The organism is Exiguobacterium sp. s39, assembly GCF_018618925.1.
GTDB lineage: Bacteria > Bacillota > Bacilli > Exiguobacteriales > Exiguobacteriaceae > Exiguobacterium_A > Exiguobacterium_A abrahamii.
Window position 1 is genome coordinate 1,778,480 of sequence record NZ_JACSNA010000001.1, and the last position, 57,232, is coordinate 1,835,711.

Annotated in this window: 59 protein-coding genes, 1 tRNA gene, 1 other RNA gene and 2 pseudogenes (2 of these 63 cut by a window edge); 6 read left to right on the forward strand and 57 right to left on the reverse strand. The window is 49.8% G+C overall.

Annotated elements, in window-relative coordinates; all coding sequences use genetic code 11:
- The 11 genes and pseudogenes from KNQ11_RS09300 to KNQ11_RS09355 form a co-directional block, all read right to left on the reverse strand.
- Nucleotides 1-522: the 5' portion of a TVP38/TMEM64 family protein gene (locus tag KNQ11_RS09300; protein ID WP_023469179.1), read on the reverse strand. The gene continues 153 nt to the left of window position 1, outside the view; only the first 522 of its 675 coding nucleotides appear in the window; its start codon is at nt 520-522; the stop codon falls past the left edge of the window.
- Nucleotides 519-1,178 (reverse strand): PAQR family membrane homeostasis protein TrhA, encoded by a 660-nt coding sequence (gene trhA / locus KNQ11_RS09305; RefSeq protein WP_035396436.1) that lies wholly within the window; start codon nt 1,176-1,178, stop codon nt 519-521. The genes KNQ11_RS09300 and trhA overlap by 4 nt, the downstream gene beginning before the upstream one ends.
- Nucleotides 1,179-1,396: 218 nt before the next feature.
- A pseudogene (gene hisIE / locus KNQ11_RS16815) lies at nt 1,397-2,012 on the reverse strand (bifunctional phosphoribosyl-AMP cyclohydrolase/phosphoribosyl-ATP diphosphatase HisIE).
- Nucleotides 2,009-2,758: an imidazole glycerol phosphate synthase subunit HisF gene (gene hisF, locus KNQ11_RS09320; protein ID WP_023469183.1), complete on the reverse strand. Its 750-nt coding sequence runs from the start codon at nt 2,756-2,758 to the stop codon at nt 2,009-2,011. The pseudogene hisIE and the gene hisF overlap by 4 nt, the downstream one beginning before the upstream one ends.
- On the reverse strand, nt 2,752-3,456 hold the full coding sequence (hisA, locus tag KNQ11_RS09325; RefSeq protein WP_035396350.1) for a 1-(5-phosphoribosyl)-5-[(5-phosphoribosylamino)methylideneamino]imidazole-4-carboxamide isomerase: 705 nt from the start codon (nt 3,454-3,456) through the stop codon (nt 2,752-2,754). The genes hisF and hisA overlap by 7 nt, the downstream gene beginning before the upstream one ends.
- Nucleotides 3,429-4,016 (reverse strand): imidazole glycerol phosphate synthase subunit HisH, encoded by a 588-nt coding sequence (gene hisH / locus KNQ11_RS09330; RefSeq protein WP_023469185.1) that lies wholly within the window; start codon nt 4,014-4,016, stop codon nt 3,429-3,431. Before hisH ends, hisA begins: the two co-directional genes overlap by 28 nt.
- Nucleotides 4,013-4,594, reverse strand: a complete 582-nt coding sequence (gene hisB / locus KNQ11_RS09335; protein WP_214771232.1) for an imidazoleglycerol-phosphate dehydratase HisB — start codon at nt 4,592-4,594, stop codon at nt 4,013-4,015. Before hisB ends, hisH begins: the two co-directional genes overlap by 4 nt.
- On the reverse strand, nt 4,567-5,538 hold the full coding sequence (locus KNQ11_RS09340; protein WP_064299440.1) for a pyridoxal phosphate-dependent aminotransferase: 972 nt from the start codon (nt 5,536-5,538) through the stop codon (nt 4,567-4,569). Before KNQ11_RS09340 ends, hisB begins: the two co-directional genes overlap by 28 nt.
- The gene (gene hisD / locus KNQ11_RS09345; RefSeq protein WP_064299439.1) at nt 5,538-6,755 is read right to left on the reverse strand and encodes a histidinol dehydrogenase; all 1,218 of its coding nucleotides are present in this window, start codon (nt 6,753-6,755) and stop codon (nt 5,538-5,540) included. The genes KNQ11_RS09340 and hisD overlap by 1 nt, the downstream gene beginning before the upstream one ends.
- Nucleotides 6,752-7,363: an ATP phosphoribosyltransferase gene (gene hisG / locus KNQ11_RS09350; protein ID WP_023469189.1), complete on the reverse strand. Its 612-nt coding sequence runs from the start codon at nt 7,361-7,363 to the stop codon at nt 6,752-6,754. The genes hisD and hisG overlap by 4 nt, the downstream gene beginning before the upstream one ends.
- Nucleotides 7,364-8,185 (reverse strand): ATP phosphoribosyltransferase regulatory subunit, encoded by an 822-nt coding sequence (locus KNQ11_RS09355; protein WP_035396343.1) that lies wholly within the window; start codon nt 8,183-8,185, stop codon nt 7,364-7,366.
- Between the two features lie 123 nt (nt 8,186-8,308).
- Between KNQ11_RS09355 and hisJ the strand changes: the two genes are divergently transcribed.
- A complete protein-coding gene (hisJ, locus tag KNQ11_RS09360) occupies nt 8,309-9,103 on the forward strand; it encodes a histidinol-phosphatase HisJ (RefSeq protein ID WP_214771235.1) in 795 nt (264 codons plus the stop codon).
- Between the two features lie 38 nt (nt 9,104-9,141).
- Here the strand turns inward: hisJ and KNQ11_RS09365 are convergent, their stop codons facing one another.
- The 3 genes from KNQ11_RS09365 to hxlA all read right to left on the reverse strand — a co-directional run bounded on the left by KNQ11_RS09365 (nt 9,142) and on the right by hxlA (nt 11,269).
- Complete coding sequence (locus KNQ11_RS09365; protein ID WP_214771238.1) at nt 9,142-9,912, reverse strand: DUF4367 domain-containing protein; 771 nt, start codon at nt 9,910-9,912, stop codon at nt 9,142-9,144.
- 172 nt (nt 9,913-10,084) lie between these two features.
- Nucleotides 10,085-10,633: a 6-phospho-3-hexuloisomerase gene (gene hxlB, locus KNQ11_RS09370; RefSeq protein WP_133207676.1), complete on the reverse strand. Its 549-nt coding sequence runs from the start codon at nt 10,631-10,633 to the stop codon at nt 10,085-10,087.
- A complete protein-coding gene (gene hxlA, locus KNQ11_RS09375; protein WP_023469194.1) occupies nt 10,634-11,269 on the reverse strand; it encodes a 3-hexulose-6-phosphate synthase in 636 nt (211 codons plus the stop codon).
- Nucleotides 11,270-11,472: 203 nt separating this feature from the next.
- Here hxlA and hxlR point away from each other — a divergent pair, with 203 nt between their 5' ends.
- Nucleotides 11,473-11,838, forward strand: a complete 366-nt coding sequence (gene hxlR / locus KNQ11_RS09380; RefSeq protein ID WP_075643057.1) for a transcriptional activator HxlR — start codon at nt 11,473-11,475, stop codon at nt 11,836-11,838.
- 56 nt (nt 11,839-11,894) lie between these two features.
- Here hxlR and KNQ11_RS09385 read toward each other — a convergent pair whose 3' ends face one another.
- From KNQ11_RS09385 to KNQ11_RS09455, 15 genes are all read right to left on the reverse strand, one after another.
- Nucleotides 11,895-12,404 carry a GNAT family N-acetyltransferase gene (locus tag KNQ11_RS09385; RefSeq protein WP_133207677.1) on the reverse strand — a complete coding sequence of 170 codons (510 nt, stop codon included), beginning with the start codon at nt 12,402-12,404 and terminating at the stop codon, nt 11,895-11,897.
- Nucleotides 12,405-12,476: 72 nt separating this feature from the next.
- Nucleotides 12,477-13,316, reverse strand: a complete 840-nt coding sequence (locus KNQ11_RS09390) for a GIY-YIG nuclease family protein (protein ID WP_069940918.1) — start codon at nt 13,314-13,316, stop codon at nt 12,477-12,479.
- 125 nt (nt 13,317-13,441) lie between these two features.
- Nucleotides 13,442-13,800: a transfer-messenger RNA gene (gene ssrA, locus KNQ11_RS09395) on the reverse strand.
- A 58-nt stretch (nt 13,801-13,858) separates the two neighbouring features.
- Complete coding sequence (smpB, locus tag KNQ11_RS09400) at nt 13,859-14,329, reverse strand: SsrA-binding protein SmpB (protein WP_023469198.1); 471 nt, start codon at nt 14,327-14,329, stop codon at nt 13,859-13,861.
- A gap of 32 nt (nt 14,330-14,361) precedes the next feature.
- On the reverse strand, nt 14,362-16,716 hold the full coding sequence (rnr, locus tag KNQ11_RS09405; RefSeq protein ID WP_214771255.1) for a ribonuclease R: 2,355 nt from the start codon (nt 16,714-16,716) through the stop codon (nt 14,362-14,364).
- Nucleotides 16,717-16,730: 14 nt separating this feature from the next.
- A complete protein-coding gene (locus KNQ11_RS09410; RefSeq protein WP_023469200.1) occupies nt 16,731-17,471 on the reverse strand; it encodes an alpha/beta hydrolase in 741 nt (246 codons plus the stop codon).
- Between the two features lie 101 nt (nt 17,472-17,572).
- Nucleotides 17,573-17,806, reverse strand: coding sequence for a preprotein translocase subunit SecG (gene secG, locus KNQ11_RS09415; RefSeq protein WP_023469201.1), 234 nt, complete (start codon nt 17,804-17,806; stop codon nt 17,573-17,575).
- Nucleotides 17,807-17,953: 147 nt separating this feature from the next.
- On the reverse strand, nt 17,954-18,871 hold the full coding sequence (gene rbsB, locus KNQ11_RS09420; RefSeq protein ID WP_058713316.1) for a ribose ABC transporter substrate-binding protein RbsB: 918 nt from the start codon (nt 18,869-18,871) through the stop codon (nt 17,954-17,956).
- A gap of 27 nt (nt 18,872-18,898) precedes the next feature.
- On the reverse strand, nt 18,899-19,867 hold the full coding sequence (rbsC, locus tag KNQ11_RS09425) for a ribose ABC transporter permease (protein ID WP_050678685.1): 969 nt from the start codon (nt 19,865-19,867) through the stop codon (nt 18,899-18,901).
- 1 nt (nt 19,868) lies between these two features.
- Nucleotides 19,869-21,347, reverse strand: a complete 1,479-nt coding sequence (locus KNQ11_RS09430) for a sugar ABC transporter ATP-binding protein (RefSeq protein ID WP_056062932.1) — start codon at nt 21,345-21,347, stop codon at nt 19,869-19,871.
- Nucleotides 21,348-21,359: 12 nt separating this feature from the next.
- Nucleotides 21,360-21,749 (reverse strand): D-ribose pyranase, encoded by a 390-nt coding sequence (rbsD, locus tag KNQ11_RS09435; RefSeq protein ID WP_214771271.1) that lies wholly within the window; start codon nt 21,747-21,749, stop codon nt 21,360-21,362.
- A complete protein-coding gene (gene rbsK, locus KNQ11_RS09440) occupies nt 21,746-22,624 on the reverse strand; it encodes a ribokinase (RefSeq protein ID WP_214771284.1) in 879 nt (292 codons plus the stop codon). The genes rbsD and rbsK overlap by 4 nt, the downstream gene beginning before the upstream one ends.
- On the reverse strand, nt 22,621-23,601 hold the full coding sequence (locus KNQ11_RS09445; protein WP_214771288.1) for a LacI family DNA-binding transcriptional regulator: 981 nt from the start codon (nt 23,599-23,601) through the stop codon (nt 22,621-22,623). Before KNQ11_RS09445 ends, rbsK begins: the two co-directional genes overlap by 4 nt.
- A 188-nt stretch (nt 23,602-23,789) precedes the next feature.
- Nucleotides 23,790-24,029: a hypothetical protein gene (locus tag KNQ11_RS09450; protein WP_029342472.1), complete on the reverse strand. Its 240-nt coding sequence runs from the start codon at nt 24,027-24,029 to the stop codon at nt 23,790-23,792.
- A 362-nt stretch (nt 24,030-24,391) separates the two neighbouring features.
- On the reverse strand, nt 24,392-24,736 hold the full coding sequence (locus KNQ11_RS09455; RefSeq protein WP_058704563.1) for a hypothetical protein: 345 nt from the start codon (nt 24,734-24,736) through the stop codon (nt 24,392-24,394).
- Between the two features lie 135 nt (nt 24,737-24,871).
- Here KNQ11_RS09455 and KNQ11_RS09460 point away from each other — a divergent pair, with 135 nt between their 5' ends.
- Nucleotides 24,872-25,192 carry a hypothetical protein gene (locus KNQ11_RS09460; RefSeq protein WP_029342474.1) on the forward strand — a complete coding sequence of 107 codons (321 nt, stop codon included), beginning with the start codon at nt 24,872-24,874 and terminating at the stop codon, nt 25,190-25,192.
- 136 nt (nt 25,193-25,328) lie between these two features.
- Here KNQ11_RS09460 and KNQ11_RS09465 read toward each other — a convergent pair whose 3' ends face one another.
- The 10 genes from KNQ11_RS09465 to KNQ11_RS09510 form a co-directional block, all read right to left on the reverse strand.
- Entirely contained in the window at nt 25,329-25,577 is a 249-nt protein-coding gene (locus tag KNQ11_RS09465) for a hypothetical protein (protein WP_231925650.1), read from the reverse strand.
- Between the two features lie 13 nt (nt 25,578-25,590).
- Nucleotides 25,591-26,502 (reverse strand): acyl-ACP desaturase, encoded by a 912-nt coding sequence (locus KNQ11_RS09470; protein WP_149427767.1) that lies wholly within the window; start codon nt 26,500-26,502, stop codon nt 25,591-25,593.
- Nucleotides 26,503-26,772: 270 nt separating this feature from the next.
- Complete coding sequence (eno, locus tag KNQ11_RS09475; protein ID WP_023469213.1) at nt 26,773-28,065, reverse strand: phosphopyruvate hydratase; 1,293 nt, start codon at nt 28,063-28,065, stop codon at nt 26,773-26,775.
- 59 nt (nt 28,066-28,124) lie between these two features.
- Complete coding sequence (gpmI, locus tag KNQ11_RS09480; RefSeq protein WP_214771291.1) at nt 28,125-29,672, reverse strand: 2,3-bisphosphoglycerate-independent phosphoglycerate mutase; 1,548 nt, start codon at nt 29,670-29,672, stop codon at nt 28,125-28,127.
- Nucleotides 29,673-30,425, reverse strand: coding sequence for a triose-phosphate isomerase (gene tpiA / locus KNQ11_RS09485; RefSeq protein WP_214771294.1), 753 nt, complete (start codon nt 30,423-30,425; stop codon nt 29,673-29,675).
- A gap of 27 nt (nt 30,426-30,452) precedes the next feature.
- Nucleotides 30,453-31,637 carry a phosphoglycerate kinase gene (locus KNQ11_RS09490; protein ID WP_035396304.1) on the reverse strand — a complete coding sequence of 395 codons (1,185 nt, stop codon included), beginning with the start codon at nt 31,635-31,637 and terminating at the stop codon, nt 30,453-30,455.
- A 121-nt stretch (nt 31,638-31,758) separates the two neighbouring features.
- A complete protein-coding gene (gene gap, locus KNQ11_RS09495) occupies nt 31,759-32,766 on the reverse strand; it encodes a type I glyceraldehyde-3-phosphate dehydrogenase (protein ID WP_035409970.1) in 1,008 nt (335 codons plus the stop codon).
- 53 nt (nt 32,767-32,819) lie between these two features.
- A complete protein-coding gene (locus KNQ11_RS09500) occupies nt 32,820-33,848 on the reverse strand; it encodes a sugar-binding transcriptional regulator (protein WP_023469218.1) in 1,029 nt (342 codons plus the stop codon).
- A 115-nt stretch (nt 33,849-33,963) separates the two neighbouring features.
- The gene (locus KNQ11_RS09505) at nt 33,964-34,224 is read right to left on the reverse strand and encodes a glutaredoxin family protein (protein WP_023469219.1); all 261 of its coding nucleotides are present in this window, start codon (nt 34,222-34,224) and stop codon (nt 33,964-33,966) included.
- Nucleotides 34,215-35,357 carry an RNA polymerase factor sigma-54 gene (locus KNQ11_RS09510; protein WP_214771297.1) on the reverse strand — a complete coding sequence of 381 codons (1,143 nt, stop codon included), beginning with the start codon at nt 35,355-35,357 and terminating at the stop codon, nt 34,215-34,217. The genes KNQ11_RS09505 and KNQ11_RS09510 overlap by 10 nt, the downstream gene beginning before the upstream one ends.
- A gap of 154 nt (nt 35,358-35,511) precedes the next feature.
- Here KNQ11_RS09510 and KNQ11_RS09515 point away from each other — a divergent pair.
- Nucleotides 35,512-35,587: transfer RNA gene (locus KNQ11_RS09515), tRNA-Arg, on the forward strand.
- Nucleotides 35,588-35,769: 182 nt separating this feature from the next.
- Nucleotides 35,770-36,354, forward strand: a pseudogene (clpP, locus tag KNQ11_RS09520) (ATP-dependent Clp endopeptidase proteolytic subunit ClpP); the annotation flags it as partial.
- A gap of 120 nt (nt 36,355-36,474) precedes the next feature.
- On the opposite strand, the gene KNQ11_RS09525 reads toward clpP, so the two are convergent.
- The 11 genes from KNQ11_RS09525 to hprK form a co-directional block, all read right to left on the reverse strand.
- Nucleotides 36,475-36,711, reverse strand: coding sequence for a hypothetical protein (locus tag KNQ11_RS09525; protein WP_023469221.1), 237 nt, complete (start codon nt 36,709-36,711; stop codon nt 36,475-36,477).
- 82 nt (nt 36,712-36,793) lie between these two features.
- Complete coding sequence (gene whiA / locus KNQ11_RS09530) at nt 36,794-37,750, reverse strand: DNA-binding protein WhiA (RefSeq protein ID WP_023469222.1); 957 nt, start codon at nt 37,748-37,750, stop codon at nt 36,794-36,796.
- A complete protein-coding gene (locus KNQ11_RS09535; protein WP_035409984.1) occupies nt 37,747-38,745 on the reverse strand; it encodes a gluconeogenesis factor YvcK family protein in 999 nt (332 codons plus the stop codon). Before KNQ11_RS09535 ends, whiA begins: the two co-directional genes overlap by 4 nt.
- Complete coding sequence (gene rapZ / locus KNQ11_RS09540; RefSeq protein WP_050678698.1) at nt 38,745-39,614, reverse strand: RNase adapter RapZ; 870 nt, start codon at nt 39,612-39,614, stop codon at nt 38,745-38,747. Before rapZ ends, KNQ11_RS09535 begins: the two co-directional genes overlap by 1 nt.
- A 111-nt stretch (nt 39,615-39,725) precedes the next feature.
- The gene (gene trxB / locus KNQ11_RS09545; RefSeq protein WP_023469225.1) at nt 39,726-40,688 is read right to left on the reverse strand and encodes a thioredoxin-disulfide reductase; all 963 of its coding nucleotides are present in this window, start codon (nt 40,686-40,688) and stop codon (nt 39,726-39,728) included.
- Nucleotides 40,689-40,749: 61 nt separating this feature from the next.
- Entirely contained in the window at nt 40,750-42,234 is a 1,485-nt protein-coding gene (locus KNQ11_RS09550) for a tetratricopeptide repeat protein (RefSeq protein WP_035396300.1), read from the reverse strand.
- Nucleotides 42,235-42,330: 96 nt separating this feature from the next.
- Nucleotides 42,331-42,711: a sporulation phosphorelay system protein KapB gene (gene kapB, locus KNQ11_RS09555; RefSeq protein ID WP_023469227.1), complete on the reverse strand. Its 381-nt coding sequence runs from the start codon at nt 42,709-42,711 to the stop codon at nt 42,331-42,333.
- A 30-nt stretch (nt 42,712-42,741) separates the two neighbouring features.
- Complete coding sequence (locus KNQ11_RS09560) at nt 42,742-43,224, reverse strand: acyltransferase (RefSeq protein ID WP_035396297.1); 483 nt, start codon at nt 43,222-43,224, stop codon at nt 42,742-42,744.
- Entirely contained in the window at nt 43,208-43,864 is a 657-nt protein-coding gene (gene ppaX / locus KNQ11_RS09565; RefSeq protein WP_214723895.1) for a pyrophosphatase PpaX, read from the reverse strand. The genes KNQ11_RS09560 and ppaX overlap by 17 nt, the downstream gene beginning before the upstream one ends.
- Nucleotides 43,865-43,867: 3 nt before the next feature.
- Nucleotides 43,868-44,701: a prolipoprotein diacylglyceryl transferase gene (gene lgt / locus KNQ11_RS09570; RefSeq protein ID WP_214723897.1), complete on the reverse strand. Its 834-nt coding sequence runs from the start codon at nt 44,699-44,701 to the stop codon at nt 43,868-43,870.
- Nucleotides 44,701-45,636 (reverse strand): HPr(Ser) kinase/phosphatase, encoded by a 936-nt coding sequence (gene hprK / locus KNQ11_RS09575; RefSeq protein WP_035396292.1) that lies wholly within the window; start codon nt 45,634-45,636, stop codon nt 44,701-44,703. Before hprK ends, lgt begins: the two co-directional genes overlap by 1 nt.
- A 126-nt stretch (nt 45,637-45,762) precedes the next feature.
- Between hprK and KNQ11_RS09580 the strand changes: the two genes are divergently transcribed.
- On the forward strand, nt 45,763-46,146 hold the full coding sequence (locus KNQ11_RS09580; protein WP_149428157.1) for a hypothetical protein: 384 nt from the start codon (nt 45,763-45,765) through the stop codon (nt 46,144-46,146).
- Between the two features lie 244 nt (nt 46,147-46,390).
- Here KNQ11_RS09580 and KNQ11_RS09585 read toward each other — a convergent pair whose 3' ends face one another.
- From KNQ11_RS09585 to ftsX, 7 genes are all read right to left on the reverse strand, one after another.
- On the reverse strand, nt 46,391-47,500 hold the full coding sequence (locus KNQ11_RS09585) for a DUF4097 family beta strand repeat-containing protein (RefSeq protein ID WP_149427770.1): 1,110 nt from the start codon (nt 47,498-47,500) through the stop codon (nt 46,391-46,393).
- Nucleotides 47,501-47,600: 100 nt separating this feature from the next.
- A complete protein-coding gene (uvrA, locus tag KNQ11_RS09590) occupies nt 47,601-50,456 on the reverse strand; it encodes an excinuclease ABC subunit UvrA (RefSeq protein WP_133207887.1) in 2,856 nt (951 codons plus the stop codon).
- A 1-nt stretch (nt 50,457) separates the two neighbouring features.
- Complete coding sequence (uvrB, locus tag KNQ11_RS09595; protein ID WP_023469235.1) at nt 50,458-52,425, reverse strand: excinuclease ABC subunit UvrB; 1,968 nt, start codon at nt 52,423-52,425, stop codon at nt 50,458-50,460.
- Between the two features lie 206 nt (nt 52,426-52,631).
- Entirely contained in the window at nt 52,632-53,795 is a 1,164-nt protein-coding gene (locus tag KNQ11_RS09600) for a PDZ domain-containing protein (protein ID WP_214727780.1), read from the reverse strand.
- Nucleotides 53,796-53,817: 22 nt separating this feature from the next.
- Nucleotides 53,818-55,242: a S41 family peptidase gene (locus tag KNQ11_RS09605; protein WP_149427772.1), complete on the reverse strand. Its 1,425-nt coding sequence runs from the start codon at nt 55,240-55,242 to the stop codon at nt 53,818-53,820.
- Between the two features lie 93 nt (nt 55,243-55,335).
- Complete coding sequence (locus KNQ11_RS09610) at nt 55,336-56,736, reverse strand: M23 family metallopeptidase (protein ID WP_149427773.1); 1,401 nt, start codon at nt 56,734-56,736, stop codon at nt 55,336-55,338.
- A gap of 40 nt (nt 56,737-56,776) precedes the next feature.
- Nucleotides 56,777-57,232 carry the 3' portion of a permease-like cell division protein FtsX gene (ftsX, locus tag KNQ11_RS09615; protein ID WP_058704575.1) on the reverse strand. 444 nt of this gene lie beyond the right edge of the window, so 456 of the gene's 900 nt are visible here — the last part of the coding sequence; the start codon falls outside the window, past its right edge; its stop codon occupies nt 56,777-56,779.

A 57,232-nucleotide genomic window follows, 5' to 3' on the forward strand; every position in this document is an offset into this window, starting at 1 on the left:
GGGAATGATCCCGAGATAGTTGGCAATGGCGAACTGTTTAAAGCGAATTTTTGACAATCCGGACGCATAGCTGATCGCGTCAAACGGAAACAGTGGAATCAATCGAACGACGAGCACGACGAGGAAGCCGTTCGTCGCAATCCGTTCGTCAAGCACGTTCAGCTTCCCTTTCCCAATCAATTTCTCAACTCCACGGCGACCGAGCAACCGGGCGATCCAAAAGCTGAGCAAACCGCCGGTACCGGCACCAATGACGTCGAGCAATGTCCCGAGCCATGGACCGTACGTATAACCGCCAAAAATGGTCAACAGGCTTGCTGGGAAAAAGACGAGTGGTCGAATCGTGTAAGCGAGTACGTAAAGCAACATCCCTGTCAGACCTTGATCCCGTACCCAATCCGATAATGCTTGAATGTCGAATTGCTCCAACATTCCCGACATCCGGAAATACAGGAGCAATCCAAGTCCAAACATAAAATACAGCGTGAGCGGGAGCCAGTCCCGGAGCCGTAATTTTTTCATGACATTGTCGCCGGAGCAACGTAATAGAAAATCGACAGGAAGATCAACACACTACCAGCAAGGACGAACAGATGCCAAATCGCGTGGTTATACGGCAAGCGTGCCCAGACGTAGAAGATGACGCCGAGGGAGTACGCAAGTCCACCACCGAGGAGCAATAAGAATCCTTGTAATCCGAGTGCTTCATAGATCGGCTTGATCGCAAACAGACAACACCAGCCGAGGATCAGATAAGACGCATTCGAGATCCAGACATATTTACCGGTCGAATAAAGCTTCCAGATGATGCCGAGCGTCCCGACACCCCAGACGATCCCGAGTAACGTCCAGCCGAGCGGACCACGGAGCGTGATCAAGGCGAACGGTGTATAACTACCAGCAATCAAGAGATAGATGCCAGCATGATCTAAAATTTGTAGAACCTTGTTTGCTTTCGTATGCATCAGCGAATGCATCAAGGTCGAGAACAGATAAAGGAGAATCATCGTTGCCCCGAAGATACTGACAGCAGTGACGTTCCAAGCGCTGCCGGATTTCGTCGCCTGCAGGATCAACATCACGAGCGCGACGATACTGAAAATGACACCCAATCCGTGTGTAATGGCACTGGCGATCTCCTCTTTCAAGGAGTCACCTTTCGCGAGTAGCTCTTCGATCGTTTCTTTCGATTGTTGCTTGATCGTTTGCTTAAGTTCTTTTTTGGTAACCAACCGAACACCTACTTTCTAATGACACAAGACTAACACTTTGATTATACGCTCTGAAGCGACAGCGTGCCTATCGAAAGATTCTGTCGATTTGATGACAACCGTCATCTGTTTGTCTTTTCCCGCTTATACAAAAATCCACACCGTCTATGCGATGTGGATGTCGTTTACCATTGTTCAATATCCGGGCGATCCTTGAACGTCGATTTTGTACCGTGACGTTCGTTAAGGACGGCTTCGACTTCTTTGAATGAGACACCGCGCTCAGCGAGCAAGACCGTTAAGTGATACAACAAGTCTGCTGTCTCTTCTGCTAACGTATCGTTACCAGCAAGAACGACTTCAAATGCCTCTTCACCGAACTTCTTCGCGATCTTCTCATACCCAGAAGCAATCAAATAGTTCGTATAGGATTCTGCTTCTTTCGCGTCAATCTTCGCTTTGACCGTCTGTTCCAGTTCGTATAACATCGGGCACCTCCACTTCCGTATAGAAACAACTGCGATTTCCGGTATGGCATGTCGGACCATTCGCTTTGACCGTGATCAAGAGACTATCCTGATCACAATCGATCCACATCCGTTTGAGTTCAAGCGTGTTCCCGCTCGTCTCCCCCTTTGTCCAGAGGCGATTCTTCGTCCGCGAGAAGAAGGTGACGAGACCGGTCGCAAGCGTCTTATCATAAGCGGCTTGGTCCATGAAGCCGACCATCAAGACATCGTTCGTCTGTTCGTCGACGACGACGGCAGCGACGAGTCCTTTTGAAAAATTCAATGTCGTCATCGGACTTCGACTCCCCGTTCTTTGAGGTAGGCTTTCGTTTCCGGCATCGTGTACGTCGCTTCATGGAAGATCGAAGCAGCTAAGGCTGCGTCAGCGCCTGCTTCCAATCCTTCCGCCAAGTGATCGAGTGTCCCGACACCGCCGGAAGCGATAATCGGCACGTTGACGACTTCACGCAGACGACGGATCAAGGCGAGATCATACCCGTCTTTTGTTCCGTCAGCGTCCATCGACGTGACGAGTAACTCGCCGGCACCGAGGGCGACAGCTTCCTGTGCCCACTCGATCGCGTCACGTCCGACGGGTTGTGTTCCACCGTGAGAGAAGACACCCCATGAGTCACCGGTCTGCTTCGCATCGATTGCGACGACCGTCGCTTGGACACCGAACAGGCGGCTGACTTCTTGAATCAGTTGTGGATTTTGAAGCGCTGATGAGTTGAGTGAGACTTTGTCAGCACCGGCACGAATCAAGCGTTTCGCGTCTTCGATCGTCTTGATTCCGCCACCGACCGTAAACGGCATATAGATGACTTCTGCGACGCGTTCGACGATATCAAGCATCGTCTCGCGCCCTTCTTGCGTTGCTGAGATATCGAGCAGGACGAGTTCATCTGCCCCTTGTTCGTAATAATACTTTGCGACGGCAACCGGGTCACCGAGATCACGTAGATTCTGGAATTTGACCCCTTTGACGACACGTCCTTCCTTGACGTCAAGACAGGGAATGATTCGTTTCATCAGCATACGCGCAACACCTCTTTTAAGGCAAGTGATCCGTCGAGTAACGCCCGACCGACGACCGCTCCGTCCATCCCGATTTCTTTGAGGCGCGCGACGTCATCGACTGTCGTCACACCACCAGAAGCAATCAATTCGACCCCTTCCCGCTTTAGACGATCGAGTCCATCAACGTCCGGTCCCATCATCATTCCGTCACGCGAAATGTCTGTATAAAGGAACGTCTTGATGCCTTTGCCGATCAGGTGTGTCATTGCCTCTTCAAGCGTCCAACCGCTCGCTTCGAGCCAGCCGCGTGTTTGAACGATACCTTCTTTGGCATCTAACGCAACAGCCAGTTTATCACCAGCGAGAGCAATCATCTGCTCGAGCAACGCTTCATCTTCTAGGGCGACCGTGCCGACGAGAATCCGGTCGATTCCGGCACCGACGTATGCTTCGACGGTTTCGATGTTACGGACACCACCACCAGCTTCGACGAACAAACCGGTCTCCTTTTTGATGTCGGCGATCAAGCTCAAGTGCAACGGTTCGCCGGCCTTCGCACCATCAAGATCGATCAAGTGGATCGCTGTCGCCCCATCTTCCTTGAAGCGCTTCGCAATCGTCAACGCATCACCGAAGAATGTCTGTTGGTCAAAATCTCCTTGCTTCAGGCGTACGGCCTGTCCGCTCATTAAATCGATTGCTGGGTAGAGTTGCATGTCGTCTCTCTCCATTCCTTCAGTAGTTTCAGTCCGACTTCGCCACTCTTCTCCGGGTGGAACTGCATCCCTGTGACTTGTCCTTTTTGAACGATTGCCGGAACAAGACGTCCGTATTCAACCGCGTCGACGATCCATTCTGGGTCACAAACAGCGCCGTACGAGTGGACGAAATAGACCGCTTCGCCGTGGTTCGTCAGCTGGTGCCAACCCATGTGCGGCAAGCGGACGTCATTCGGTAATTTTTCGATCGTTCCCGGTAAAATCCCGAGACCTTCCGTCAGTCCATCTTCGTCACTTGATTCAAAGAGCAGTTGCATCCCGAGGCAAATCCCAAGAAACGGTTTCTTTTCCGCTTGTTCTTTTAAGAAGTCGACGAGTCCCGTTTCCTTCAGGCGCTCCATTGCCGGTGCATAAGCACCGACACCCGGTAAGACGAGTGCTTCCGCTTGGTCGAGCAACTCCGTGTCACTCGTGACGATGACTGCTTCGCCGAGCTCCTTTAACGCCCGCTCGACATTCGCGATATTCCCGACGCCATAATCGACGATTGCTATCATTGATCAATCAACCCTTTCGTAGACGGTACGCCTTCGCTCGTCACGGCGACTGCCTGACGGACGGCCCGACCGAGTGCTTTGAACAACCCTTCGATCATGTGATGCGTGTTCGAGCCATATAAGACTTCAGCATGAATCGTCATCCGGGCACTGCGCGATAAGCCTTGGAAGAACTCTTCTGCGAGTTCCGTATCAAAGTCACCGAGCTTCGGATTCTTGAAGCTAGTACGGAAGACCGTGAACGGACGACCGCTGAAGTCAAGGACGACCGACGCGAGTGTCTCGTCCATCGGCACACGGGATTCACCGTAGCGTTCAATCCCGGCTTTATCGCCGAGCGCTTCCGTCAACGCTGCCCCGAGAACGATCGCGGTATCTTCGACCGTGTGGTGGGCATCGATCCACGTATCACCTTTTGCGGTTACCTTCAGACCGATTCGAGCCTGGAAGGCGAATAACGTCAACATATGATCAAAGAAACCGACACCGGTCTTAATCTCAACCGGACCTCCTGCGAGATCGACCTCGACCTTGATGTCTGATTCTGCACTTACTCGTTCGCTTGCGCCACGCCGCATCGTAATTCCTCCTCTACACACGTTTCTAATACTTGCATTGCTTCTGGTGACCCGCAACTGACACGGAATGCTTGGTTAAACAAGCGGATCCGTAATCCGGCGTCAGCACAACGCTGCGTAAAGCGTTCGGCTTCTGGATACTCGACGTAGACGAAGTTCGCTGCACTGGGATACGTCTTGCCGATTGGGGCAAGAATCCGTTCGATTGCTTCACGGCTCGCATACGTTTCCTCTAAGACCCGATCGAGTTCCGGTTCTGCCATGATGGCGATACCGACAGCTGCTGATAGACCAGAGACGTTATATGGTGATTTAATCTGTTCGATTTCTTCAATGATTTGTTCGCTCGCGATGACAAAACCGAGTCGGAGCGATGCGAGTCCGAACGCTTTCGAGAGCGTCCGTAAGATGATCGCTTTCGGATATTCCTCGAGTAAGTGAAGCATCGACTGTTCGAGCGCGAAGTCGATGTACGCCTCATCGATGACGACGTATTTGCCACTGTCGAGCAACCGACGGATGTCCGCTTCCTTGCGGAGGACACCGGACGGATTGTGCGGGTGACTCAAGAAGATGATCTCCCCCGGTGCTGCGATCAATCCGTCGACGTCAAGCGCCATCTCGTCGAGTAACGGCACGCGTTCAAACGGTGCCCGTGCTCGGTCAGCGTAGAACTGGTACATGACGAAGTCCGGTTCCGAGGCGATGACTGGCATCCCGGGTCCGCCGTAGCGGGCACATAAGTAGCCGATCAACTCATCCGAGCCGTTCCCGGCGACGAGTTGCGTCGGACGGACACCAGCGTATGTTGCGTACGATGTCTTAACTTGATCGATGATCTCGACAGGATATTCATTTAAAGGGAACGTTGCGATCAATTCCTGGATCGCTTCGATCCCGACTGGACTGTGGGTCGTGAATCGTTCGTTTTGGTGTAATCGCATTAGTCTTCCCTCACTTCGATGGCTTGTGCGTGTGCTTCGAGTCCTTCAACCCGGGCAACGGTCTTCGCTGCGTTCGCGAGACGTTGTACGCCTGCGCGTGTGGCTTCGAGCATCGTCTGGTGACGCAGGAATGTCCGCGCTGATAATCCAGACGCAAAACGAGCTGTACCGGACGTTGGTAAGACGTGGTTCGTTCCGGCGACGTAATCACCGAGCGTTTCTGGTGTCTCGTGACCGAGGAAAATCATCCCGGCGTGACGGATCGATTTGACGACCTCTTGCGGATTGGCAACGGCAAGTTCCAAGTGCTCCGCTGCCAAACGATTCGCTTCTTCAATCGCTGTTTCGAGTGGAGCGACGAAGACACCACCGTTTTCCATCGCACGACGGGCAATCTCTTGACGCGGCAATTGTTGTAAGCGCCGCTCGATTTCCGTGTCCACCGCTTGTTTCATCTCTTCCGTTGGCACGAAGGCGATTGCGACAGCGTCACGGTCGTGTTCGGCTTGGGCAAGTAAGTCGGCTGCGATCCGGTCCGGATGCGCTGTTTCGTCCGCGATGACGACAACTTCCGATGGACCGGCAACCGAGTCGATGCCAACAATCCCGTAGACTTGGCGTTTTGCTTCAGCGACGAAGCGGTTCCCGGGTCCGACGATCAAGTCGACGGCTTGGATGCTTTCTGTTCCGAATGTTAGCGCGGCAACAGCTTGCGCTCCACCGATCGTATAGATTTCTGTCACACCAGCGATCCGTGCCGCAACGAGCACCTCGTCACTTAAGTTCGTCATCGGCGTCACCATGACGACCCGTTCGACACCAGCGACTTTTGCTGGAATGGCGTTCATCAAGACCGTCGACGGATAACTGGCTGCTCCACCTGGAACGTAGATCCCGACCGAATCAACAGGAACGAACCGTTGACGTCGTGTCACGTCTGCCTCGACGAGTTCGATGTCCGACGGCAGTTCTTGTTCGTGCCATTCGACGAGTCGTGTCGCCATCAACTTCAACGAGTCGATCAAGTTGGCGTCTGCCTGTTCAAAGGCTTGCGTGATCCGTGTTTCACTGAGGCGGAAATCTTCAAGATCGACCTGATCGAATTGGTTCGTATAATCGCGGACAGCAGCGTCACCGTCTGTTGCGACGCGTTCGAGAATCGCGCGGACCGCGAGCTCCGTGTCGCGATCGATGCTGAAAGGTTTTGTCGGTGTCATGATCGTGTCACTCCTTCTGTCAATTGCTCCAGCAAGCGGATGACTTCAACCCGCTTCCGTTTTAACGTCCATTCGCTCGTAAAGAATCGAGCGCTGATATCGATGATTTTTTCGTATTCGTTTAGTCCGTTCGCCCGTAACGTCTCACCTGTCTCGACGATATCGACGATCGCGTCAGCGAGTCCGAGTAACGGTGCTAACTCGACCGAACCGTTCAGCGGTACGATGTCGACGTCGACACCGAGCTCGCTGAAGTAGCGTTTCGCGATGACCGGATACTTCGTCGCAATCCGGACGCGGCGTCCACCTTCGAATTGCAAAGGCTCCTTCGCGCAGACCGACATCCGGCAGACACCAAACGGTAATTCCGCGAGTTCTGATAGTTCTTGATCCGATTCGAGTAAGATATCACTCCCCGTAATCGCGACATCGAGGACACCTTGAGCAACGTACGGAATCAAGTCCGATCCTTTCATGAAGACGAATTCGTGCTCGCCCCGTTTGACGATCAGTTCGCGTTCAATGGCTCCCCATGTCTCGACGCCAGCTTCTTTTAGATAACGTTCTGTCGCTTTCGACAGCCGTCCTTTCGTAATTCCGATTCGCATTTAGAGCACCTCCGCCAACCGTTCGACCGAGAATCCGATGCCGAACGCCTGTTGTTCTTGTCCGAATTGTTCATAAAGCCGGTCATAGCGTCCACCGACGAGGACGGGTTCCGTCACACCTTCGATGAAACCGTGAATCGTGATCCCGTCGTAGTACGTCTGTAAGCCCATTTGTCCGAAGTCGAGATCGGCATTGACGGCTTCCGCGAGATCAAGCACGGCATTGAGTCGTGTTTCGTCGACGTACGGTAAGATCGTTTCTGCCCCTTCACGTCCGAATAATAAAGGTAGTTTTGCAAGTAAAGCATCATCGAGTTGACCCGCGATCCGCTTCAGTTCGATGACGTTACGTAAACGGAGCATCTGCGTCACTTGGTCGCGTAAGTGGTGATCACCGACACGCGTCTCGATCAAATGCTCGATCAATCCGGCATCACCGATCGAGAGTGTGACTTCTTTTCCCGTCAGTTCCTCGACGAGTCGGACCGCGAGTTGGATTGCTTCGACTTCTGCGATTTGTCCCCGTTCCTCGAATCCGACCTGGAACTTCTCTTCCGGTTGAAAGACCGAGCCACTGTAGAAGACACGTTTATATTGTTCGCGACCACGTTCGCTGAGTGCACGCGCGACACTAGTCGTAAAATCCATCCGAATCTGTTCCCGTCCACCGATTTCCTCAATTAAGGGGGTGATTAATCGGGTATAGTTAGATTGTTCGAGTCCATCTTCGAGCTGACGGATGACCTGTTGGAGCCGCGTTGCCGAGGCACCGACATAGTCCGTCGCTCCATCCTTGAGTCGAATCGTAGAAAATGATTGCATACTCCCACTCCTTTATCTTATTATCACTGTACCACGCTAAATTATTTAACGATAAGATACCGCGTTTCGGGCACATTGTCAATCGCTTTGCTTGCCAATTCTAAAAAAATCGGAGGGTTACTCATGCAATTATTGAAATGGGACGGTCACGTCCACAGTCCATATTGTCCACACGGTACGAAGGATCCACTCGAAGCCTACATCGAGCGTGCCTTAGAGCAAGGCTTAGAACGAATCAGCTTCACGGAACATGCCCCTTTACCTGAAGGTGTGACGGATCCTGCGCCAGATAATGATTCCGGAATGTCGTTCGCGACAGCCGATGCCTACCTGAAGGAATTAACGCAACTCCGCGAGACATACAAGAATCAAATTGATATCCGGATCGGGATGGAGTTCGACTACTGGGAAGGGCATGTCGACGGGACGCGTGACATCATCGCCCGCTATGCTGACGTCTTAACCGACGGCATTCTCTCACTGCATTACTTATACATCGATGAGCAATATTACGGCGTCGACTTCAGCAAGGAAAGCTTCGGTGAGATCGTCACGAAACTCGGAAGCGTCACGGCGGTCCATGAACGGTATTATGAAGGGATCCAAGCCCTCGTCATGACGGACCTCGGTGCACACCAGCCGAAGCGACTCGGTCACTTGACGTTACCGACGAAGTTCATCCAAGCCTATCCGCTCGAATCGAATCCAACGAACCTCGACGACACGTTACGAAAGATCCGTCAGGCGAACTTCGCACTCGACGTCAATACGGCAGGACTCCGGAAGCCGTTATGTGGTCTTTCCTATCCTTACCCGGAACTCCTGCAAGTCACGCAGTCGTTATCGATTCCACTCGTCTATGGATCAGATGCCCACCTCGCAAAAGATGTCGGTGCTGATTTTGATTTCAAATGGTAAATAAAAATCCGGATGCCGCAGCGTCCGGATTTTTTTGTTTAAGAATACGGGAAATCAGTAGCGTCGACAGGAGCAATCGATCGTGCTAATTTTTTTAATTGTGCTAGCGACACGTTACCGGACAGGAGGACAATTTGATTGTCCTCGACGTAATAGATATTCGCTTTCTCTTGTTTTTCTTGGAAGTAAGCCGTCTGTCCGTTTGCAAGCGTCGTTTCCTTCCAGTCTTCGCCTTGAACGTCTTGCTTCGGAACAACGGTAAGCAGAATCGTTTGGGACTTCGTGTGGAAGAACCAGACACTATCGTCCCCATTAGGAGTCGAACTACTCATAATCGCTTGGAATGTCGAGAACGGTAAATTCAAGCCGCGAGCAGAACTACTCTTCTTAATGTTTTGAACGTCGTCATATGAGACGCCTCCTAACATCCAGTTCTTCTCTTGCTTGGTATACTCTAGTACAGCAAGACGATTTGCTCCTTTTGGGTAATGCAGTGTCACGTAAGCATGATTTCCGACAACGATACTACTCCAGATATCGCGTTCAGTCGGATGCGCTTTTGTTCCATCTTTAAAGTAAAACGTCACGTGACGTCGAAAATCCGCTTCAAACGAATCCTGTTCTGAAAAGTCTTTCGCTTTAATGCGTTGTACGATGGCATCAGGATCAGCACCATCCTCAGCAGTGTTATCCTCAATCCATTGCGTTTGAAGTTGATTTAAAGGCGGAACTTTGTCCGGTTCTGCACAACCGGTTAAGATACTTGTAACTAATAAAGTACTGATCAAACCAATCCGTTGAAATCGCATGATAATCTCCTTTTCCTCTTTTTTCCTTTCTTTGAGTATCGCATGCTTCAAGATCATACTTTTAAGAAAACTGTAAAAACAGGGGAAGGAAAATCTTCGAGTGTATAAATTTCTACAGACAAAAACAGACTAGCCCTCTTCTATTGAAGAGAACTAATCTGTTTCATATGCATCACTCTAAGTTGGCATGTTTCCCGTACATCGTTTGTGAATCGAGCTGCTTCTCTTCCATGATCTGCAGAATCAAGGCATCATAGAACAACAACATCGTCTGTTCGAACAATGAGCCCATCGGTTGAACCGTCTCATCCGCTGATGCCGTTTGTTCTTTCGGAACCCCAGGCAGTTGGACGATCAAGTCGGCTAATCGTGCTAACGTCGACGTCGAATTGATCGTGACGACGGCAACCGTGCCACCGAGTTGCTGTGCTTTCTCGACGATTGGAATCAAGGTTTTTGTCTCACCCGATCCGGAACCGACGATTAACACGTCACCCTCGCGTAAATTCGCCGTGACCGTCTCGCCGACGACATAAGCATCGAGTCCCATGTGCATCAACCGCATGACGAACGCTTTCCCCATCAAGCCGGAGCGACCAGCTCCTGCGAGAAAAATTCGGTTCGCTTGCAGCACAGCGTCTGCCAGTTCTTTTGTCTCGGTCGCATCGATTGCTTCGACCGTCGAGGTCAGTTCTTCGATAATCGTTTGAATGTGTGTCATTTACGCCTCTTGCAACATCCGGTGCATCGTTGACGCTGTCTCTTGTTTATCATCTTGTCCCGTGATGCCGCCACCGACGATGATCAGATCAGGACGTGCAGCGATGACTTCCGGTAACGTCTCCATCTTAATACCACCCGCAACAGCTGTTTTTGCGTTTGTCACAACCGATTTGATTGTCGCAAGATCCTCGAACGAGTTTTGACCGACTGCTTGGAGATCGTAACCTGTGTGGACACAGATGTAGTCGACGCCTAATGCATCAAGTTCTTTCGCCCGTGTTGCGATATCTTTCACAGCAATCATATCAACGAGAATCTGTTTGCCTGATTTTTTAGCTTCTTCGACTGCTCCTTTGATCGACATGTCTTCCGCTGCACCAAGGATCGTCACGATGTCAGCACCGTGTGCGACAGCTTGGCTGACTTCGTACCCGGCAGCATCCATGATCTTCAAGTCAGCGAGGACCGTTAAATTCGGGAATGCAGCTTTCATTTCTTTGACGGCGCGGAGCCCTTCGTTGATGACGACCGGTGTGCCGATCTCGACGATATCTAAATTGTCTTCCCCGATTTCTTTGACTAAAGCGATCGCACCTGCTGTATCGACTAAATCAATTGCGAGTTGTAATTTCATTTGTACCTCTCCCATTCTTCTCTGTATTGTCGTACCTGACACTTCCTTCGGACGTTCATGAAGGAACAGGACTAAATATAATCCGCAGGAGCATTCTTGAGAAGTACGCACTTTTAATTTACATAGTGCGGTTTTTCATACATAGTGCGGAAAAGTATACTGTCGATCGGAAGAAAGACTATACTGGAACAGGAGGTGGAACGATGCCACATTTTGAAGACCGTCAGTTTAACTGTGAGAAGGAATTGACCCTCTCGATCATCGGAGGAAAATGGAAGATGCTCATTCTTTGGCACTTAGGCAAGGAAGGAACGAAACGCTTTGGGGAACTGAAAAGTCTGATGCCCGGGATCACGCAACGGATGCTCGTCAATCAACTGCGGGAACTCGAAGATCACCACATCATTCACCGGGAAGTCTATCCGGTCGTACCACCGAAGGTCGAATATTCTTTGACACCGCATGGTCATAGCTTAATGCCGATTTTAGATGCGATGTATGACTGGGGTAAGGATTATGCGAAAAACGTCTTGGAGATCGACTTCGAACAACAAAAAGTATCCCCATAAAAAAAGATGCTCATGGTCTCGTCTCTTTTCAGAGATAAGCCCACGGAGCATCTTTTTTAGGATTCTTCCGTCGTATAAATCTTCGACATCGCCAGTTCATCGACGTATTCGCCATCGATGAAGAGCGACGCAATCCGTGTCCCTTCGATGTTGAAGCCAAACTTATGATAGAGTTCGATTGCCCGCAGGTTATCCTTGCGAACCGTCAACTCAAGTCGGATGAGTCCTGCTTCAACAGCAAAGGTATCAACCGCTTCAAGTAGACCCGCACCAAGCCCCCGACCCGTATAGGCATCGAGCAAGCCGATGACGAGGTTCGCCCGGTGACGAATCCGACTCGGCTCACCACCAACGACGAGCACATACCCGACGAGTTGCTCGTCGATGTCCACGACAAAGATGTCCGAGTTGGCAGCCTGACCGAACTTCTCGATGAACGCCTCCGCCTGTTCCGTTGACAAGACGCGTTCTTCCGGCTCATACAACATATATTTCGTTTCCCGATCAATGCGTCGCATCAAGTCCGATAAGGCTTTTCCGTCCATCAACGTGGCGCGTCGTATCATAGGTGTCAGCTCCTTTTTTTACAATATTACAGCCTATTTTTACTCTATTCCAACATTATAGAAAGTAAAAAATCAAGATAAATTCTTTAAAATAACTCCATGTTTATTCTTCCATTCGACTAATCCATTGGCACTTCTGCCCGTCACAATATCAGCTGCTAACGAAGGACTCGAAAACAATAAGTCTTCGATTACTATGTATTCTCCATCAATTATTTGAACTTTATTAGAGTCAATTAATTCTTTTCTTTTAACTTTCAATCGTTCCGAGAATGAATTGACAACTTCTGACGCAATTTTTGAGTTTTTAAAAACAACGAACCCTTCTGATGTTTGAACCCCCGTACTGTCGGCACCTCTTGAGCTTTTTAAGTATAGAACGTTCTCATTCTCAGTATCGATATTCTTTTGAACTTCTGAGAATAATTTATGTCCTAACATATTTACCAACATTTCAACATTCTCACTAAAAGTATTCATTTCAGCACGATCTGCTTCAGAGATAGAAGGCATCGGGGGAATATTACCGTTTACGATTTTATAACGGTTTGCTTTTTTTGCTTTATGATACAATTTGTTCTCCAAATATTTAATATGTGCTTTATTCAAGTTCTCATCTTTACTAATAAACACAATCACTTCATTCCAAAAATCTTTTTCACGTAAATGATCTTGAAGACGATTATACACTTCTTCAGCCTCACCAATATAAACTGCTTCTTCATCTTCTTCGTTTCGACCGAACAACATATAAATTCCAGTTGAATTTAAATTAGGGCGATCATTACATTTTTTAACTTCAGTACGTGGAATTCTATAAGCGAGACCAGTCCAATTTGACAACTCACACGTTAATCTGCCATCAGAATTACCATCAATTAAAAACATTTTAATTGTTTGACCAAATTTCATATTTTGTTCTCCTTATTAATTTTTTATTTTATTTCTAATATTCATAAATAGTTTTTTATACTAAAAAGTACTTGAACCCATTTAATGAGATTCAAGTACTTTTTTTGAAATCCACTGATTTCGTCGTATGGAGACGGTGGGAGTCGAACCCACGTCCGAAGGCATCGTATACTTAAGCTTCTACGTGTGTAGTCAATTTATTGGGATCTCGTCGTCAGGCTGCCAATTGACAGGCGTCCGTCCGACCAGTCTGATTCCATCTCTTCTCTTTCCCTCCAGACGGAAGGGTCCAAGCGTAGCCTGTTTAAAGTGAGACCCTAGAAATCAGCCGACCAGGCGACAGCTGCTAGGATCCGCAGTTGCTATTACGCTGCTGCGAGTTGTGTGTTAGTTTTGCCAGTTATGGCTGGTGCGTTTTAACGAGGCCGACCCCTCGACACGCCACAGAAGACCGAACTACCCCCGTCGAATCCGTAACGTCCCCAAGATATAAAATTGGGGCTTTCCGAATACTAATATTCTAGCAGAAAAGTGTTACGGGTTCAATACTTTTGCTTATCGCGTAGTGCTCGTTCGATATCACGCTTTGCATCCTTCTTCTTCAGATCATCGCGTTTATCGAATTTCTTCTTGCCGCGTCCGAGTCCAATCAAGCATTTCGCGTACCCGTTCTTGATGTAGACTTTCAGCGGAACGATCGTATAACCGTCCCGTGAGACCGCACCGATCAAGTTCGCGATCTGTTTCTTGTGCAGCAACAGTTTTCGTGGACGGAGCTGTTCATGGTTGTAGCGGTTCCCCTGTTCGAAGTGGGCGATATTCGAGTTCCAAAGAATCGCTTCTCCCCCGTCGAACCGGACGAATGCGTCCCCGATGCTGATTTTTCCTTTACGGACCGATTTGATTTCCGTTCCCGTCAAGACAAGACCGGCTTCAATCGTATCCTCGATCGCATAATCGAACGAGGCCCGTTTGTTGTTCGCTAAGACTTTCGAATCTGTTCCCTTTGGCATGTTCGTTCACCACATTTCCGATGCGGAAGCGCTTATTTGCGCTTCCGTTTCTTATTCGAGACCGCCTTATGGAACGGCGGTTTATCTTTCTTATTCTTTAACGAGAATCCTTTTCCTTTGCTTTGGTCGCTCTTACCCGACCGTTTCTTACCGCGACGATCATCTTTCTTCTTGTCGTCGCGTTTTTGTCCCGGACGTCCACCGCTTGAGCGGATCGTCTTCGACTCGAACCGTTTCTTCGGTTGCCGTTCTGGCATCCCGACGACGCTGAAGTCGATCGTCCGTTCATCGATGTTGACGTTCGTGACCTTGATCTCGACGACATCACCGATCCGGAACTGTTGCTTCGTCCGCTCACCGATCAGCTGATAGTTCGCTTCATCGTAGCGATAGAAGTCATCCGTCATCGCTTGGATGTGGACGAGACCTTCGATCGTGTTCGGCAATTCGACGAACATCCCGAAGTTCGTGACACCACTGACGACGCCTTCAAACATCTCGCCGATGTGTTGCTCCATATATTCGGCTTTCTTCAACGCGTTCGTTTCCCGCTCGGCATCAACGGCACGACGCTCGCGTTTTGACGAGTGATCAGCGATTTCCGGGAGGATCTCTGAGTAACGGTCTTGCGTCTTCTGTGACTTATCGTTGTAGATGACATATTCACGCAACAGACGGTGAACCATTAAGTCTGGGTACCGACGGATCGGTGACGTGAAGTGCGTGTAGTAGTCCGTCGACAGACCGAAGTGACCAATCGGTTCGATGTCGTATTTCGCTTGTTGGAGCGAACGGAGCATGACCGTACTGACGACGGCTTCTTCCGGCTCACCTTCAACAGCGTTCAGGATCGATTGCAATGTCTTCGGTGCGACTGACTCACCCTTGCGTTCGACGTTGATGCCGAAGTTACCGATGAACTTGAAGAACGTATCGAGACGTTCAGCTTTTGGCTCATCGTGGATCCGGTACATGAACGGTAGTTTTTGACGCTGGATGTGCTCCGCGACCGTTTCGTTCGCTGCAAGCATGAACTCTTCGATCAGTTTCTCAGCGACCGAACGTTCCCGGAGGATGATCTCACTCGTCTTGCCTTCTTCGTTGACGAGGACCTTCGCTTCTGGGAAGTCGAAGTTGATCGCCCCACGACGTGAGCGGCGTTCGCGGAGAATTGCTGCGAGTTCCGCCATCTTGTCAAAGTAATCAACGAGATCTTGGTACTTCGCGATCACTTCTTCGTCTTCGCGTTCGACGATTTTCCGGACGTCCGTATACGTCATCCGTTCTGTCGTCTTGATGACACTCTGGAAGATTTCATGGTTGACGACAGCCCCGTTCGCATCGATTTCCATGATACAGCTGAGCGTCAAACGATCAACGTGCGGATTGAGTGAGCAGATTCCGTTCGATAGACGGTGCGGAATCATCGGGATGACGCGGTCGACGAGATAAACACTCGTTCCGCGCTCACGCGCTTCTTCGTCGAGTGCTGAATCTTCTTTGACGTAATGCGAGACGTCAGCGATGTGGACACCAAGCTCGAAGTTACCGTTCGCTAGCTTTTTGACGTGAACCGCATCATCGAGGTCTTTTGCGTCTGCCCCGTCAATCGTCACCGTCAATTCGTTCCGTAGATCGACACGTCCAACTAAATCCTTCTCATCGATTTGATCCGGTACAGCATTTGCCTCAGCGATCGCTTCCGGTGAGAAGTCGACGTTGATCCCGTGCTTGTGGACGATCGATAAGATGTCGACGCCTGGGTCATTTTTGTGACCGATGATTTTTAAGACTTTCGCCGTTCCAGCGTAGCGACCATCGGGATACTTCGTGATCCGGGCAAGGACTTTATGGCCATCGACGGCACCAAGTGTATCATCGTTTGCGACGACCGGTAAGAACGTCAGCTTCGTATCATCCGGTTCGATGTAGGCAATCGATTCAATTCGTCCTTTTGGACTGACGAACGTTCCGACGAAATCGGCTGGTCCGCGTGAGAGAATCTTGAGCAGTTTCCCTTCACGACGGTCGCCGCCGTTTGACTCGGCAAACACTTTGACGAGGACACGGTCGCCGTTATAGACGTTCTTCAGTTCCGGTGCCGGCAAGAAAATATCGCCTTCTGAGCCGTCTTCCGGTGAGACGAAACCGAACCCGCGTTGGTGGACGGAAATCTTCCCTGCGACTTGACCGATCTGCGCGAGCGTTCCGTACTTGTTCGAGCGTGTCCGGGCGATCAACGCTTCGTCTTCCATCGCGTTCAGCGTCCGGATCAATTCCTTGAATGCTTCCGTATCCGCTAGTTCTAGTTTTTTCGTTAATTGATCAATCGACAACGGACGTTCTTCCGTCGTGATGACCGTTAGTATTCGTTCACGTAATTCCAACGTGACACCTCCAGTTACTTGCTCCAGTTCAATGACTCCAGGAAGTCCAAGATGTCAGAGTGGAGCTGGTCTTTTTCTTTGTCGAGCGTAATGACGTGACCTGAGTTCTCATACCAGATCAGCTCTTTTTGGAAGGCACTGACTCCATCATGGATGATGTTCGCGGAGTCGGTGTTGATCATGTGATCGTTGCGCGCTTGGACGACGAGCGTCGGTGCGTAGACGTCCTCGAGCGAATCGCGTGTCTCGCGCAGCAGTTCCTGTAAGTCCTTCAAGGTCGGCATCGGTTCGAAGGACGCCATCTCGTGATCGATCTCTTCTTGTGATTTGCCTTCTCGCTTCTTGAATTCTCGTGCGTACTCGGTGACTCCTGCATACATGACTTCTTCACTTTTGATGTAGGCGGGTGCACACATCGGGATGACCGCTTTGACCGGACGGTTCATCGATAACTTCAGCGACATGACGCCACCGAGCGACAGTCCGCAAACGGCGATTTCGTCATAGCCTTTATCGACGAGTTCTTGATATCCGGCAAGGACATCCTGCCACCAGTCGGCTGGCCCGGTCTTCGTCAGCTCTTCGGGTGGGGCAGCGTGCCCTTTATATTGTGGTGCGAGGGACGTATAGCCCTGCTTTTGCAAGTAGCGACCGAGGATGCGGACATCCGCGCTCGATCCCGTGAATCCGTGTAATAGTAAAACGGCACGTGGGCCGGCTTCGAAAAAGAATGGTTTTGGTAAAGTGATTTTCATAAAATGATTCCCCCTCTAACTCTATACCCCATATCCGGAAAAAATGAATATCGAGAAATACAAAAAACGACAGCGCGATCATACGGCTGTCGTTTCAATGCTCACTTATAAAAAGCGACGAGTAACGCCAAGATGAAGAGTAATGCCCCTAAGATAGACGCCACACGATTTAGGACCGCATCCAAGCCACGAGCTTTTTGGCGACCAAATAATTGTTCTGCTCCACCCGTCAATGCTCCGAGTCCGGTCGTACGACCCGACATCAATAGAACGACGATGATGAGAAGAACGGAAACGACGATGAGGCCGACAAGAGCCACGTTATGAATGATCATCGATGATCCTCCTTCAGTAATATACGCTTCTTTCATTATAGAGAAAAACAAGTACGGGAACAAGGAATAGATTTAGGAACTTTTTCCTGCCTGCTCCACCTGATGAAAAAGAGACACCTGAATCGTCGACTCAGGTGTCCTGTCTTCTTATTGTTTGATCAATTCGAGGTCGACTGGGATGTTCTTCTCGACTGTTTCACCTTTTAAGTGCTTGATCGCTGTCTCGACACCCATCTTCCCGATCTCCGTCGGTTTTTGAGCGATCGTTCCTGCCATTTTTCCATCTTTGACGGCTTTGACGGCATCATCCGTCGCATCGAAGCCGATGACTTTAACATCGTTCAGACCCGCTGCTTTTAACGCTTCGACCGCACCGAGAGCCATTTCATCATTGTGAGCGAAGACGGCTTTGATGTCTTTGTTGTTTTGGAGGATGTTCTCCATGACCGACAATCCTTTTGCCCGGTCGAAGTTTGCTGCTTGTTTTGCGACGACGTCAAGTTTACCGTCGACTGCTTCATGGAACCCTTTACCACGGTCGCGTGTTGCGGATGCTCCTGGAATCCCTTCGAGCTCTACGACTTTTGCTTTGTCGCCGACGAGTTCGATCATGTACTCACCTGCTTGTTTCCCACCAGCGACGTTATCTGACGCGATGTGTGCGACGACGTCGCCTGCTTCTGCATTGCGGTCAACTGTGATGACGGGAATGTTCGCATCGTTCGCTGTTTGGACGGCTGCACCAACTGCTGCTGAATCCGTTGGGTTGATCAAAATGAGATCGACTTTCTTTTGAACCATGTCTTCGATATCGCTTGCTTGTTTTGCCGCGTCATCTTGTGCATCCGCGACTTGAAGCGTTGCGCCTTGTGCTTTTGCTTCTTGTTCTGCCCCTTCTTTTAACGAGACGAAGAATGGGTTGTTGAGGGTTGAAATCGAAAGACCAATCTTGAAGTCCTTCGTCTTCTTTTTCGTTTCACCGTTGCTGCTGCCCGGCTGTTCCGTCGAACAGGCGGCTGCGAAGACCATTAATGCCATCATGACGACTGCAAGTAGTTTTTTCATCGGTAGATCCTCCTTTTTGAGTGTGGGTTACGCTGCTTGTTTCCGGTCCGCGAGTACCGCGAACAAAATGACTAAACCTTTGACGACGAGTTGGAAGAACGAGGAGACACCTAGCAAGTTGAGTCCATTGTTCAGTGTTCCGATGATCAAGGCACCAATCAAGGTACCGACAATCCAGCCACGACCACCTGACAGGCTCGTTCCACCAAGGACGACCGCCGCGATGGCGTCGAGTTCGTACGATGTCCCCGCCGTCGGCTGTGCCGAGTTCAGACGAGACGTCAGGATGATGCCGGCAAGTGCTGCCATCAAGCCTGAGAGTGAGTAAATCATGATTTTGACTTTATTGACTTGAATCCCCATCAATTTCGCTGCTTCTTCGTTGCCGCCGATCGCATACGTATAGCGACCGAACGTCGTCTTCTTCAAGATGAAGTAGAGGACCGCGAAGGCGATCAACATCGTTAGAACCGGTACCGGGAAAATCCAGAAGTAACCGCGTCCGAACAGTTCGAACCAGCCACCTTGGCTTAGACCAGTGATCGGTTTTCCGTCCGTATAGACGAGCGTCAATCCGCGGAAGATCGTCATCGTCGCGAGTGTCGCGATGAATGGTGCGACTTTTCCGAGTGAGATGACCATCCCGTTCAAGGCACCCATGACAGCTCCGACGATCAGACCAGCCAGAACAGCGATCAACGCTGACGTTCCGTCCGTCATCAGACCCGCGACGAAGGCGGACGAGAGAGCGAGAATCGAGCCGACCGATAAATCAATCCCACCCGTCAGAATGACGAACGTCATCCCGAAGGCAATCAAGGCATTGATCGAGACTTGCCGTAAGATGTTAAATAAATTATTTAATGTTAAAAAGTCCGGTTCCATGATCGAGACGACGAGGACAATCGCGAACAACCCTGCGAGTGGTCCAAGCTTTTGTCCGATCCCAAGACGTCTCGGTTTTGCTTCCGTTACCTTGCCTTGCATCAATTCCATATCATTGTCCTCCTGTCGCAAGTGTCATGATGCTTTCTTGCGTCGCTTCCTGTCGTGTCAACATGCCGCTCATCTTGCCTTCGCGCATGACGTAGACCCGGTCGCTCATCCCGAGAATCTCCGGGAGGTCCGAGCTGACCATGATGATCGCGACACCCGCCGCAGCGAGTTCGTTCATGATGAGGTAAATCTCTTTCTTCGCCCCGACGTCGACACCACGTGTCGGTTCGTCGAGAATCAAGACTTTCGGTTGTGTCCCGAGCCACTTCGCGAGGACGACCTTCTGTTGGTTCCCACCGGACAATGACTTCGCCGGCTGGTCCATCGAGCTGTGGCGGACCGAAAGTGACTTCAAGTACCCTTCCGCGAAATCGCGTTCTGCCTGATCCTTGATGACGCCGGAGCGGGATAACGAACGAATCGTTGGCAGCGAGATGTTCTCACGCAGTGAAAAGTCGAGGAACAAGCCTTCGCCTTTGCGGTCCTCGGTCAAAAAGCCGATCCCCTGGCGAATCGCGTCGTACGGTGTCTTGATTTTTAGCGACTGTCCGTTCAGTTCGATCGTCCCTTCTTTCAGGCGATCAACCCCGAACAGTCCACGCATGACTTCTGTCCGCCCCGCACCCATCAAACCAGAGAAGCCGATGATTTCGCCCGCATTGACGGAGAACGAGACATCGTCGAACCGTTTCCCGCTCGCCTGTTTGACTTCAAGGACGGTCGCACCGATCGACACATCACGATCCGGATACCGTTCGCCCATCTCACGACCGACCATCTCCCGGACGATCTGTTCGAACGATGTCTCGGGAATCGCGTGCGTCGAGACGGAAATCCCGTCTCGTAAGACGGTGATCCGGTCGCAAAGCTCGAAGATTTCCTCCATCCGGTGTGAGATATAGACGATCGAGACACCTTGATTGCGTAATGCCGTCGCGACGCTGAACAAGGCACGAATTTCCCGCTCTGTCAGTGCCGCTGTCGGTTCATCCATGATGATGACCTTCGCGTCCGTCATCAAAGCTTTCGCGATCTCAATCATCTGTTGCTGACCGACCGATAACGTCCGAGCCAGTTGGTCGACGTCCATGAAGACGTTCAATTCCGCGAGTTCACGTTCTGCCTGCCGCTTCATCTCCCCTTGCTTGAGAATCCCAAAGCGTGACTTCAACTCCCGTCCGAGAAACAAGTTCTCCGTCACCGTCAAATCCGGGAGGATGTTCAGTTCCTGGTGGATGAAGGCGATCCCCGCTTCTTCGGCAAGCTTCGGATTCTTATACTCGACGTCCTGTCCATCGACGCGGATCGTGCCTGCGTCCGCTTTATGGACACCGGTCAAAATCTTCATCAGCGTCGATTTCCCGGCACCGTTCTCTCCCATCAAGGCGTGGATCTCACCCGCAGCGAGTTCGAAGTCGACACCCTTCAGGACAGGGACGGGACCGAATGCTTTTTTGATACCTGTCATCTCGATACGCATCGCATGACCCCCTTAAAAGATTACGCCGGAATGGAAGATGACATTCGAGTACGGTGTCGCTTCTCCGGTCCGGATGATGACCTTCGCCTGCTGCGTCTGTTTCTTGAACTCTTCATGCGAGACGAACGTCGTCTCGATCTGCATGGCTTCCAGTTGCTCGAGGACGTCTGGATTCGCTTCCTTAATCTCCGTTGCCAGAGTCAGCTGTTCGATCGCCATGTCACCGGCGACGACACGGACGACGTCGAGGAAGGATGGTGTGCCGAGTTCCAGTGCTAAATCGATTCGTGCAACGCCGTCTGGAATCGGTAAGCCACAATCAGCGATGACGATCGTATCGGTATGACCGAGGTCGGTCAGGACTTTGCTGATATGACTGTTTAAGATACCGTGCTTCTTCATGCGTCTCCCTCCATCTGTTCCCGTGTCGGCATGCCGCCTTGAGCGCCGAGAGCGCGGATTGATAAGCCGGCTGCTCGGTTCGCGAAACGAATGGCTTCAACGAGCGGTTGTCCTTCCGTTAACGCGACGGCTAAGGCTCCGTTGAACGTATCCCCTGCTCCTGTCGTATCGACGACGGTCGTCTCGATCGCGGGAATCGTCACGATTGCCTCTCCGTCGTAGAAGCGTGCCCCGCGACTGCCTTCCGTCACGATCAATTTATTCGGGTATTCCATCAACCAATGTTCGATCGGTTGGTCTTGTCCGAAGATCAAACCACATTCATGTTCGTTTGGCGTTAAGTACGTGACGTGTTCAATCAATTCTGGACTGAGTGACATCGCCGGCGCTGGATTCAAGACGACTGGAATGCCGGCTGCATATGCTTCGCGAGCAACGGTCTCGACCGTTTCGATCGGAATCTCAAGCTGGAGTAAGATGATTTCACTGTCTGCAAGAATCGGTGCGAGTGTATCATCCGCAAATTGCACATGTTGATTGGCAGACTGAACGACGACGATCGAGTTATCGCCTTCAGCGAGCGTGATGTGTGCCGTTCCCGTCCGTTCGCCTTCAATCGTTTTCAAGTGCGTCGTCTGCACTCCTTGCGTCTTGAAGTTTTCGCGGATCGCGTCACCGTTTGCATCACTGCCGACGCAACCGATCATTTCGACCGTACTGCCGAGACGCGCGACCGCCACCGCTTGGTTCGCTCCCTTTCCGCCCGGTACGGTATGAAAGGCATCCCCGATGACCGTTTCGCCTGCGCCTGGACGGCGTTTACTTTCGACGACGAGATCCATCGAGATACTGCCGATGACACTGATTTGTTTCATACTTCCTCATCCTTCCGTTTCGTCGTTTCCCGTTCGATGATCTCAACCGTCAACTCATGATGAACGGCGGCAATCGGTGTGCCTTCAATCCGTTGAATCAAGAGTTTCGCAGCTAGTTCTCCCATTTGATAGATCGGCTGCGCAATCGTCGTCAACGGTGGTGAAATCATTTGTCCGAGTTCGATGCCGTCATAGCCGATCACTTGTAGCTCGTCCGGAATCGTGATCCCGCGTTCCGCAGCGACTTGCACCGTTGCTGCGGCAATGACATCACTCGCGGCAAAGATCCCGTTGCAATGATAGTGATCAAACAGATAGTTTGCTGCATCGAGCGCCCCTTGAAAGTGGAACGGTGACTCGATGCTTGCAACGAGATGCGTTCCGGCAATCTCTTCGAAGCCATCCCGTCGTTTCTTGATCGTCGGGAGTTTCGATGGACCACTGATGACGGCCAGTTCCGTCGCACCAGATGCAAGTAAAAATGATGCCGCCTTCTTCCCGCCTTCGTATCCGTTTGAGGTCACCGTCGGAATCGCTCCTTGTAACACACGGTCTAACGCTACGACCGGCACTTCGAGTTCTTCATAGTTCGGATTGTTCGAGTAGTTCGTCGTGATGATCAATCCGTCGACGTGCATCGCCTCGAGTGACTTGATATATTCGCGTTCTTTCTGAAACTGTTCGTCTGTGTTACACAAAATGACCTGAAAACCATGTTGATGTGCCATATCTTCCACAGCCCGCGCGAGTTGTGGGAAGAACGGGTTCGTGATGTCTGGAACGATCAAACCAATCAGTCCGGACCGTTTTTGGAACAACGATCGCGCGACCCGATTCGGTCGATAATCCAACTGTTTGATTGCCTGAAGCACCGCCTTACGCGATTTCTCACTGACATAACCCTTTTCGTTCATGACGCGTGAGACCGTCGCGACGGAGACATGTGCCGCTTTCGCTACTTCCCGGATGGTCGACATGTTTCGCCACCTCTTTCTTTTGATAACGCTTACAAGAATCATCATATTGTGTAACCGGTTACACATCAATCTTTTTTCTTTAAAATATATTTTATTTTTTTCGAGTCCTTGGATTGGACCATAAAAAAAGAAGCCTGACACCGCATCAGACTTACGATCATTCCATATGATCATGCACGAATCATATCTTAAATAAAGACGATCAATGAGAGACCAATCAAAATATTAATGAATCCTAATCCGTCGGTCGCTTTCGTGTACAGTGACGGTTTATCTTTTTTGACGCTGTCATTCAGGAACATCAATGTCACGGCAATGACGGTCGTGATGCCGAGTGGCGCATTTAAAAAACTATCGGAATACGTAAATAAGTTATTCGTAATATAGAGACTATTTAAGACAGATAAACCAAACAACACTTTATGCACGAAACTCACTCCTATAATCATCAGGATCTTACGAAACCAACTAAGATCTGATTTCGCTCTCCCTCTATTATAGAATATTCTTCCAGTTACTCTCCCTTACACTATTGAAAGAAAGTATTTGGATGCATACACAAATACACCGCAAGACAGCGTCACGCCATCTTACGTTGTATTTCTTGTCCTCTCAGTAGCACGTTAGGTTAGATTGTTGATTTCCGAAAAAGACGGAAACTCCTGCGGGAAGAGCGGAATAGGTAAGACCCCGCAGGAGCACACGCGACAAGGAGACTTGCCTTCCGTCCGCGGAAAGCGACGTCTTGGACGGAAATTCATGAACAATCGGAGTCTAACTGACAAGACTTTCATCTCTTTGCTTTCCCGGCTCTTTTTCGCTCCACGAACAAACGTCGAATCAAAGCAACAATGAACGCAACAATTGCTAGCGGCTCAAATAAATAAATCAATAGGAACGTGACATCGATGACGGCATCCTCCGGATTATAACGGATGATATAGAGCGCACCGGGTAAGATGGCAATCAGTCCGCCAATTCCGAGTGCCGTTCCCAAAATCAGACTCTGACGTGAAAATCGGCTCGTGATTTGATACAAACCGATGAATAGTATGAGTTCCGTAAAATAGATGAGGCGCAACGGGATGTCACCAATCGACGTATCAAGCCCTAAAAACAAAAACCGAAATAGCATGTCGATTCCCCCTTCCCTCTAGTTCTACCCCGAACAGCGTCCTCGTAATGCTTCATTTCCAGTTTCCCTGCATATCCTCGCTTCAATTAGGGAATAGCTAGAGAGTTACAGTCACATACAGAGAGTTGGGATCGGATGAAAGAAGAACACTCGATGAGGGTCGTCAGTTGTCTGAATGATTATTTCGAACGTCATCAGCAGCCTCTTCAAGTCGACCTATTGCGGGGGCTACCGCCGATCGTATTATTATTACGCGACGATGCGAAGCGCGCCTTTCCAAAGGAAGCGAACCTGCATGATGAATTATTACAGGATATTAAGCGTCTCGTTCAAGAATGTCTGGAGCCGGATACACTACGTGAACTTGGAATCGATGTAGATCTCCCAGATTTTTTCGTGACCCGTGCACCCCTTCATTCCCCTCATCATTATCTCGTTACGTTTATTGAAGATTGATTTCATATTAAAAAGTAGCTATTTCTTCCATCACGTGCACGTGTTTGCGTGAAAGAAGAAATAGCTGCTTTTTTATAGACGTAAAAAACCGGTAGAGCCGAAGCACTACCGGTTATACTTCTATGAAGAAGATTCCTTAATTCTCGACCTCAAGAATCGCTTCGATTTCGGCTTCTACTTCTTTGTTGACCATTTGTGAACGTTTTTTTCGTAACTCCAGATCCATTTCCTGATCGATGAAATGGTTCGTATGTTTATCAAAACAATCAAAACAAATCGGATAAAAGTCTTTTGCTTCTTTGTTCAATGAGTTGAATTCCCACGTATCGAGTTCCAAGTAACTGACTTGGTTGTTCGTTTCAGTTCCACAGATTTCACACTTCATGTTCATTGCCTCCTTAGACGTCGAGATTCGCTTTTTCGAGTTGGCGTTCCTGACGTTCCTTGATGCGCTTCAAACGTCCGTGATACTTCATGATGTTCGCTTGAGATTGTTTCGCTTCGTCAGTTGTCGGTTCTAAATCAGCGATGCCCCAGAATTTGACGACGACGTCTAATACTTGGTCGAAGTATTGGAGTGGTCCATAGTTCGTATCAACAGCAATCGTCTTCATGCGTTCCGTAAAATCAGGCATGACAGCACCTGGCATCGAGAAGTTGATGATGACGTCTTCGAAGAAGACGATGAAGTTCGGGTCAAGCTCTAGGTGTGCTTTGACCGTGTCACGATAGAACGCATAATGCAGTGCTTCGTCCTTCGCTAGACGACGGAGTAGCGTTGCCAAATCCTTGTCATGCGCCCCTGCGATTTTCGCCACGTTGTTATAAAAGACAAGTGTCGCTAACTCTTGCAGTGACGTATATGCCATCGTCGCTAGCGGGTTCGTGAAGTCCGGGAACCAGCCGTTCTCAACGACGCGTCTTCTTAACTGATGGAGTCGCGTTGGATTGACGTTTCGCGTGACGAGTAAATACGTCTCGAGTAAGTTCGAGTGCTGGTCTTCTTCTGCTGTCCATGTCCGGACGAAGTCATTGATGACTTCCATCGAGTTCTTGAATGTATAGTCTAAGTGTGACGTATACCATGGTAAGTTGACTTCTGTCAGTAATGCCGTCTCGATTGCTACGATAACACCTTCTGGAAGCGTGACTTGGCTCTCATCCCAAGGAACGCGTTTAAACGACATCGCCTTATCCCATGGAATGAACTCGTGGTAGCTCCAGTCAATATTAGCTGAACGTTCCTTATGCAGTCGATATAACTCTTGAATACGTGGTTCTAAACGGATATCTAAATCTGAATTTAACATGATCGTATCTCCTTTAAACGTATTTTTCACCTTCATTGATTAGGGTGTAATTAATCGCTATAACTATTTAATTTGCACTTATTTATGAGTATAACATTTTAGCCGTCTAATGAGATAAATCAATTTTTTGACAGTTCATTTTAGTTTTGATGACAAAAGGGATTTTCGCGTTTGACATCGCTTGATATGTAAAAAAACCTCCTATCCGTGTGTACGTATCACACGAATAGGAGGTTTTCCTTATAGCTTGTTCAAACAATCAACCTGAAATTACTTCTTGAGGTTGTAGAATGATTTGATTCCGTCGTAGACAGCAACGTCTGAAAGCATGTCTTCGATGCGGAGAAGTTGGTTGTATTTCGCGATACGGTCTGTACGTGAAAGTGAACCCGTTTTGATTTGACCAGCGTTTGTCGCAACAGCGATGTCAGCGATCGTTGAATCTTCAGTTTCACCAGAACGGTGAGAAACGACAGCTGTGTAACCAGCTTTTTTAGCCATTTCGATTGCGTCGAATGTTTCAGTCAACGTACCGATTTGGTTAACTTTGATGAGGATCGAGTTCGCGATGCCTTTTTCGATACCTTCAGCAAGTTTCTCAGTGTTCGTTACGAACAAGTCATCCCCAACGAGTTGGACTTTGTGTCCGATACGATCTGTAAGAAGTTTGTGACCATCCCAGTCGTTTTCGTCACAGCCATCTTCGATTGAGATGATTGGGTATTTGTCAACGAGTTGTGCGTAGAATTCAACAAGCTCTTCTGTTGAGAGGACTTTGCCTTCGCCAGCGAGGTTGTATGTTCCAGCTGCTTTATCGTAGAACTCAGAAGAAGCGACGTCCATTGCCAGGTAAACATCTTCGCCTGCTTTGTAGCCAGCTTTTTCGATTGCTTCAAGGATAACTGTGATTGCTTCTTCGTTTGATTTCAAGTTTGGAGCGAATCCACCCTCGTCACCAACTGCTGTGTTAAGACCCATTCCGCTAAGAACTGATTTCAACGCGTGGAAGATTTCAGCACCCATACGAAGTGCTTCTTTGAATGTTGGAGCACCGACAGGCATGATCATGAACTCTTGGAAGTCCACGTTGTTGTCTGCGTGTGATCCACCGTTGATGATGTTCATCATTGGAGTTGGTAATGTTTTCGCGTTAAATCCACCGAGGTATGTGTAGAGTGGAAGACCAAGCTCATCTGCAGCAGCACGTGCAGCAGCCATAGAAACACCAAGGATTGCGTTAGCACCGAAGTTACCTTTGTTTTTCGTACCGTCGAGATCGATCATCTTTTTGTCGATTCCAGCTTGGTCGAAGACATCGTAACCGATGATTTCTGGTGCGATTTTTTCGTTGACGTTGTCAACAGCTTTCAAAACACCTTTTCCGAGGTAACGTGCTTTGTCGCCATCACGGAGTTCGACTGCTTCGTGCTCACCAGTTGATGCACCTGATGGTACGAGTGCGCGACCGAAACCGCCATCTTCTGTATAAACTTCTACTTCTACTGTTGGGTTACCGCGTGAATCAAGAATCTCGCGTGCGTAAATCTCTGTAATCATTGACATTTAAATTCGCTCCTTTTGTGTGTAAGAAATATGTGGTGTAGCTACTTCGATCGACGGGATTATTTCTTCAAAACGATCGATTTACCAGTCATCTCTGCTGGTTGGTCTGCTCCGAGGAGATCAAGGACCGTTGGTGCGAGATCAGCGAGTGCACCTGTGAGTGGTTCAAGGAGTTCAACGTCCTCGACCGTCACGATACATGGAACGGGTTCTGTCGTATGCGCCGTCATCTTACTGCCGTCCGCATTGAGGACTTTATCCGCGTTCCCGTGGTCAGCCGTGATGACTGCCGCGCCGCCTTTGCTGAGAATCAAGTCAACGACTTTCCCAAGACACTCATCGACAGCTTCGATCGCCCTTTTCGTCGGCTCGAGCATACCCGAGTGACCGACCATATCCGGGTTAGCGAAGTTGAGGATGATCGCGTCGTGTTTGTCCGAGTTGATTGCGTCGACGAGGGCATCTGTGACTTCATAGACGCTCATCTCCGGTTTCAAGTCGTATGTCGCGACTTTTGGTGAAGGGATCAAGATCCGATCTTCCCCTTCGTATGGTTCTTCACGTTGTCCGTTGAAGAAGAACGTGACGTGCGGATACTTTTCCGTTTCCGCGATGCGTAGCTGTTTGAGACCTTGTTTTGACAATGTCTCACCAAGCGTGTTCTTGATGTCTTCAGGCGGGAAGACGATGTCCGTATCAATCGCATCCGAGTACTTCGTCATTGAGACGAGTAGCAGGTTCTTCGGTGCGTTGTCTGGAATTTCGAAGCCGTTGAAGCCACCTTTTTCTTTGTAGACTTTCGAAAGCTGAATCGCACGGTCAGGACGATAGTTGAAGAACACGATCGCATCGTTATCGTGGATCGGTGCGACTGGCGTACCGTCTTCCTGCACGACAACAGTTGGTTCGATGAACTCATCCGTTACGTCTTGTTTGTACGAAGCTTCAACCATGCCGATTGGATCCTTCGTCGTCGGACCTTCACCGAACGTGATGGCGTCATAGACTTTCTTGACGCGTTCCCAACGGTTATCGCGATCCATCGCATAGTAGCGACCAGAGATACTCGCGAATTGTCCAACATTCAATTCATCCATCTTCGCTTGCGCGTCACGGAGGAAACCAGCGCCCGATTGTGGGTCGCAGTCACGACCGTCCGTGAAAGCATGGAGGTAGACTTTTTCGATTTCGTGAAGTTTCGCGAATTCGAGCACCGCATATAAGTGGTTGATGTGACTGTGGATTCCACCGTCAGAGACCAAACCGAAGATATGAAGCGCTGAACCGTATTTCTTCACGTGACCTGCCGCATCGTTCATCGCTTGACGCGAGAAGAACGAGCGATCCTTGACCGCGTTGTTGATTCGGGATAGCGATTGATAGACGACGCGACCTGCACCGATGTTCAGGTGACCCACTTCTGAGTTCCCCATTTGACCTTCAGGCAAACCGACGTATTCGCCTTTCGCATTCAACAACGTATGCGGGTATTGACCCCAGTAACGGTCGAAGTTCGGTTTGTTTGCCGCCGTAACGGCATTTCCGAACTCCTCGTCACGCATACCAAAACCATCAAGGATGATCAGTGCGACTGGACGTTTTTTCATTTAAATCGCCTCCAACAGTTTGAGGAACGATCCTGTCTCAAGACTTGCACCGCCGACGAGCGCGCCGTCGATGTCTGGTTGAGCCATATATTCTTTGATGTTTTCCGGTTTGACGCTACCACCGTATTGGATGCGGACAGCTTTTGCTGCTTCAGCACCAAATTCAGCTGCAACGACGTCACGGACGAATTTACAAGAATCTTGTGCATCTTGTTCTGTCGCTGATTTACCTGTTCCGATTGCCCAGACAGGCTCGTAAGCGACGACGAGATTTTTCACTTGGTCGACAGTAAGACCTTTGAGGCTGTTTGCTGTCTGTTCGCGGATGACGTCTTCGAACTTGCCGCCTTCACGCTCTTCCAGTGTTTCACCTACACAAACGATTGGAACGAGACCGTGCTCGAACGCTTTTTTCGCTTTGCTGTTGATGAACGCATCTGTTTCGCCGAAGTACTCACGACGCTCAGAGTGACCGAGGATGACGTATGTCACGTCGAGTTCTTTGAGCATGAGCGGGCTGATTTCACCAGTGAACGCACCGCTCTCTTTGTCGTACATGTTTTGAGCACCGATCTTAAGATCCGTACCAGCTGCTGCTTCTGTCAAGTGTGCCAAGAATACTGCTGGCGCACAGACGGCTGCGTCGACTGTCGTCGAAGCAGGTACAGCTCCTTTGACTTCCTCAACGAATGCGACTGCATCCTTGAGCGTCAGATTCATCTTCCAGTTACCTGCGATAATTGGTTTACGCATTGAGAAACACTCCCTTGTGAACTTAGATTACTTGTCGTTTAGCGCTTCGACACCAGGAAGAGCTTTCCCTTCCATGAATTCGAGACTTGCTCCACCACCTGTAGAGATGTGGCTCATTTTGTCAGCAAGACCGAATTTCTCTGCCGCAGCAGCTGAGTCGCCACCGCCGATGATTGAGTACGCATCGCTGTCCGCAAGAGCTTGCGCGACACCTTTTGTACCGTTTGCGTATTTATCGAGTTCGAATACGCCCATCGGTCCGTTCCAGACGACGAGTTTCGAGTTCTTGATTGCCTCTGCATAGAGTTCAACCGTTTTTGGACCGATATCAAGTGACATGTGATCGGCTGGGATCTCTGTGATGTCACGTGGTCCGACATATGTTTCTTCTCCGAATTCCTTCGTGATGACGCAGTCGATTGGCATGAGGAACTTAACGCCTTTTTCTTCTGCTTTCTTCATGAATTCCTTCGCTTGGTCGATTTTATCGACCTCAAGAAGTGAAGTACCGACTTCGATACCACGAGCTGTGAGGAACGTGTACGATAAGCCGCCACCGATGATCAACGTATCGACGATGTCGAGTAAGTGATCGATGACACCGATTTTGTCCGCTACTTTCGAACCACCGATGATTGCCGTGAACGGGCGATCTGGGTTAGAAAGAGCTTTACCGAGAACTTGAAGTTCTTTTTCGATGAGAAGACCGGCAACTGCTGTGTCGACATGGTGTGCGATACCTTCTGTCGATGCGTGTGCACGGTGTGCTGCGCCGAACGCGTCGTTGACGAAGACGTCAGCGAGTTTCGCGAATCCTTTAGCGAGCTCTTCGTCATTTTTCGTTTCACCAGGGTAGAAGCGAACGTTCTCTAAGACGACGACATCGCCGTTTTCGAGTTTGCTGACTGCTTCTTCTGCAACTGGACCGTATGCTTCTTCAACGAGCTTGATGTCTTTACCAAGCAATTCGCTGAGGCGTGCTACGACTGGTGCAAGTGAGAACTCAGGGTTCTTTTCGCCTTTTGGACGACCCATGTGGCTAGCGAGAATGACTTTTGCTCCACCGTCGATCAAGTGTTTGATCGTTGGGAGTGCAGCACGGATCCGTGTGTCATCCGTGATTTTACCGTCTTCCAACGGTACGTTGAAATCCACGCGTGTAAATACGCGTTTTCCTTGTACATCGATGTCGCGAATCGATTTCTTATTCATACATTCGTCCTCCGTCTCTTACGTATAGTGAGGGGCGAATGCCCCTCCCGCTTTTTTCCGCAATAAGAGCGGAGACTGATATCGTTTCCGCTCTTATTCAATTGCTATTTAATTGCTCGAATTACTTAGCGATTTCTGCGAAGTGTTTGAGTGTACGAACGAGTTGGCTAGTGTAAGACATTTCGTTGTCATACCAAGCAACTGTTTTAACGAGTTGTTTGTCGCCGACTGTCATGACTTTAGTTTGTGTTGCATCGAAGAGTGATCCGTAAGAGATACCAACGATGTCAGAAGAAACGATTTCGTCTTCAGTGTAACCGTAAGACTCGTTAGCAGCTGCTTTCATTGCTGCGTTGATTTCTTCTACAGAAACTTTTTTGTCGAGTACAGTTACGAGCTCAGTGAGTGAACCTGTAGCGACTGGTACACGTTGTGCAGATCCGTCAAGTTTACCTTGAAGTTCTGGAAGAACGAGACCGATTGCTTTTGCAGCACCAGTTGAGTTAGGAACGATGTTTGCTGCTGCCGCACGTGCACGACGGAAGTCACCTTTAGGGTGTGGAGCGTCGAGTGTGTTTTGGTCACCAGTGTAAGCGTGGATCGTAGTCATGAGACCTTCAACGATTCCGAACTGATCTTGGAGAACTTTAGCCATTGGCGCGAGACAGTTTGTAGTACATGAAGCACCAGAGATAACTGTTTCAGTTCCGTCAAGGATTTCGTGGTTCGTGTTGAAGACGACTGTTTTCATGTCGCCAGTTGCAGGTGCAGAGATAACGACTTTTTTAGCGCCAGCTTTCAAGTGAAGCTCAGCTTTTTCTTTGTCTGTGAAGAAACCAGTACATTCGAGAACGATGTCAACACCGAGCTCGCCCCATGGGAGTTCTTCTGGGTTGCGGTTAGCAAGTGTTTTGATTTCTTTACCGTTGACGAGGAAGTAACCGTCGTGTACTTCAACTTCGCCGTCGAAACGACCTTGAGTCGTATCATATTTGAGAAGGTGTGCAAGCATTTTAGTGTCTGTAAGGTCGTTGATCGCGACTACTTCGATTCCATCGAATTGAAGAATTTGACGAAGTGCCAAACGTCCGATACGTCCAAATCCGTTAATACCAACTTTTACTGCCATGATAATTTTCCTCCTTTTAATGTAAAGCGAGTTATCTATTATTCAAAAGGGGGTTACCCTTTCAAAATCGAAGCTGCTGCGCCTTCATCCGTAATCAGGATGATGTCTGGCGACTGTTTGACATAGGCGTTGATCGCTTCTGCCTTCGAATGACCACCTGCGACGACGATGACGTGTTCGACTTGCTTCAAGTCAGCCAGTTGGAGACCAACCGTCTTGACCCGGTGCACGATGTTCCCGTCTCGGTCGAAGTAATATCCGAATGCTTCAGCTACTGCCTGTTCATGTTCCAGTCGGGTCAGGAGATCCTCAGACGCGCGACGACGTTTTGCCATCGTTTTCGCCTCACCAATTCCATGTACCACGATTGAAGCACCTTTAATCATTTGAAGCACATTTTTTATGCTCGGCTCTTCAATCATCTTGACGAAAGTCTCTGTGCTGACCATGTCTGGGATGTGAAGCAGATGATAATCACTTTGAGCGCGTGACGCCATCCGTGAGCATACTGTGTTCGCTTGTAATTCGAGCGTTTCTCCTAGTCCTCCGCGTGCCGGAACGAACGTCATCGGACGGTGTTCCTTGTCTGGCGACATCATCGCCGCGACGGATGCCATCGTCGTACCGCCTGTGACAGCGATCGTATTGTGATGGTCTGAAGAAAGCTCTCGTTTGAGTCGTGCGACGGTCGCCCGCCCCATGTCTCGTTGTACCCAGAAGGTCTCATCGGAATCACCCGGTACGATGACGACGTCCCGTACTCCGAGTCTCTCTTTCAAGGCTTTCGCCATGTCTGAGATCCCTGCGAGTTCTCCCATGATGCTGTGCATGCTGCGAAGAACGTTTCGTCCTTCATCCGTCAAGGACATCCCTTGCGTCGCGACCTCTAGGAGGTCTTGCTGCTTCAAGAAGTCGACTTCCCGCCGTAAGACGCGTTCCGTCAAGCCAAGGCTTGTCGCAAGCGTACGTCGTCCGATCGGTTGCATCAGTCGTACGTAATGAAGGATGTCGTAGCGTGTCTGCATTTCTTCGATCAGATCAGGCACGATTCGTTTTTGGATCTGGACTAACTGCCGAATCATGTATTTCCCTCTCCTCTCAAGTAGCTGGACGCTTTCTGTCCCGCATGTCATAACGTGTCCCACTTGGTACACCGTTATCATAACAGTCCATTTCTCGCCTTGCAAGTCTCGTTTCTCAAGTTTTTTGAAGTAAGCGGTTTCTTATCGTTTCCGTCTCGAATTTGCCATAACTCCAGATTTCCTCGTCATGCATGACGACCGGAATCTCGTATAAGAACCGTAGACTGAGCGCTTCATCCTGATCGATGTTGACTTCCTCGAACGTCCATTCCGGAAACTCATCGAGTACGAAGTCGAGTAAGATGGCGGCCTCTTCACATAGCGTACATCCCGGACGTGAATAGAGTGTTAAGTGTCTGTGTCTTTTTAATCCCATTCTGATTGCGCCTTCCTTTGCTGCATCGTTTTTTTCGTTAAACCAAGCGCTGCCCGGTACTTCGCGACCGTCCGTCGCGCGACTGTCAGACCGTCTGCTTGCAGACGATCCGTCAATTGCTGATCACTTAACGGACGATCGCTGTGTTGAATGTATTCGGCGATCCGCCGTTTAATCAAAAAACTCGAATCTCCGCTTGTCGTCCGTGAGACGAACAAGTCTTCTAAAGCAACGAGACCATGGACCGTCTCGACATACTTCTCAGCAATCGCTCGACCAATCGTTGACGGATGATGTCCCGTCGCCTCAGCGACTTGTTTTTTCGTCAGTGGCTCAAGATGCAGTTCTCCCTTGAACCAGCGTTCTTGTCGCTCAAGCAAGACCGAGAGGATGGCATGCATCGTGACGCGACGTCTTTCGTACGCGCGCAAAAAAGGCGTTGCCTCTTTTAATCCGAGCCACGTCTGATCCGTGTCGAGTGTCATCCAGTCGATTTGAAGTTTTCCATCTAACAGGTGAATCCGCGCTTCTGCCATGACCAATCGTTCTTCTTTTGGAAGGTCCGGTGTCCGGCTCAGCCGCGTCAATCGTTTTCGCAACCGCGCTCGATCCTGTTCACTGAACTGCGCGAACACCTGACTCGCCGGTTCATGTCGCAACCGAGCCGTTAGTCCGATCAATTCCGCGTCGTCTAGCTCGATCGCCTGTAACCATTGACACTCGCGCTCCGAGCGGGCAGCGATTCCGACTGGTTCACATTGTTGTAAGAGTGTCCGTGCTTCTGTAATCGTTGCAACATCGGTCGAGAAGGATGCAGCGAGCTGCTCGTCCGATGTCCGCAATAAACCGTCCGCTTCTAAATACACGATGAGTTGTTCCGCCATATATCCTATTTCCTGTCTGACTGATTCTAAACGTATTTGTGCAAGAAGCTCGTCTTCATAGGATGCCAAATGTCCTGCCATCTGCTCGACCTCTAGCGAAACCTGATTCGGGTAATGACGATGCAACCGTCGTTTCAACCGTCGCCATTCCTCCTCGAGCTCAGCTGCTGGTTGCTCAAGTACATGTAACTGATATTGTTGTGACGCCGATAACGTCATCTGTTGCGTCTGTTCCTGGCGTTGATCCATCGATTCCCCCTCCTCCACTTCTTATTATAGAAGAAACGTTTTGAAAAACATGCTCTGAACCCTTCTCGAACCGCTCAGGAAAAGAAAAGTCATCCTTCCCTATTGCTTTTCTGAAAAAATGTCGCTATACTATTAATTGTTCAGTACATCAGATGCACCCGTAGCTCAGGGGATAGAGCACTGGTTTCCGGTACCAGGTGTCGGGAGTTCGAATCTCTCCGGGTGTACCATTTATTCAACCACAAGGCAATGCCAGCAATGGCGTTGCCTTTTTTCTATATTGATATGTTTCATTTGCCCTTGTAATGGAAAAATACCTAAAAGTCGCATCGTATCTTTTGACCAATATTGACCAAAGGATTATGATAAGTATAAGTCGAATAGGAAGCTACATACCAACTATAAGGAGGCAAAGACTATGTTAATTCCAACAGTCATCGAACAAACAAACCGCGGGGAACGTGCTTACGATATCTACTCACGTTTGCTAAAAGACCGCATCATTCTTCTCGGGAGCGCGATTGACGATAACGTCGCCAACTCAGTCGTTGCCCAACTTCTGTTCTTAGCAGCAGAAGATCCAGATAAAGAAATCTCGCTTTACATCAACAGCCCAGGTGGTTCGATCACTGCCGGTATGGCGATTTACGATACAATGAACTTCATCAAGCCACAAGTCTCAACGATTTGTATCGGTATGGCAGCATCGATGGGTGCGTTCTTGCTCCAAGCAGGCGCAAAAGGAAAACGTTTCGCGTTACCAAACGCTGAAATCATGATCCACCAACCACTCGGTGGTACACAAGGTCAAGCATCGGATATCAAAATCCATGCGGAGCGTATCATCAAAATGCGTGAGCACCTCAACAAAATCATGGCTGAAAACACAGGACAACCACTTGAAGTCATCGAACGCGATACAGAGCGTGACAACTTCATGTCAGCACAAGCTGCTGCTGATTACGGTCTCATCGACCGCGTCATGGAACGTGCATAAGTCATCCAGAGTGTCTCCTTCGGGAGGCACTTTTTTTGTATTCATAGAAAAGCAAAGCCCTGTCGGTTATCGTTACATACAAAAAAACCTCCCGTTCCTTATAGAACGAGAGGGCGATGATCAGTCGATCAAGTCTGTGATGTCTGAAACGATATCGTGGTTTTCACGAATCAGCGAGTAGATCGCGTTCGCATGTGGCGAAAGCTCTTCTTCTGCTTGTAATTGTTTCAGGAATAAAGATGTTGCGAACGCAACGAGTGTGCTTTTCGGTACACCGATTGATTTTGCTTTTTTTGTTAACACTTCATCAAACTTCGCATCGACTGTCAGCGAAATACGTTTCTTTTCGTTAGCCATTTCAAAAACTCCTTAATTCGAACATTTAGTTGCATCGACTATATATTATAGTAGACTATGGTTCATCCCGCAAGCGACCCTCTTATAAGGCCCCTGTCATCGACTCTCCATTTCGTACTTTTTCAGCGATTTGATCAATCTTCCGCAACCGGTGATTGATCCCTGATTTTGAGATGGAGCCGCTTTCGACCATCTCGCCGAGCTCTTGTAACGTGACGTCTTGATGTGTCACGCGCAAGATCGCGATCTCCTTCAACTTATCCGGTAAGACATCGAGCCCGACCGTCCGCTCAAGGAACTTGATGTTCTCGACTTGGCGTAATGCCGCACCGACCGTTTTGTTGAGGTTTGCCGTCTCACAGTTGACGAGACGATTGACCGAGTTACGCATGTCTTTTAAGATCCGCACATCCTCGAACCGTAGCATCGATTGTGTCGCATCAACGAGCTTGAGGAAATCGGAAATCTTCTCGCTCTCCTTGATGTAGAGGATGTGTCCCTTTTTCCGTTCGATTGCCTTCGCGTTCAAATCAAAGACGTTCGATAGACCACGGAGCGCTGCATTATGTTCTTCATATAAGCTGAAGATCTCCAAGTGATACGACGACGTCGCCGGATTGTTGAGCGAACCTCCGGCGAGGAACGCCCCTCGTAAATAAGCGCGTGCTTTTCGTTCATCGTTGAGAATCGTGTCACTGATCGAACGAATCATCGTGAACCCTTCTCCGAGGATTCCGAGGTCTTGCAAAATCTTATCCGCCTGTTGTTTGACGCGGACGATGTAGACGTTATTCTTTTTCAGACGCATTTTCTTCCGCACGAGCAGATCGAGATGGACTCCGTATGCTTTTTTTAGCAATGAGTAGATTCGACGGGCAATCGAGGCATTCTCCGTCGAGATATCGAGTGTCAGACCACGTCCGAGACCGAACGAGATCGCACCGTTCATCCGGGCGAGCGCTGCGAGTTCCGCCTTCATCTCGTGATCGGTGATTGGAATTTGCGTTAATTCTTTTTTGACTTCTGAGGCAAAGCTCATGTCAGCTCCTCCTTTCCTTCGAGTTGACGCATCCGTCGAATCGACAACACTTTTCGCATGACCAGGCTTGCGACGGCATCTGAGTCATGACGAATGAAGTGATGATTGTAATCGACGATATCGTCTGCCAGCACTTCAACGCCAGCGAGCTCGAATTGTTTTTCATTATAGGTGACGATGTCAGCGTGATCCTTCTGGTATTTCTTCAGGTAACTCGCATCGATCGATTCATTATTGACGATGATCGTATCAACGACGCCTTGTCCGAGGAAGCGTTCAAGTGCCGCTAAATGTTCATTCGCTGTGAACGCCGTCGTCTCGCCGGGTTGTGTCATGACGTTACAAATATAGACGACCGGAGCTAGTGATTGTTGGATCGCTTCCCGAATCTCGTCGATCAGGACGTTCGGGATGATACTCGTATAGAGACTACCCGGACCAAGGACGATGACATCGGCATCAAGAATCGCCTGAATCGCTTCCGGTACCGGACGGACGTCTTGTTCCTCAAGGAAGATCCGTTCGATCTTCTTACCGACCTTCGGAATCAACGACTCGCCTTTGACGATCGTCCCGTCCTCGAACTCAGCACAGAGCGTAATTGTCCGTTCCGTTGCCGGATAGACTTTTCCTTCCGCGTTCAACAGTTGTCCCATGACGCCGATTGCTTCGACGAACGAACCATTACAGAGCTGGGTTGCTGCCGTCAACATCAAATTTCCGAGCGAATGACCATGCAATCCTTCACCGGTCTCGAACCGGTACTGCATGATTCGGTCCATCAACGTCTCCGACTTCGATAAGGAGACAATGACGTTTCGGATATCGCCCGGCGGCAACATGTTGAATTCCGTCCGCAGACGACCAGAACTGCCCCCGTCATCGGCGACCGTGACGATGGCTGTGATGTCGAGCGGATAATGCTTCAGTCCACGAAGAAGCGTCGAGAGTCCTGTCCCGCCACCGACAGCGACGACTTTACGTTCCCATTTCATCACTTCTCCTCCTTCGCATGCACATAATCCCGGTGATTCGTCTCGATGTGATACTGCGTCGCAAATTCTTTACTGATTGCTTCCGCGAACGTAATCGAGCGGTGTTTCCCGCCTGTACAACCGAGGGCGATGACGAGTTGCGACTTCCCTTCCCGCTCGTATTGTGGAATCAGGAACTCGAGCAAATCGACAAGTTTTTTATAGAACAGCTTCGCTTCCGGCCACTGCATGACGTACGACGCGACTTCCTCGTCGAGTCCTGTTTTTGGACGCAGCTCTGGAATGTAGAACGGATTCGGTAAGAAGCGCAGGTCAAAGACGAGATCGGCATCAAGCGGTAAGCCGTGTTTGAAACCGAACGACATGACGTTGACCGTGAACGGAATCCGCGTGCCTTCCGTGAACTCCTTCAAGAGACGCTCTTTCAGTGCAAGCGGCTTGATGTCACTCGTATCAATCAGCATCTGTGCCTTATCACGGAATCCTTCGAGCAACGTCCGCTCCCGTTCGATCCCGATCAATGGGGAATCTGTCGGTGCGAGCGGGTGCGAACGACGCGATTCCTTATAACGACGTACGAGGACATCGTTTCGTGCATCAAGATACAGCATCCGGATTTGTAAGTCCGTTTTCTTTAAATCCTCATAGACGACAAAAAAGCTGTCGATGAAATCACGCGCGCGGGTATCGATGGCAACGGCGATTTTAGGACGCACTTGTCCGATGACTTCGATGAGATGCGGCAGTAACGTCGGGGGTAGATTGTCGACACAAAAATAGCCTAAGTCCTCAAAGCTGTTCATTGCGACAGTCTTCCCAGCCCCACTCATACCCGTGATGATGACAAGTTGCGGTTGATTCTGTTCCATCTTTTCGCCCTCCAGACAACAGTTCCGTGTGTATTTTTCACTTCTTTCTCAGTATATCATAAAAAAAGAGCCAGCTTCACTGAAGTCTCCTTCAATGAAACTGGTTCGATATTATGCGTGTGAGGATTCTTGTAATTCTTCAAGCAACGCTTCGATGAAATGCTGTGCATTTTGCGCTGCGATCGAACCATCATTTGTTGCTGTAACAACTTGGCGCAATGTTTTTTCACGCACGTCACCAGCAGCAAAGATCCCTTTGATGTTCGTTTCCATCGCTTCGTTCGTCACGACGTAGCCTTGGTCGTTCAAGATACCGAGATCTTGGACGTAACCAGTGATTGGGTTCATCCCAATGTAGATGAAGACACCATCGATTGGATGTGTCGTTACGTCAGCTGTTTTTGTATTGATCAGCTCAATGCCGCCGACTTTCCCGTCTTGTTCGTTAATCTGTTTAACCGTATGGTTCCAGATGAAGTCGATTTTCGGGTTGTCGAACGCACGTTTTTGAAGAATCTTTTGAGCGCGGAGCTCGTCACGACGGTGTACGATCGTGACTTTTTTCGCGAAGCGTGTCAAGTAGACGCCTTCTTCCACCGCAGAGTCGCCTCCACCGATGACGAAGAGTTCTTTTTCTTTAAAGAACGCGCCATCACAGACAGCACAGTACGAGACACCGCGACCGCCGAGCTCTTCTTCACCCGGTACGCCGATTTTTTTATATTGTGCACCAGACGCGATGATGATCGCCCGTGCGTAGTAATCTTTGTTGTGTGCATGAATCGTTTTGTATGCTTTACCGTCTTCGATGCTTCGAACGTCTCCGTACGCATATTCTGCGCCGAATGCTTTCGAGTGGTCGAACATTTTTTGCGAGAGATCGGGTCCGAGGATGCTATCGTATCCTGGGTAGTTCTCGATATCTTCTGTGTTCGCCATCTGACCGCCCGGAATCCCGCGTTCGATCATCAATGTCGAAAGGTTCGCACGTGATGCATAAAGTGCGGCTGTCATCCCAGCAGGTCCTGCCCCGATGATGATGACGTCATAAATTTTTTGTTCTGTTTCCGCCATGATTCCACCCCATTTATCGTAATCGTTGTAATTTGAGTATAGGTGAGAATCCCCTAAACGTCTAACACTTTGCTTGTAGCGGTGCCAGCATCCGTTCATGTGTCCGGATCATCGATGCGACGTGATCGAACGAACAATCGACGAGTGATGCACATTCTTCGATCAGCATTCCGTCCCGTAAATCATGGAACAGATAAAGCAGTGATGCAGCGGATGCTTCGATTGAATCGAACGATTCCCCACTTAAGACGAGCTGTGCGAAGCGTTCATAAAAATCCCCTTCGAGACTCATCCGTTCTTCGTCTGAAACGAATCGTTCCGCAAGACGGATCGTCTGCAATGCCCGGTGAATGCGTTCATCCACGACATCAGTCCGTCCTTCCATCTCGATGACAATCTGTTCCGTCAATAACAGGACGTCTTCCTGGTCTGTCACTTCTGGCATCATCGACAATGCAAGCCGTGCTTCAGCATCGTTCAGTTTACCAAGAAGAAGTGCCGTAAAGATCCGTGAAACATCATCTTCCGTCTTCAACGCTTGGATGAGTGCCGAGCGAAACTGCAGGTTGTGGCGGATGTCATACGTATCCGTCTCTTCCTTTAACGCTTGTGCTTCGTCCGACTTCAAGAAAGCCGCTGCTTCTTCGACGTGTCCCGTCTTATAGGCAGAGATCGATAACCAGTGACCAAAGAGTGGGTCTCCCCGGTATCCACGACGCTCGAGCAACTTCAACTCTTCATAGGCGATATCGTATCGACCGATGATCGCTAACGTCGACGCGACCTTATAACGTGTCTCAAGGTGCACGGAACGGACGTGTTCGAGCTGACGAGAGAGACGATGTGCCTCTTCGTCCTGTCCCATCTCGTGTAGCAAGACGAGCGTGTTACAGAGGGCATGCAAATTCCCCGGATTCCCTTCAAGGACCCGTTCGAGGGAAGCGAATGCCTGATCGTTCTCTCCTAAATAGAACTCAACGATTGCAAGGTTGTTGTAGGCAGGCCAGAACGTCGGGTACTGGGCAATCAGTCCAGTCAACGTCTCCTGTGCCGCGAACAGCATCCCTTTATCGATCTGGCGTTGTGCCTGACCATGCAGACGAATCAATTCATCCTCTTCGTCGTCTTCCATCTCTTGTTCAAGATCAATCAGTTCCACGAGTGCGGCCGATGCCTCCGCGTGTTTGCCGTTTGGTGCTTGCTCTAAATATTCCATCGCATGTTGTCGCGCTTCTTCATAAAGTGAGACGTGTGCGTAGTTATTCGCTAAATAAAAGAGTGCTTCCGTATTTGATGCGTCGAGTGCGCGTACTTGTTTCAAGACATCATTCGCATGATTGATTTCTCCTGTCTCGAATAAGACACGGGCATAACGGAGCAAATAACGGATGTCCGCTGGCTGAAGTGTCGTCGCCTCATCTAAATGATAGACGGCTTCGTCCAGTCGCCCTTCCCGGTGCGCCTTCCGTCCGCGGAAATAAAAAAGTTCCGCTTGGCGCGCTGTTATCGCAAAGGGGTCTGCTTTGTATTTGGTTAATTCCATCATGATTCAAGCCCCCATAAATAGTAAACTGGTTTCGTAGTTGCAGACACAAGAATACCCTATCTCTAGGAGGCATGCAACAGAAAAAAACGCCGGAGTTCATCCCCAGCGTTTCGCATAAATCGATTCCAGTTCTTTGTAATTCTCTAAGCATTTTCGTACAAAAGCATCCGTCTCCGGATTCAGTCCTTCAAGACGTGCCACGTCCTTGTCATATGCCTGCCGTAAGCTCGTCGCATAATCCGGAATCTCTCCGTCATACGCATAAACGACTGCGGGCGAAACCGTGATCTTTTCGTGCTTATGCAAGGCGGTCCGGATATGGAAGAGTGGAACATCGACTTGGTTCGGTTGGTGAAGATCTCCTTGAACAGGATGCTTCTCAACAGCCAACACCTCAACGACGAGACCTTGTGGACGTTCGGCGAATAATCTTCCGAAATACTTTCCTGTCTTATACGTAAAGCGGATGTGCGTCATCTTTTTTCCTTCTTCCTTCTCACAGTTTTGTCACATTTCGTGCCGGCGAAGCGGCTGACTCGAGACGCGTTCGTTCGGTGCAATGTCCCGGTGAACAACTGATCCGGCACCAACGACGGCACCATCTCCGATCGTTACGCCCGGTAGGATCGTCACGTTCGCACCGATCAAAACATTGCTTCCGATGACGACGTCACCTAAACGATACTCCGTCGTCAAATATTCATGACAGAGAATCGTAGTATTGAAGCCGATGATCGTATTGTCACCAATCGTGATTCGCTCCGGGAACATCGTGTCTGGCATCACCATCAAGGCAAGCGCCGTCTTCTCCCCGATCTTCATCCGAAGACATGTCCGGTAGAGCGCGTTCTTGAAACGAAGCGACGGAGCAAACCGCCCGATCGTGATGATCGTAAAGCACCACATCACTTTAAAGAACGACACCGTCCGGTACATGTGCCAGAGTGGATTCGTCGTGCCGACCTGAAACCGATCAGTTCGCCGCGCCATTTTGTTCCTCCAGCCAAGCAGCAAGATGATCCATCGAATCAATGATGACGTCCGGCTCGAGGGCTTCTAAGTACGCGCGTCCTTTGATCGCCCAACCGACCGCGACTGTCTTCAATCCCGCGTTCTTACCACCGAGAATGTCCGTATCGTTGTCACCGACCATGATCGTTTCGTCTGCCGTTGATCCAAGCAACTGCATCGCTTTTTCGAACGGCTCGACGGCTGGTTTTTCTTCCGTCACGTCGTCCGCTGCGATGACGGCGTCAAACAGTGACGTCAATCCGAATAACTCGATGCCGCGTAAAGCGACACGACGGCTCTTCGACGTGACGACCGCCATCTTATAACCCGCTTCATGCAGGCGACGTAATCCGTCAAGCACACCCGGATACTCGAGCACGAGCGCGTCATGCATCGCGATGTTGTAGCTCCGGTAAAAGGCAACCATCTCTTTCCACTCTTCTGCGTTCATCGCTGAGAATGATTTTTCAAGCGTTGGACCGATGAACGGAAGCAATTCCGCTTCCGTGAACGTCCGGTCCGGGTAATAGTAACTGAGCGTATGCTCGAAACTTTTTAAGATCAATGGATTCGTATCGATCAACGTTCCATCTAAGTCAAACAGTAACGTGCGAATCATCGATTACTTCGCCTCCTTTTTCGAACCGTCCAAGTAACGAACGGCGTTGCGGCGAACGACCATCATAATCACACCGAAGATGATCAAACAGATCGAGACGATTTGTGCCGTCCGGAGTCCATCCCCCATCATCAGACTGTCCGTCCGGAGTCCTTCAATATAAAAGCGTCCGATCGAGTACCAAATCAGATAACCGAGGAAGACATACCCACGGCGTGGATTGAACTTCATCCGCCAGACGATCAATAGAATGACACCGATGATATTCCAGATGCTTTCATAGAGGAACGTCGGTAAATAGTACGTTCCGTCAATATACATCTGATTGACGATCCAGTTCGGTAAGTGCAGCGTATCTTGTAAGTACGACCATGTCGTTTCGCCACCGTGTGCTTCTTGGTTGAAGAAGTTACCCCAGCGTCCGACGGCTTGTCCGAACAAGAGGGATGGTGCCAAGATATCGGCGATTTGCCAGAACGAGATCTTTTTCTTACGCGTGTAAATGATGACCGTCAAAATCGCGCCGATGATTGCACCGTGGATCGCAATCCCACCTTGGCGGATATTGATGATTTGGTCGAGATGTTGACTATAGTAGTTCCACTCGAACGCAACGTAGTAAATCCGGGCACAGATGATACTGATCGGAATCGACCAGATGACGACATCGACCGCATACTCTTCGTTGAAGCCAATTCGCTTCGATTCGAAGATCGCAATCAGGAGACCGACGACCGCACCGAGTGCGATGACGATGCCGTACCAGTAAATCGGTACAGGACCGAGTTCGATCGCCACGCGGTCAAACGTTGGTTGTACAGAGGCTAAAGTTCCCATCAAAGACCACCATTCCCATCTTCAATTGCTTGCGCGAGACGTCCCGCGAATTCTTCTGCTGTGTTGATGCCCATGTTCTTCAGACGATAGTTCATCGCTGCGACTTCGATGATGACAGCAAGGTTTCGTCCGGGACGAACCGGAATCGTCAGGAACGGAATTTCCGTATCGATGATTTGGAGTGTCTCTTGATCGAGACCGACGCGGTCATAGACTTTCGATTGATCCCAAATCTCGAGGTTACAGACGAGGCTGATCTTCTTATGCGAGCGAACCGCACCTGCACCGAACAACGTCATCACATCGATGATCCCGATTCCACGAATCTCAAGCAGATGTTGAATCAACTTCGGTGCTGTCCCAACGAGAATCCCGTCACCAGTTTGACGAATCTCAACTGAGTCATCTGCCACCAGGCGGTGACCTCGCTTAACGAGTTCGAGTGCCGTTTCCGATTTACCGACACCACTTGCCCCTTTGATGAAGACACCGACACCATAGATATCGACGAGGACACCATGCATCGCCGTCGTTGGCGCAAGTTCCGCTTCGAGGAAGTTCGTGATCTGTGACTCGACCGATGTCGTATGCCCTTTTGTCGTCAACAGTGGCACGTTCGTCTCGTCTGCGGCTTGGATGATCGCTTCCGGTACTTCGAATCCACGCGTGATCAAGATACCAGGTGTTTCATCCGTACAGAGGACATTCGCTCGTTCGCGTTGTTCCTCGTACGTTAAATTATTGAAGAACGTCAATTCTGTTTTTCCGAGAATCTGGAGACGTTCTGCCGGGTAATAGGCATAATAACCGGCAAGCACAAGGCCAGGTCGGCACAAATCAGCCGTCAGAATCGGACGATGTAAGCCCTCTTCTCCCGTGACGATGTGGAGATTGAATTGTTTTACGATTTCAGCTGTTCGCACTTTTGGTTGCACGCTTCGTCAGCCCCTTTCACTTGAAGTATTGTACCATATTTTTATTCGATTCATGGAATTGGATTAGAAGCATGATTTCTTGGGAATGGAATAAAGAGTTAATATTTTGAAGGAGGTTTTGCCGTGATGTCAGGCGGTGGTATCGGATTCATTTTAGTCATTATCTTATTTGCGGTTCTAGCGATTGCTGGTTTCGTCTACCTCATCATCTCACTGATCGATATGTGGAAAGCGTATTCGCGTAATCAAGATCAAACAGCCCTCTTATTCTTCATCATCTCAATCATCGGAATCTTCATCAGCGGTTCATTCATTTCCTACGTCCTCGCGATCATCTTCTATTGGAATCGCGCACGCAGAAAGAGTTGGCTCGGAATCGGTCTGATTCTCGTTTCAATCGTTCTTGCAATCATCGGTGTCATTGCCTTACTCTCGTTCGGTTACGATATGAATAATATCGAAAACATGAACTTTGACGAGCCGATGATGGATCAGGATTACGATTATTGATGTAAGCTACACCCATCCTTTTCAGTGAGGATGGGTGTTTTTGTCTATGCAGCTGACGAAGCCCCGCTCGCGTGACTCCTACAGGAAAAAGTGCGGACGTCCGCGCTGTCAGAGACAAACGAGACCCGGCTTACTCTAGAACGACGTAGCCGCGGCTTGTGTCTCGCCTGAGGAAAGCACGCAAAGCGGATAAGACGTCATAAGAAAAGCGCAACCTCTTTTTCAAGAAGTTGCGCTAGTATGCTTATAACGCTTGTGGACTGAGGTGAACACCGTGCGTGACCGAAATCGTACCTGTCTTCGTATCCGCTTCGACCTCGATTTTTGGTGAACGACCGCGTCCTGAGACGAAATGGAGTTTCCGGTTGACGATCTCTTTTTGATCCCGGATCAATTCCATGTCATCGAGGTTGCAGTTGAGACCACCGAAGTTCGTCTCGAGTTCCCCGTAGACTTCAGCGCCGTGCGGCAACATCAAGGCGATGCTTCCAGCAAGCGACGACGCTTTGACCTTCGCATTTTGCGCTGTCTTCAGCTCGCAGCGGACGTTTCCGTTCGCCGTTTTTAGTTCTGAACGTTCGAAGACACCTGTCGTGATGATTTGTCCATTGGCTGTCTTCGCCTTTAAGACTTTCAACTCCGACTCTTCGATTTCAATCGAACCGTTCGCTGTCGATACTTTGACGTCCTCACTGAACAGATCGCGGACGTTGACTCGACCGTTTGCTGTCATCAGTTGAGCGGATGTCGTGTCGAGTGACGTCAGCGAAATTTCCCCGTTTAGCGTCTGTAAGACGAATGATTCGTAATGACGACGTGGTACTTTCAGATGGACTGTCGCACGGACACTCTTATCCTTCAAACGGATTGAGAGTGTGTTCGCCGAGACCGCGTGTTGAACAGCAGCTTGAAGTTGCTCAAGCGCCTGTTCTTCCGTCACCTGTTGGCGACGGAGCGGACGTCCTGTCACCGTCAATTCGCATTCTTCGAGATCACTCGGTTCGACGACCAAGTTCGCATTGAACAGATCGACGTGAACCGTCTCACCGCTGAACGGGAATTGTTTGACGTAGGTGACGTTCGGACCGGACGCCTGATTAAGCGAAAGATCACTGTCCTTGATTCGGCTGACGAGATTATCGAACGCTGACATGACTTTCGTCGTCAGTGAATCGACGGAATACTGGTCGACCCGATCATATTGTTCTGGTTCATCGACGTACTTATGTTCACTGGCAGAAGTTGCACGTTCGTCGATCGCTTCGAGCCGCTCAAGTTTATCGAGTGCCTCATCAATCGTTAACTTTCCTTCTTTGACTTGCTCCAATATCAATTGACGCATATCTTGCTTCATGAACCGTTCCCTCCTATTCTTGAACCTCAAACGTGTGTTACATGATACTTTCGTTTAAGTTCCCTTAGTTCCTCCCTACGAATCCTCATCCATAAAAGTTTCATGATTCAATTCGTGCCGCATCGCGTTCAAGGACAGGTGCGAGGTATCGTCCCGTGTAAGATGCTTCGACTTCAGCAATCTGTTCCGGTGTACCGGCAGCAACGATTGTTCCGCCACCGTCGCCTCCCTCTGGTCCCAGATCAATCAAGTAGTCTGCCGTCTTGATGACATCTAAGTTGTGTTCGATGACGAGCACCGTATCACCATTATCGACGAGACGTTGCAAGACTTTCAACAGACGCGCGATATCGTGGACGTGGAGTCCTGTCGTCGGCTCATCAAGAATATAGATCGTCTTCCCAGTCGAGCGCTTATGCAACTCGGACGCCAGTTTAACACGTTGGGCTTCCCCGCCAGACAGTTCCGTCGCGGGTTGACCGAGACGCATGTACGTCAGACCGACGTCAGCGATCGTCTGCAATTTCCGCGTGATCTTCGGAATGTTCTCGAAGAAGGCAAGGGCATCTTCAACCGTCATCTCAAGGACATCGGCAATCGTCTTGCCTTTATACTTCACTTCGAGTGTTTCGCGGTTGTAGCGTTTCCCGTGACAGACTTCACACGGAACATAGACGTCCGGTAAGAAGTGCATCTCAATCTTGATGATTCCGTCGCCGCGACACGCTTCACAGCGTCCACCCTTGATGTTGAAACTGAAACGCCCTTTTTTGTAACCACGGAGTTTCGCTTCGTTCGTCGAAGCAAAGACGTCCCGAATGTCATCGAAGACACCGGTATAGGTTGCTGGGTTCGAGCGTGGTGTCCGACCGATTGGTGACTGGTCGATGTCGATGACCTTATCGATTTGATCCAGACCGGTGATTCCTTTATGAGCACCCGGTTTTTCCTTCGCCCGGTTCATCTCGTGCGCGATCGTCTTATAAAGAATTTCATTGATCAAGGTCGATTTCCCGGATCCCGAGACACCGGTCACAGCAACGAACAGACCAAGCGGAATGTCGACATCGACGTTCTTCAAGTTGTTTTCCGATGCTTTGTGGATATGGAGCATCCGACCGTCTGGCTCTTTGCGTGTCGATGGAACAGGAATGAACTTCTTCCCGGACAAGTATTGACCTGTCAACGAGTTCGCATCCTGCATCAACTCTTCCGGTTTCCCGGCTGCCGTGACGAATCCACCGTGATCGCCGGCACCTGGTCCGATATCAATCAAGTAATCGGCTGCCATCATCGTGTCTTCATCGTGCTCGACGACGATCAATGTATTGCCGAGATCACGCATCGCCTTCAGCGTATTGATCAAACGATCATTATCGCGTTGGTGTAAACCGATCGACGGTTCATCAAGAACGTAGAGGACGCCCGTCAGACGCGAACCGATTTGAGTCGCAAGACGAATCCGTTGCGCTTCTCCACCGGACAACGTCCCCGCTGCGCGTGAGATTGTCAGGTAATCGAGACCAACGTTCTCAAGGAACGACGCTCGTTCATGAATCTCACGGACGATCATCCGCGAAATCGTCTGATCCTTCTCACTTAATTTCTCGGGCAGTTCGTCAAAGAACATGACCGCTTGTTTGACAGACATCTTCGTCACTTCACCGATATGGTGATCGGATACTTTGACGGCGAGCGATTCCCGTTTCAAGCGGTGTCCTTTACACGTCGGACATGCCTTCTTCGCCATGTAGCCTTCCATCTGTTCCCGAATATAATCAGACGACGTCTCCTTGAAGCGACGTTGTAAGTTATTGAGGACCCCTTCGAAGTAGAGGTTCGTATTTCGGACCATCCCGAAGTCATTCTCATAACGGAAGTGGATCTCTTCCTTCGTGTTTCCGTTCAAGATCGTTTCGCGATGTTCTTCTGACAACTGTTCGAACGGTGTATCCATATCGATCTTGAAATGGTCACAGACCGCTTTGAGCAATTGAGGATAATACTGCGAACTTGTCGGTTCCCAGGCAACGATTGCCCCTTCGTTCAATGACTTATCGGGATGTGGCACGACGAGATCGACATCGACCTCAAGCTTCGTTCCGAGACCGTCACATGACGTACAAGCACCAAACGGTGAGTTGAACGAGAACATGCGTGGTTCGAGTTCGCCGATCGAGAAGCCACAGATCGGACAAGCATGGTGTTCACTGAACAACAGTTCGTTGCCGTCCATCGTATCGACGATGACCCGACCGTCCGCGAGGCGAAGGGCAGTCTCGAGTGAGTCCGCCAGACGGGCTTCGACGTCTGGTCGCACGACGACACGGTCGACGACGACTTCAATTGAGTGTTTCTTGTTTTTCTCAAGCGTGATCTCTTCGGCGAGATCCATCGTCTCTCCGTTGACACGGACGCGGACGAAGCCTTCCTTCTTCAAATCGTCGAGAACCTTGACGTGCGTCCCTTTGCGTCCGGAAACGATTGGCGCGAGAATTTGCAGGCGGGTCCGCTCCGGCAACTCCATCACTTGGTCGACCATCTGACTGATCGTCTGGCTCGAAATCTCGATTCCATGATTTGGACAAATCGGTTTACCAATTCGTGCGTACAATAGACGCAAATAATCATAGATCTCTGTGACCGTTCCAACCGTCGAACGCGGGTTTTTACTCGTCGTCTTTTGGTCGATCGAGATCGCCGGACTCAGTCCTTCGATCGTGTCGACATCTGGTTTATCCATTTGTCCGAGGAATTGACGGGCATAGGCAGATAAACTTTCGACATAACGCCGTTGTCCTTCAGCGTAGATCGTGTCGAAGGCAAGAGACGATTTCCCTGACCCGGACAAGCCCGTCAAGACGACGAGCTGATCGCGGGGAATTTCGACATCGATGTTTTGTAGATTATTGACGCGAGCGCCTTTGATGATAATCTGATTCTTCTTTTCTCCCAACTTAGGCACCTGCTTTCAATTCTAATATGAGGTCGCGGAGCTCGGCAGCTCGTTCGAACTGCATGTCTTTCGCCGCTTGACGCATCTCTTGGTCGAGCTGCTCAAGCAACGTTTCGCGCTCCGGTTTTTTGAGTTTGTTGAACTTCTCGAGTTTTTCGACAGTATCGTCGCTCTCGATCGTCGTGCTGATGACACCACGGACATCTTTTTTGATCGTCTGCGGCGTAATGCCATGTTCTTCATTGAACGCCATCTGGATCGCGCGACGGCGTTCCGTCTCATCGATCGCGCGTTGCATCGAATCGGTTACTTTATCGGCAAACAAGATGACGTGTCCTTCCGAGTTCCGAGCCGCCCGACCAATCGTCTGAATCAGCGAACGGTCCGAACGGAGGAAGCCTTCCTTATCGGCATCAAGAATCGTCACGAGTGAGACTTCCGGAATATCGAGTCCTTCTCGTAACAAGTTGATCCCGACGAGGACATCGTATTTTCCGAGTCGTAAGTCACGGATGATTTCAATCCGTTCCAGCGTCTTGATCTCCGAGTGCATATAGTTGACCTTGACACCATTCTCTTTCAAGTAATCGGTCAAATCTTCTGCCATCTTCTTCGTCAGTGTCGTCACGAGAACACGTTCGTTCTTCGCGACCCGGTCACGGATGTTGTCCATCAAGTAATCAATTTGTCCCGTGATCGGATGAATCTCGATCGTCGGATCGACAAGACCGGTCGGACGGATGATTTGCTCGACCATCTCTTTTGAATGTTCGAGTTCGTATGGTCCTGGTGTCGCCGAGATATAGATCGCCTGACTGACTTTTTCCTCGAACTCCTCGAACCGTAGCGGACGGTTGTCTTTTGCCGACGGAAGACGGAAGCCGTGATCGACGAGGACTTGTTTTCGTGCTTGGTCACCGTTGTACATCCCGCGAATTTGCGGCAGTGTGACGTGCGACTCATCGGCAACGAGTAAGAAGTCCTTCGGGAAGTAATCGAGCAACGTATACGGTGTTGCCCCTTCTGGCATCAAGTTCAAATGACGCGAGTAGTTCTCGATTCCGGAACAATAGCCCATCTCACGCATCATCTCGAGATCGTAGTTCGTCCGTTGTTCGAGCCGTTGCGCTTCGAGCAACTGATTGTCTTCGCGTAACTTCGCAAGCTGGACCTCTAGTTCCTTCTCGATGTTCGCGATCGCTTTTTGCAGACGGGTATCCCCCGTCACGAAGTGGGACGCCGGGAAGATCGAGATGTGCTCGCGGTCAGCAACGATCTCACCTGTCAGCGGATCCATGTCACGGATCCGTTCGATCTCGTCACCGAAGAACTCGACCCGGACACACTGTTCGTCGCGGGACGCCGGGAAGATTTCGACGACGTCTCCGCGGACGCGGAACCGTCCGCGCTGGAAATCGATGTCATTACGCTCATACTGAATGTCGATCAAGCGACGGAGCATCTCGTTTCGCCCCATCTCATTGCCGACACGCAGTGACAAGACGTGGTTGTTGTACTCTTCCGGGTTACCGAGACCATAGATACACGAAACAGAAGCAACGATCAAGACGTCCTCCCGTTCGAACAGGGCGGACGTCGCCGAGTGACGTAGTTTATCAATCTCATCGTTGATCGAAGAGTCCTTCTCAATGAACGTATCCGTCGATGGGACATACGCTTCCGGTTGGTAATAATCATAAAAACTAACGAAGTATTCGACCGCATTGTTCGGGAAGAATTCCTTGAACTCCGAGTAGAGTTGTCCCGCTAGTGTTTTGTTGTGGGCAAGGACGAGCGTCGGTTTCTTGATTTCCTTGATGACGTTCGAGACCGTGAACGTCTTCCCGGTACCGGTCGCCCCAAGCAACGTCTGATGTCGTTCGCCTTGTTTTAGCCCAGTCACCAATTTTTCGATTGCCGTCGGCTGATCACCGCCTGGCTCAAATGGTGAAACGAGTTCAAAATCCATCGTTTGCTTCCCCCTCATCACGTAAAAAATCTATTTTTATTGTACCACTTTACGAACAAACATTCGATTATGAAGTGCTCCTTTTAGGAAGTTACCCTTTTTTTCGAAAATGCAAAAGTTTCTTTTTGCTTCGAGTGTTGATCCTCGATATTTCTGCCGACAAAAAAATCCCCGTCACGGCTGTTCCGTGACAGGGATGTACTAATTTAATGCAAGGACCGCACTTTAGTGCGACCATGGACCGGCTCGTTGACGAACAGAATACCAAGTTCATGATGATCTTGTTCATAGAAGGCACGTTGCGCAAACCGGATGTCGCCGTTATGGTTCATGACTTCAAGACGCAGATACGGTTTGTGTTTTTGGATGGCTTCGTAGAACGATGTTTCCGAATCGACCTTCTCACCATTGACTTTATAAATCGCTTCGCCCGGAATCAAGCCCATCTCGGCAGCTGGTTTATCAGGTAGCGTTCCGAGAATGACGGCACCACGCGTTCCATTGAGGAACAATGGGGTCTGTGCCCGGTTCAATCGTTTGACCCGCTGGTGCAACACAATGTGCAGGACGAGCAACAAAACGATTCCGTACAGCCATTCCGCTTGTCCGGTGACGTATGCAAGAACCGTTAAGAGAATCGCGACGAGACTCGTAATCAAACGTCCTTGAACGAGCGGACGCATCAATTCTTTCGGCAGCTTACCCGTAAAGAGGAAGCTGAAGCCGATTGGTAACCAGAGAACGATCGGAACGAGCTCTGGGAAGCTGTAACGTGGCCACCAGGCTTCAAGCACGTCGCCCGGAACAAAGACGAGCAAAGGCAATAGCCAAAGTTTATTCGCTGACAGCCCACCGATGAAGCGACCACGCTTCGAGACGACGAGTGACGGTGACAGGCGTCGTTGCCCGCGCCACCAGACGAGTAGACATTCCGCGACGAGCGTTAACGTCGCAAGCAATAAAATCATTTTCGGCTCAACCGCTCGAACCGGATCAAGACGTGAATCCATTAGGAACCAGCCAGCAAGTCCAAGCAAGACGATCGGCCAAAGCGGTACGTTCAAGCGAACGATGCCAATCAACAACAACACACTCGAAAGCGCTAGTAACAACAAAGCGTATTGTGGTGTCACCGTCAATCCAAGCCAGCCACTGACGACGGATAAGACGAGACCAATTAGTAACCCGGGTAAAAGTGTTTCGAGGACATCGCTTCGTTTACCGTGTGTCCGGGAGCGGAACAATCCGCGTTCCCGTTTGACACGCCGGATGCCGATGACCCAACTGACAAGGAGTGCTAACCACAAGGTCGGACTGGCGATGAGACTAATCGCGGTCCAACCAATTTCATCGAGTAATTCCACGCGCATTCAGACCTCTTTCCATTCCTTATTATTGAGCAGCGACCTCGAGTGCTTTTTTCCGCTGGACGTCATTTTTGTCGTCCTCGAGTTTCTTCAGGAGACGTGTCTCCATCTCACCCGCTGTCTGCTGATCGATTTTTCCAGTGACGTCGAGTTTCGCATCCTTTTGCAAAGCTTCGACGGCTTGCTTCATCGTGTCACCGAAATACCCATCCTGTCCTTTTGGCTCGTAACCGATTGCTTCGAGGACCAGGTGAGCGTTTTCGACCGATTTTCCATAATCACCGACTTCAAGTGACTTTTGGTCAGTCAAAATCTTCGTGACGTTGAAGTATGCTGGTTGCTTGACTTCAATCGTTGGCTTGACCCCTTTTTTATGGATCCAGTTACCGTCCGGCGTCAGCCATTTGTTCGTCGTCAACTTCAAATCACTACCATCCTTCAAATCATACGCACTTTGAACGATTCCTTTACCGAACGATTTTGTACCGACGACCGCAGCCCCGGCACCTTCCTTCAGACCGGCTGCCAGAATCTCGGACGCGGACGCGGATCCGCCATCTTCGAGTACGACGATGTTATAAGGTTTCTTCTCGTCTGCCTTCCCGAATTCCTGCTGCCGCTCCCCTTTATTGTTCTCGACTTGATAAATCGGAACGTCCTTCGGAATGAACGGTGCAATCATGCTTGAGACAGCCGTCAAAAGACCGCCCGGATTCCCACGAACGTCGATGACGAGTCCATCGATGTTCTGACTCTCAAGTTTCGCGAGCCCCTTTTCGAACTCTTTAGCCGTCGGTTCTGAGAACTGCGTCACTTGCAAGACACCAATCTTCTTCCCGTTGACGTCCTCAGTCGACGTATAGACCGTCTCAATCGGAATCGTATCCCGTTTGATCGTGATGTCCATCGCGTCTTGTCCACTTCGCTGAATCGTCAGGACGACGTTCGTTCCTTTTTCACCACGGATTTTCTTGACCGCTTGATCCGTCTTTTGCCCTTTCGTCGACTTGCCGTCGATTTCTAAGATGACGTCACCCGGTTTGATCCCGGCTTTTTCAGCAGGTGATCCCTTAATCGGTGAAACGATGACGATCGACTCGCCTTTTTGTTCAAGCGTCGCACCGATCCCTTCGAACGAAGACGATAGATTCGTATTGAACGATGCCGTCTCCGACTCATCCATATAGACGGAATACGGATCGTCAAGCACTTCCGCCATACCGGACAACGCACCGTCCAGCAGTTCTTTATCCGTTACGTCCTCTAGATAGTTCTGTTCGATCATTTGACGGACCTGATCGACTTTTTTCCAATCACCCGTCGCATTCGCCGACGACGATGACGTCGAGACAGAATCCGTTCCGCCAGCCGCTAACATCCCGACGGCGCCTGCCCCTAAACCAAGCCCGAAGGTACTGACCGCGATGACTGCTGTTGTAGATTTTTTCACGCTTGATTCCCCACTTCCATTAAAAACGCAGTATTTTTTTCAGTATAGCAAAAAAAGATAGGTTACCCTATCTTTTCGGTATTCTATGGGATGTCAAAAGATGTACGGTGCCGGATCCACTGCATTTGGTTGCCCGACCGCCCATTCTCCCTTATGCAATTCGAAATGCAGATGCGGTCCTGTTGACCAGCCAGTTGAGCCGAGCGTCCCGACCGTTTGACCTGGCATGACCGTTTGACCCGCCGACACACTGATCGAGTCGAGATGCGCATAGACGGTCGTATAGACCTGTCTGTCGATCAAATGCGTCACCATGACGACATTTCCGTACCCGGTCGCACTACCGGCACGGAGGACGATCCCACCGGCTGCCGCATGAATCGGAGTCCCTTTCGCATTGACGAGATCGATGCCCGTATGCAACTCCGGTTTCCCTGTCAACGGATTGTTCCGCGGACCAAATGGTGACGACACATAGCCTTTGACTGGTAAGTGGAACGGTCGACTGACGTCGACATCAACACTCGTATCCGGTGTTGCACTTGGCGTCTCGGTCTCAGGAACCGACGTCTCTGTTTTAGGTGTCTCTGCTTTCGGCGCCTCTTTCTGTTCCTGTTGCGCTGCTGCCTCTCGTGCAGCTTCAGCAGCTTCTGCGGCTTCCGCTTGACGTTTGGCTTCTGCTGCCCGCGCGGCTTCTTCGGCTTTGCGTTTCGCCTCTTCTTTTGCTTTTCGCTCCGCTTCTTGCAAGGCGATCAATTCGTTTTGGATCAGACGACGCTGATCCGCAAGGATTTCCGCCTCTTCGGCTTTTGAGAACTGCTCTTGTTGTAGTTCCTTGACCTTCGTGTTCAACTGGACGACGAGCTTCCGCTTCAAATCAGACTCCGCGATGATCCGCGTCTGAAGCACGAGTAACTTCCGTTGTTCCTGTTTCATGCTCTCCAGTAATAACGCTTGTTCCGAGCGCTGTTCGCTCAGTTGCTTGACGTTTGCCTTATAGGCTTGCAAGACATTATCATCTTGCTTGATGATCTCGCTGACCGTACTGAAACGCGAAATCAAATCACCAAAATCCTTTGCATCGAGCAGGACCTCGATGTATTTGACGTCTCCTTTTTGCTGGACGGCACGCAATCGGCTTCCGAGCAAATCTTCTTGCTGATGCAGTTCCTTCAACGTCTCGGAAATCGCTTCTTCCGTCAGACGCAATTGTTCCTTGGATGCAGCAACAGCCGCTTGTTGATCGGCTATTTTAAGCGCTAAATCATCCAAACGGCTGTTGACTTCATCCAGTTGCGCACGGGCTTCCTTGCGCTCCTGTTTCGTCAAGATTAACTTCTCTGATGTCTGATTCTGTGATCGTTCCGTCTCTTTCAGACGGCTTTCGACCTCCTGTTGTTCCTTCAGCAAATCTTCTTTCGACGTGGCATCAACGGACACACTAGTTCCAATCAAAGCTAAGCTCAGGACGGCAGAATAGAATCGGACTTTCATGAGAAGCATCTCTCCTCTATTTTATTTTTGAGTGAATCACTTAAATCTTCAAGAAACGACCGAGTGATGTCGTCGATCCCCATACACCGATGAATGCACCGAGTCCGAGTAGAATCAAGACGACTTGTGCCGACAGTTCACCTGGTGGAATCAGCGAGAAGATTCCCGCATTCACGGTAGCAAGTTGCGGTTGGATCGCGTTGTATGAGACTTCGTAACCGAAGTAGACGACGACGATCGGGATGATGGCACCTAATATGCCCATCAATAATCCTTCGACGAAGAACGGTGCACGGATGAATCCGTTTTTCGCTCCGACGAGGCGCATGATCTCGATTTCCCGGCGACGGGAGAAGATCGTGACTTTGATCGTGTTCGAAATGAGGAACATTGCCATGAATGTCAATCCGACGATCAGGATGATTCCACCGATCCGAACTCCTTCAAGGAAGTTAAACATCTTTTTAACATAGTCCTTACCATATTCGACACTATC

Bases quoted from the DNA above. Each gene is read 5' to 3' on its own strand.
- hisF (WP_023469183.1), bottom strand. From the start codon at position 2,758: ATGCTGATGAAACGAATCATTCCCTGTCTTGACGTCAAGGAAGGACGT.
- hisA (WP_035396350.1), bottom strand. From the start codon at position 3,456: ATGCAACTCTACCCAGCAATCGATTTAATGAGCGGACAGGCCGTACGC.
- hisH (WP_023469185.1), bottom strand. From the start codon at position 4,016: ATGATAGCAATCGTCGATTATGGCGTCGGGAATATCGCGAATGTCGAG.
- hisB (WP_214771232.1), bottom strand. From the start codon at position 4,594: ATGCGGCGTGGCGCAAGCGAACGAGTAAGTGCAGAATCAGACATCAAG.
- KNQ11_RS09340 (WP_064299440.1), bottom strand. From the start codon at position 5,538: ATGCGATTACACCAAAACGAACGATTCACGACCCACAGTCCAGTCGGG.
- hisD (WP_064299439.1), bottom strand. From the start codon at position 6,755: ATGACACCGACAAAACCTTTCAGCATCGATCGCGACACGGAGCTCGCG.
- hisG (WP_023469189.1), bottom strand. From the start codon at position 7,363: ATGCGAATCGGAATTACGAAAGGACGGCTGTCGAAAGCGACAGAACGT.
- KNQ11_RS09355 (WP_035396343.1), bottom strand. From the start codon at position 8,185: ATGCAATCATTTTCTACGATTCGACTCAAGGATGGAGCGACGGACTAT.
- hisJ (WP_214771235.1), top strand. From the start codon at position 8,309: ATGCAATTATTGAAATGGGACGGTCACGTCCACAGTCCATATTGTCCA.
- KNQ11_RS09365 (WP_214771238.1), bottom strand. From the start codon at position 9,912: ATGCGATTTCAACGGATTGGTTTGATCAGTACTTTATTAGTTACAAGT.
- hxlB (WP_133207676.1), bottom strand. From the start codon at position 10,633: ATGACACACATTCAAACGATTATCGAAGAACTGACCTCGACGGTCGAA.
- hxlA (WP_023469194.1), bottom strand. From the start codon at position 11,269: ATGAAATTACAACTCGCAATTGATTTAGTCGATACAGCAGGTGCGATC.
- hxlR (WP_075643057.1), top strand. From the start codon at position 11,473: ATGCCACATTTTGAAGACCGTCAGTTTAACTGTGAGAAGGAATTGACC.
- KNQ11_RS09385 (WP_133207677.1), bottom strand. From the start codon at position 12,404: ATGATACGACGCGCCACGTTGATGGACGGAAAAGCCTTATCGGACTTG.
- KNQ11_RS09390 (WP_069940918.1), bottom strand. From the start codon at position 13,316: ATGAAATTTGGTCAAACAATTAAAATGTTTTTAATTGATGGTAATTCT.
- smpB (WP_023469198.1), bottom strand. From the start codon at position 14,329: ATGCCAAAGGGAACAGATTCGAAAGTCTTAGCGAACAACAAACGGGCC.
- KNQ11_RS09410 (WP_023469200.1), bottom strand. From the start codon at position 17,471: ATGAAAATCACTTTACCAAAACCATTCTTTTTCGAAGCCGGCCCACGT.
- secG (WP_023469201.1), bottom strand. From the start codon at position 17,806: ATGATCATTCATAACGTGGCTCTTGTCGGCCTCATCGTCGTTTCCGTT.
- rbsB (WP_058713316.1), bottom strand. From the start codon at position 18,871: ATGAAAAAACTACTTGCAGTCGTCATGATGGCATTAATGGTCTTCGCA.
- rbsC (WP_050678685.1), bottom strand. From the start codon at position 19,867: ATGGAATTGATGCAAGGCAAGGTAACGGAAGCAAAACCGAGACGTCTT.
- KNQ11_RS09430 (WP_056062932.1), bottom strand. From the start codon at position 21,347: ATGCGTATCGAGATGACAGGTATCAAAAAAGCATTCGGTCCCGTCCCT.
- rbsD (WP_214771271.1), bottom strand. From the start codon at position 21,749: ATGAAGAAGCACGGTATCTTAAACAGTCATATCAGCAAAGTCCTGACC.
- rbsK (WP_214771284.1), bottom strand. From the start codon at position 22,624: ATGAAACAAATCAGTGTCATCGGCAGTATCTCGATGGATCTCGTCGTC.
- KNQ11_RS09445 (WP_214771288.1), bottom strand. From the start codon at position 23,601: ATGTCGACCATCCGGGAAGTAGCGAAAGCGGCACATGTCTCCGTCGCG.
- KNQ11_RS09455 (WP_058704563.1), bottom strand. From the start codon at position 24,736: ATGCTATTTCGGTTTTTGTTTTTAGGGCTTGATACGTCGATTGGTGAC.
- KNQ11_RS09460 (WP_029342474.1), top strand. From the start codon at position 24,872: ATGAAAGAAGAACACTCGATGAGGGTCGTCAGTTGTCTGAATGATTAT.
- KNQ11_RS09465 (WP_231925650.1), bottom strand. From the start codon at position 25,577: ATGAAGTGTGAAATCTGTGGAACTGAAACGAACAACCAAGTCAGTTAC.
- KNQ11_RS09470 (WP_149427767.1), bottom strand. From the start codon at position 26,502: ATGTTAAATTCAGATTTAGATATCCGTTTAGAACCACGTATTCAAGAG.
- eno (WP_023469213.1), bottom strand. From the start codon at position 28,065: ATGTCAATGATTACAGAGATTTACGCACGCGAGATTCTTGATTCACGC.
- gpmI (WP_214771291.1), bottom strand. From the start codon at position 29,672: ATGAAAAAACGTCCAGTCGCACTGATCATCCTTGATGGTTTTGGTATG.
- tpiA (WP_214771294.1), bottom strand. From the start codon at position 30,425: ATGCGTAAACCAATTATCGCAGGTAACTGGAAGATGAATCTGACGCTC.
- KNQ11_RS09490 (WP_035396304.1), bottom strand. From the start codon at position 31,637: ATGAATAAGAAATCGATTCGCGACATCGATGTACAAGGAAAACGCGTA.
- gap (WP_035409970.1), bottom strand. From the start codon at position 32,766: ATGGCAGTAAAAGTTGGTATTAACGGATTTGGACGTATCGGACGTTTG.
- KNQ11_RS09500 (WP_023469218.1), bottom strand. From the start codon at position 33,848: ATGATTCGGCAGTTAGTCCAGATCCAAAAACGAATCGTGCCTGATCTG.
- KNQ11_RS09505 (WP_023469219.1), bottom strand. From the start codon at position 34,224: ATGGGATTAAAAAGACACAGACACTTAACACTCTATTCACGTCCGGGA.
- KNQ11_RS09510 (WP_214771297.1), bottom strand. From the start codon at position 35,357: ATGGATCAACGCCAGGAACAGACGCAACAGATGACGTTATCGGCGTCA.
- KNQ11_RS09525 (WP_023469221.1), bottom strand. From the start codon at position 36,711: ATGGCTAACGAAAAGAAACGTATTTCGCTGACAGTCGATGCGAAGTTT.
- whiA (WP_023469222.1), bottom strand. From the start codon at position 37,750: ATGAGCTTTGCCTCAGAAGTCAAAAAAGAATTAACGCAAATTCCAATC.
- KNQ11_RS09535 (WP_035409984.1), bottom strand. From the start codon at position 38,745: ATGAAATGGGAACGTAAAGTCGTCGCTGTCGGTGGCGGGACAGGACTC.
- rapZ (WP_050678698.1), bottom strand. From the start codon at position 39,614: ATGGAACAGAATCAACCGCAACTTGTCATCATCACGGGTATGAGTGGG.
- trxB (WP_023469225.1), bottom strand. From the start codon at position 40,688: ATGGCGGAAACAGAACAAAAAATTTATGACGTCATCATCATCGGGGCA.
- KNQ11_RS09550 (WP_035396300.1), bottom strand. From the start codon at position 42,234: ATGATGGAATTAACCAAATACAAAGCAGACCCCTTTGCGATAACAGCG.
- kapB (WP_023469227.1), bottom strand. From the start codon at position 42,711: ATGACGCACATCCGCTTTACGTATAAGACAGGAAAGTATTTCGGAAGA.
- KNQ11_RS09560 (WP_035396297.1), bottom strand. From the start codon at position 43,224: ATGGCGCGGCGAACTGATCGGTTTCAGGTCGGCACGACGAATCCACTC.
- ppaX (WP_214723895.1), bottom strand. From the start codon at position 43,864: ATGATTCGCACGTTACTGTTTGACTTAGATGGAACGTTGATCGATACG.
- lgt (WP_214723897.1), bottom strand. From the start codon at position 44,701: ATGGGAACTTTAGCCTCTGTACAACCAACGTTTGACCGCGTGGCGATC.
- KNQ11_RS09580 (WP_149428157.1), top strand. From the start codon at position 45,763: ATGTCAGGCGGTGGTATCGGATTCATTTTAGTCATTATCTTATTTGCG.
- KNQ11_RS09585 (WP_149427770.1), bottom strand. From the start codon at position 47,500: ATGAAGCAAGATATGCGTCAATTGATATTGGAGCAAGTCAAAGAAGGA.
- uvrB (WP_023469235.1), bottom strand. From the start codon at position 52,425: ATGGATTTTGAACTCGTTTCACCATTTGAGCCAGGCGGTGATCAGCCG.
- KNQ11_RS09600 (WP_214727780.1), bottom strand. From the start codon at position 53,795: ATGCGCGTGGAATTACTCGATGAAATTGGTTGGACCGCGATTAGTCTC.
- KNQ11_RS09610 (WP_149427773.1), bottom strand. From the start codon at position 56,736: ATGAAAGTCCGATTCTATTCTGCCGTCCTGAGCTTAGCTTTGATTGGA.